Annotated in this window: 68 protein-coding genes and 1 riboswitch (1 of these 69 running past the window's edge); of the genes, 8 read left to right on the top strand and 60 right to left on the bottom strand. The window is 38.0% G+C overall.

What is annotated here, in order from left to right:
- The 13 genes from ndk to G6554_RS09360 all read right to left on the bottom strand — a co-directional run.
- Nucleotides 1-196, bottom strand: the 5' portion of a protein-coding gene (gene ndk / locus G6554_RS09420; RefSeq protein ID WP_166241090.1) for a nucleoside-diphosphate kinase. The gene continues 251 nt to the left of window position 1, outside the view; 196 of the gene's 447 nt are visible here — the first part of the coding sequence; the start codon lies at nt 194-196; its stop codon lies off the left edge, out of view.
- Nucleotides 197-329: 133 nt separating this feature from the next.
- Complete coding sequence (gene hepT / locus G6554_RS09415) at nt 330-1,292, bottom strand: heptaprenyl diphosphate synthase component II (protein ID WP_166241087.1); 963 nt, start codon at nt 1,290-1,292, stop codon at nt 330-332.
- Between the two features lie 43 nt (nt 1,293-1,335).
- Nucleotides 1,336-2,040, bottom strand: a complete 705-nt coding sequence (locus G6554_RS09410) for a demethylmenaquinone methyltransferase (RefSeq protein WP_166241085.1) — start codon at nt 2,038-2,040, stop codon at nt 1,336-1,338.
- Between the two features lie 3 nt (nt 2,041-2,043).
- Complete coding sequence (locus G6554_RS09405) at nt 2,044-2,865, bottom strand: heptaprenyl diphosphate synthase component 1 (protein WP_347564286.1); 822 nt, start codon at nt 2,863-2,865, stop codon at nt 2,044-2,046.
- A gap of 205 nt (nt 2,866-3,070) precedes the next feature.
- Nucleotides 3,071-3,307, bottom strand: a complete 237-nt coding sequence (gene mtrB, locus G6554_RS09400) for a trp RNA-binding attenuation protein MtrB (protein WP_166241083.1) — start codon at nt 3,305-3,307, stop codon at nt 3,071-3,073.
- A 38-nt stretch (nt 3,308-3,345) separates the two neighbouring features.
- Nucleotides 3,346-3,909: a GTP cyclohydrolase I FolE gene (gene folE / locus G6554_RS09395; RefSeq protein WP_166241081.1), complete on the bottom strand. Its 564-nt coding sequence runs from the start codon at nt 3,907-3,909 to the stop codon at nt 3,346-3,348.
- 281 nt (nt 3,910-4,190) lie between these two features.
- Nucleotides 4,191-4,463, bottom strand: a complete 273-nt coding sequence (locus tag G6554_RS09390; RefSeq protein WP_007084878.1) for an HU family DNA-binding protein — start codon at nt 4,461-4,463, stop codon at nt 4,191-4,193.
- 352 nt (nt 4,464-4,815) lie between these two features.
- Complete coding sequence (spoIVA, locus tag G6554_RS09385; protein WP_166241079.1) at nt 4,816-6,294, bottom strand: stage IV sporulation protein A; 1,479 nt, start codon at nt 6,292-6,294, stop codon at nt 4,816-4,818.
- Nucleotides 6,295-6,592: 298 nt separating this feature from the next.
- Entirely contained in the window at nt 6,593-7,303 is a 711-nt protein-coding gene (locus G6554_RS09380; protein ID WP_166241078.1) for a hypothetical protein, read from the bottom strand.
- 32 nt (nt 7,304-7,335) lie between these two features.
- Nucleotides 7,336-7,521, bottom strand: a complete 186-nt coding sequence (locus G6554_RS09375; RefSeq protein WP_166241076.1) for a DUF2768 domain-containing protein — start codon at nt 7,519-7,521, stop codon at nt 7,336-7,338.
- A gap of 273 nt (nt 7,522-7,794) precedes the next feature.
- Entirely contained in the window at nt 7,795-8,850 is a 1,056-nt protein-coding gene (locus G6554_RS09370) for an NAD(P)H-dependent glycerol-3-phosphate dehydrogenase (RefSeq protein ID WP_166241074.1), read from the bottom strand.
- 22 nt (nt 8,851-8,872) lie between these two features.
- The gene (der, locus tag G6554_RS09365) at nt 8,873-10,183 is read right to left on the bottom strand and encodes a ribosome biogenesis GTPase Der (RefSeq protein ID WP_166241072.1); all 1,311 of its coding nucleotides are present in this window, start codon (nt 10,181-10,183) and stop codon (nt 8,873-8,875) included.
- A 166-nt stretch (nt 10,184-10,349) separates the two neighbouring features.
- Complete coding sequence (locus tag G6554_RS09360) at nt 10,350-10,958, bottom strand: YphA family membrane protein (RefSeq protein ID WP_166241070.1); 609 nt, start codon at nt 10,956-10,958, stop codon at nt 10,350-10,352.
- A 108-nt stretch (nt 10,959-11,066) separates the two neighbouring features.
- On the opposite strand from G6554_RS09360, the gene G6554_RS09355 reads away from it, so the two are divergent.
- Complete coding sequence (locus G6554_RS09355; protein WP_166241068.1) at nt 11,067-11,207, top strand: YpzI family protein; 141 nt, start codon at nt 11,067-11,069, stop codon at nt 11,205-11,207.
- 38 nt (nt 11,208-11,245) lie between these two features.
- Here the strand turns inward: G6554_RS09355 and fni are convergent, their stop codons facing one another.
- From fni to G6554_RS09285, 14 genes are all read right to left on the bottom strand, one after another.
- The gene (gene fni, locus G6554_RS09350; protein ID WP_207627569.1) at nt 11,246-12,316 is read right to left on the bottom strand and encodes a type 2 isopentenyl-diphosphate Delta-isomerase; all 1,071 of its coding nucleotides are present in this window, start codon (nt 12,314-12,316) and stop codon (nt 11,246-11,248) included.
- On the bottom strand, nt 12,316-13,455 hold the full coding sequence (rpsA, locus tag G6554_RS09345; RefSeq protein WP_166241064.1) for a 30S ribosomal protein S1: 1,140 nt from the start codon (nt 13,453-13,455) through the stop codon (nt 12,316-12,318). Before rpsA ends, fni begins: the two co-directional genes overlap by 1 nt.
- A gap of 159 nt (nt 13,456-13,614) precedes the next feature.
- Nucleotides 13,615-14,196, bottom strand: a complete 582-nt coding sequence (locus G6554_RS09340; RefSeq protein WP_166241062.1) for a lysophospholipid acyltransferase family protein — start codon at nt 14,194-14,196, stop codon at nt 13,615-13,617.
- Nucleotides 14,197-14,198: 2 nt separating this feature from the next.
- Entirely contained in the window at nt 14,199-14,873 is a 675-nt protein-coding gene (gene cmk / locus G6554_RS09335) for a (d)CMP kinase (protein ID WP_166241060.1), read from the bottom strand.
- A 183-nt stretch (nt 14,874-15,056) separates the two neighbouring features.
- The gene (locus tag G6554_RS09330; RefSeq protein ID WP_347564287.1) at nt 15,057-15,227 is read right to left on the bottom strand and encodes a DUF5359 family protein; all 171 of its coding nucleotides are present in this window, start codon (nt 15,225-15,227) and stop codon (nt 15,057-15,059) included.
- Nucleotides 15,228-15,323: 96 nt separating this feature from the next.
- Entirely contained in the window at nt 15,324-16,673 is a 1,350-nt protein-coding gene (gene ypeB / locus G6554_RS09325) for a germination protein YpeB (protein ID WP_166241056.1), read from the bottom strand.
- A gap of 14 nt (nt 16,674-16,687) precedes the next feature.
- Nucleotides 16,688-17,527 carry a spore cortex-lytic enzyme gene (gene sleB, locus G6554_RS09320; protein ID WP_166241054.1) on the bottom strand — a complete coding sequence of 280 codons (840 nt, stop codon included), beginning with the start codon at nt 17,525-17,527 and terminating at the stop codon, nt 16,688-16,690.
- A 103-nt stretch (nt 17,528-17,630) separates the two neighbouring features.
- The gene (prsW, locus tag G6554_RS09315; protein WP_166241052.1) at nt 17,631-18,320 is read right to left on the bottom strand and encodes a glutamic-type intramembrane protease PrsW; all 690 of its coding nucleotides are present in this window, start codon (nt 18,318-18,320) and stop codon (nt 17,631-17,633) included.
- Nucleotides 18,321-18,403: 83 nt separating this feature from the next.
- Nucleotides 18,404-19,360, bottom strand: a complete 957-nt coding sequence (locus G6554_RS09310) for an asparaginase (protein WP_166241050.1) — start codon at nt 19,358-19,360, stop codon at nt 18,404-18,406.
- A gap of 6 nt (nt 19,361-19,366) precedes the next feature.
- Nucleotides 19,367-20,338, bottom strand: a complete 972-nt coding sequence (locus G6554_RS09305; protein ID WP_166241047.1) for a YpdA family putative bacillithiol disulfide reductase — start codon at nt 20,336-20,338, stop codon at nt 19,367-19,369.
- Nucleotides 20,339-20,522: 184 nt separating this feature from the next.
- Nucleotides 20,523-21,800 carry a Glu/Leu/Phe/Val family dehydrogenase gene (locus G6554_RS09300; protein WP_166241045.1) on the bottom strand — a complete coding sequence of 426 codons (1,278 nt, stop codon included), beginning with the start codon at nt 21,798-21,800 and terminating at the stop codon, nt 20,523-20,525.
- 206 nt (nt 21,801-22,006) lie between these two features.
- Nucleotides 22,007-22,591, bottom strand: a complete 585-nt coding sequence (locus tag G6554_RS09295) for a genetic competence negative regulator (RefSeq protein ID WP_166241043.1) — start codon at nt 22,589-22,591, stop codon at nt 22,007-22,009.
- 74 nt (nt 22,592-22,665) lie between these two features.
- A complete protein-coding gene (locus tag G6554_RS09290; protein WP_166241041.1) occupies nt 22,666-23,454 on the bottom strand; it encodes a metallophosphoesterase in 789 nt (262 codons plus the stop codon).
- A 155-nt stretch (nt 23,455-23,609) separates the two neighbouring features.
- Nucleotides 23,610-24,245 carry a CBS domain-containing protein gene (locus tag G6554_RS09285; RefSeq protein ID WP_166241039.1) on the bottom strand — a complete coding sequence of 212 codons (636 nt, stop codon included), beginning with the start codon at nt 24,243-24,245 and terminating at the stop codon, nt 23,610-23,612.
- Between the two features lie 144 nt (nt 24,246-24,389).
- Between G6554_RS09285 and G6554_RS09280 the strand changes: the two genes are divergently transcribed.
- The 3 genes from G6554_RS09280 to cotJC all read left to right on the top strand — a co-directional run bounded on the left by G6554_RS09280 (nt 24,390) and on the right by cotJC (nt 25,517).
- Nucleotides 24,390-24,620, top strand: a complete 231-nt coding sequence (locus G6554_RS09280) for a spore coat associated protein CotJA (RefSeq protein WP_166241037.1) — start codon at nt 24,390-24,392, stop codon at nt 24,618-24,620.
- Complete coding sequence (locus G6554_RS09275) at nt 24,617-24,877, top strand: spore coat protein CotJB (protein WP_007084901.1); 261 nt, start codon at nt 24,617-24,619, stop codon at nt 24,875-24,877. The genes G6554_RS09280 and G6554_RS09275 overlap by 4 nt, the downstream gene beginning before the upstream one ends.
- 70 nt (nt 24,878-24,947) lie before the next feature.
- A complete protein-coding gene (gene cotJC, locus G6554_RS09270) occupies nt 24,948-25,517 on the top strand; it encodes a spore coat protein CotJC (protein WP_166241035.1) in 570 nt (189 codons plus the stop codon).
- Between the two features lie 32 nt (nt 25,518-25,549).
- On the opposite strand, the gene G6554_RS09265 is transcribed toward cotJC, so the two are convergent.
- The 5 genes from G6554_RS09265 to G6554_RS09245 all read right to left on the bottom strand — a co-directional run bounded on the left by G6554_RS09265 (nt 25,550) and on the right by G6554_RS09245 (nt 29,963).
- A complete protein-coding gene (locus G6554_RS09265; RefSeq protein WP_166241033.1) occupies nt 25,550-26,005 on the bottom strand; it encodes a DUF2663 family protein in 456 nt (151 codons plus the stop codon).
- A gap of 95 nt (nt 26,006-26,100) precedes the next feature.
- Complete coding sequence (locus G6554_RS25985) at nt 26,101-26,820, bottom strand: LysM peptidoglycan-binding domain-containing protein (protein WP_166241031.1); 720 nt, start codon at nt 26,818-26,820, stop codon at nt 26,101-26,103.
- Nucleotides 26,813-27,421 (bottom strand): CPBP family intramembrane glutamic endopeptidase, encoded by a 609-nt coding sequence (locus G6554_RS09255; RefSeq protein WP_166241029.1) that lies wholly within the window; start codon nt 27,419-27,421, stop codon nt 26,813-26,815. The genes G6554_RS25985 and G6554_RS09255 overlap by 8 nt, the downstream gene beginning before the upstream one ends.
- A complete protein-coding gene (locus G6554_RS09250) occupies nt 27,418-28,926 on the bottom strand; it encodes a RecQ family ATP-dependent DNA helicase (RefSeq protein ID WP_166241027.1) in 1,509 nt (502 codons plus the stop codon). Before G6554_RS09250 ends, G6554_RS09255 begins: the two co-directional genes overlap by 4 nt.
- Complete coding sequence (locus G6554_RS09245) at nt 28,917-29,963, bottom strand: YpbB family protein (RefSeq protein ID WP_166241025.1); 1,047 nt, start codon at nt 29,961-29,963, stop codon at nt 28,917-28,919. Before G6554_RS09245 ends, G6554_RS09250 begins: the two co-directional genes overlap by 10 nt.
- Nucleotides 29,964-30,225: 262 nt before the next feature.
- On the opposite strand from G6554_RS09245, the gene G6554_RS09240 reads away from it, so the two are divergent.
- The gene (locus G6554_RS09240) at nt 30,226-30,474 is read left to right on the top strand and encodes a ferredoxin (protein ID WP_007084908.1); all 249 of its coding nucleotides are present in this window, start codon (nt 30,226-30,228) and stop codon (nt 30,472-30,474) included.
- A gap of 114 nt (nt 30,475-30,588) precedes the next feature.
- Here the strand turns inward: G6554_RS09240 and G6554_RS09235 are convergent, their stop codons facing one another.
- From G6554_RS09235 to G6554_RS09150, 18 genes are all read right to left on the bottom strand, one after another.
- Nucleotides 30,589-31,173, bottom strand: coding sequence for an ECF transporter S component (locus G6554_RS09235; protein ID WP_166241023.1), 585 nt, complete (start codon nt 31,171-31,173; stop codon nt 30,589-30,591).
- Between the two features lie 160 nt (nt 31,174-31,333).
- Nucleotides 31,334-31,466, bottom strand: a riboswitch (FMN riboswitch).
- A gap of 91 nt (nt 31,467-31,557) precedes the next feature.
- Complete coding sequence (locus G6554_RS09230; RefSeq protein WP_166241021.1) at nt 31,558-32,304, bottom strand: peptidoglycan DD-metalloendopeptidase family protein; 747 nt, start codon at nt 32,302-32,304, stop codon at nt 31,558-31,560.
- 171 nt (nt 32,305-32,475) lie between these two features.
- Entirely contained in the window at nt 32,476-33,669 is a 1,194-nt protein-coding gene (locus tag G6554_RS09225) for a hypothetical protein (RefSeq protein ID WP_166241019.1), read from the bottom strand.
- Nucleotides 33,644-34,195 (bottom strand): RNA polymerase sigma factor SigX, encoded by a 552-nt coding sequence (gene sigX, locus G6554_RS09220; protein WP_166241017.1) that lies wholly within the window; start codon nt 34,193-34,195, stop codon nt 33,644-33,646. The genes G6554_RS09225 and sigX overlap by 26 nt, the downstream gene beginning before the upstream one ends.
- 326 nt (nt 34,196-34,521) lie before the next feature.
- Nucleotides 34,522-36,300 carry an ATP-binding protein gene (locus G6554_RS09215; RefSeq protein WP_166241015.1) on the bottom strand — a complete coding sequence of 593 codons (1,779 nt, stop codon included), beginning with the start codon at nt 36,298-36,300 and terminating at the stop codon, nt 34,522-34,524.
- Nucleotides 36,297-37,013 (bottom strand): response regulator transcription factor, encoded by a 717-nt coding sequence (locus G6554_RS09210; RefSeq protein ID WP_166241013.1) that lies wholly within the window; start codon nt 37,011-37,013, stop codon nt 36,297-36,299. The genes G6554_RS09215 and G6554_RS09210 overlap by 4 nt, the downstream gene beginning before the upstream one ends.
- 160 nt (nt 37,014-37,173) lie before the next feature.
- Nucleotides 37,174-38,358 (bottom strand): c-type cytochrome biogenesis protein CcsB, encoded by a 1,185-nt coding sequence (gene ccsB / locus G6554_RS09205; RefSeq protein WP_166241011.1) that lies wholly within the window; start codon nt 38,356-38,358, stop codon nt 37,174-37,176.
- Nucleotides 38,359-39,981 carry a cytochrome c biogenesis protein ResB gene (gene resB, locus G6554_RS09200; RefSeq protein WP_166241009.1) on the bottom strand — a complete coding sequence of 541 codons (1,623 nt, stop codon included), beginning with the start codon at nt 39,979-39,981 and terminating at the stop codon, nt 38,359-38,361.
- Between the two features lie 23 nt (nt 39,982-40,004).
- A complete protein-coding gene (gene resA / locus G6554_RS09195) occupies nt 40,005-40,529 on the bottom strand; it encodes a thiol-disulfide oxidoreductase ResA (RefSeq protein WP_166241006.1) in 525 nt (174 codons plus the stop codon).
- Nucleotides 40,530-40,625: 96 nt separating this feature from the next.
- Nucleotides 40,626-41,363, bottom strand: a complete 738-nt coding sequence (rluB, locus tag G6554_RS09190; RefSeq protein ID WP_166241004.1) for a 23S rRNA pseudouridine(2605) synthase RluB — start codon at nt 41,361-41,363, stop codon at nt 40,626-40,628.
- Between the two features lie 198 nt (nt 41,364-41,561).
- The gene (locus G6554_RS09185) at nt 41,562-42,098 is read right to left on the bottom strand and encodes a spore maturation protein (protein ID WP_166241002.1); all 537 of its coding nucleotides are present in this window, start codon (nt 42,096-42,098) and stop codon (nt 41,562-41,564) included.
- Between the two features lie 8 nt (nt 42,099-42,106).
- A complete protein-coding gene (locus tag G6554_RS09180; protein ID WP_166241000.1) occupies nt 42,107-42,694 on the bottom strand; it encodes a nucleoside recognition domain-containing protein in 588 nt (195 codons plus the stop codon).
- Nucleotides 42,687-43,832, bottom strand: a complete 1,146-nt coding sequence (locus G6554_RS09175) for a D-alanyl-D-alanine carboxypeptidase family protein (RefSeq protein WP_166240998.1) — start codon at nt 43,830-43,832, stop codon at nt 42,687-42,689. The genes G6554_RS09180 and G6554_RS09175 overlap by 8 nt, the downstream gene beginning before the upstream one ends.
- A gap of 127 nt (nt 43,833-43,959) precedes the next feature.
- Nucleotides 43,960-44,850 (bottom strand): superoxide dismutase, encoded by an 891-nt coding sequence (locus G6554_RS09170; protein WP_166240996.1) that lies wholly within the window; start codon nt 44,848-44,850, stop codon nt 43,960-43,962.
- A gap of 131 nt (nt 44,851-44,981) precedes the next feature.
- Entirely contained in the window at nt 44,982-45,470 is a 489-nt protein-coding gene (locus G6554_RS09165) for a DUF3907 family protein (protein WP_166240994.1), read from the bottom strand.
- Nucleotides 45,471-45,510: 40 nt separating this feature from the next.
- Nucleotides 45,511-45,930 (bottom strand): hypothetical protein, encoded by a 420-nt coding sequence (locus G6554_RS09160; protein WP_166240991.1) that lies wholly within the window; start codon nt 45,928-45,930, stop codon nt 45,511-45,513.
- A 93-nt stretch (nt 45,931-46,023) separates the two neighbouring features.
- Nucleotides 46,024-46,608 (bottom strand): SMC-Scp complex subunit ScpB, encoded by a 585-nt coding sequence (gene scpB, locus G6554_RS09155; RefSeq protein ID WP_166240989.1) that lies wholly within the window; start codon nt 46,606-46,608, stop codon nt 46,024-46,026.
- Nucleotides 46,595-47,365 (bottom strand): segregation/condensation protein A, encoded by a 771-nt coding sequence (locus tag G6554_RS09150; protein ID WP_166240987.1) that lies wholly within the window; start codon nt 47,363-47,365, stop codon nt 46,595-46,597. Before G6554_RS09150 ends, scpB begins: the two co-directional genes overlap by 14 nt.
- 208 nt (nt 47,366-47,573) lie before the next feature.
- On the opposite strand from G6554_RS09150, the gene G6554_RS09145 reads away from it, so the two are divergent.
- Both G6554_RS09145 and G6554_RS09140 read left to right on the top strand, forming a co-directional pair.
- Complete coding sequence (locus G6554_RS09145) at nt 47,574-47,660, top strand: YjcZ family sporulation protein (protein WP_166241169.1); 87 nt, start codon at nt 47,574-47,576, stop codon at nt 47,658-47,660.
- Between the two features lie 112 nt (nt 47,661-47,772).
- Entirely contained in the window at nt 47,773-48,294 is a 522-nt protein-coding gene (locus G6554_RS09140; RefSeq protein ID WP_166240985.1) for a DUF309 domain-containing protein, read from the top strand.
- A 30-nt stretch (nt 48,295-48,324) separates the two neighbouring features.
- Here G6554_RS09140 and G6554_RS09135 read toward each other — a convergent pair whose 3' ends face one another.
- Nucleotides 48,325-48,675, bottom strand: coding sequence for a GNAT family N-acetyltransferase (locus G6554_RS09135; protein WP_166240983.1), 351 nt, complete (start codon nt 48,673-48,675; stop codon nt 48,325-48,327).
- Between the two features lie 476 nt (nt 48,676-49,151).
- Here G6554_RS09135 and G6554_RS09130 point away from each other — a divergent pair, with 476 nt between their 5' ends.
- The gene (locus G6554_RS09130) at nt 49,152-50,015 is read left to right on the top strand and encodes a DUF1002 domain-containing protein (RefSeq protein WP_166240981.1); all 864 of its coding nucleotides are present in this window, start codon (nt 49,152-49,154) and stop codon (nt 50,013-50,015) included.
- Between the two features lie 39 nt (nt 50,016-50,054).
- Here the strand turns inward: G6554_RS09130 and lysA are convergent, their stop codons facing one another.
- From lysA to G6554_RS09085, 9 genes are all read right to left on the bottom strand, one after another.
- A complete protein-coding gene (gene lysA, locus G6554_RS09125) occupies nt 50,055-51,359 on the bottom strand; it encodes a diaminopimelate decarboxylase (protein ID WP_166240978.1) in 1,305 nt (434 codons plus the stop codon).
- Between the two features lie 153 nt (nt 51,360-51,512).
- Nucleotides 51,513-53,003: a spore germination protein gene (locus G6554_RS09120; RefSeq protein ID WP_166240976.1), complete on the bottom strand. Its 1,491-nt coding sequence runs from the start codon at nt 53,001-53,003 to the stop codon at nt 51,513-51,515.
- Complete coding sequence (spoVAEA, locus tag G6554_RS09115) at nt 52,987-53,565, bottom strand: stage V sporulation protein SpoVABEA (RefSeq protein ID WP_166240974.1); 579 nt, start codon at nt 53,563-53,565, stop codon at nt 52,987-52,989. Before spoVAEA ends, G6554_RS09120 begins: the two co-directional genes overlap by 17 nt.
- A 29-nt stretch (nt 53,566-53,594) precedes the next feature.
- Nucleotides 53,595-54,020: a stage V sporulation protein AB gene (locus G6554_RS09110; protein ID WP_166240972.1), complete on the bottom strand. Its 426-nt coding sequence runs from the start codon at nt 54,018-54,020 to the stop codon at nt 53,595-53,597.
- Entirely contained in the window at nt 54,007-54,630 is a 624-nt protein-coding gene (locus tag G6554_RS09105) for a stage V sporulation protein AA (RefSeq protein WP_166240970.1), read from the bottom strand. The genes G6554_RS09110 and G6554_RS09105 overlap by 14 nt, the downstream gene beginning before the upstream one ends.
- Before the next feature lie 91 nt (nt 54,631-54,721).
- Nucleotides 54,722-55,480 (bottom strand): RNA polymerase sporulation sigma factor SigF, encoded by a 759-nt coding sequence (sigF, locus tag G6554_RS09100; protein ID WP_166240968.1) that lies wholly within the window; start codon nt 55,478-55,480, stop codon nt 54,722-54,724.
- A gap of 12 nt (nt 55,481-55,492) precedes the next feature.
- Nucleotides 55,493-55,933, bottom strand: a complete 441-nt coding sequence (gene spoIIAB / locus G6554_RS09095; protein WP_166240966.1) for an anti-sigma F factor — start codon at nt 55,931-55,933, stop codon at nt 55,493-55,495.
- Entirely contained in the window at nt 55,934-56,284 is a 351-nt protein-coding gene (gene spoIIAA, locus G6554_RS09090) for an anti-sigma F factor antagonist (RefSeq protein ID WP_166240963.1), read from the bottom strand.
- Between the two features lie 135 nt (nt 56,285-56,419).
- Nucleotides 56,420-57,592, bottom strand: coding sequence for a D-alanyl-D-alanine carboxypeptidase family protein (locus G6554_RS09085; RefSeq protein ID WP_166240961.1), 1,173 nt, complete (start codon nt 57,590-57,592; stop codon nt 56,420-56,422).
- Nucleotides 57,593-57,671: the final 79 nt, after the last annotated feature.

Below are 57,671 nucleotides of genomic sequence, written 5' to 3'. Positions count from 1 at the left end.
TAATGAAATCTACTAATTCTCCAAAGAATGGTCGTTCCTTATGTTCGCCATAATGCTCTTCAGCAAGCTCAGTTGGAATGCTCATTAATTTAGCCCCAACTAATTGAAAGCCCTTTCTTTCAAAGCGTGCAACGATTTCTCCAATAAGATTCCGCTGTACTCCATCTGGCTTTACCATTAAAAAAGTTTTTTCCATGAATTCCACTCCTAATTGATTATGTATATTGATTGTATCTTCAGAGAACAATCCATGGAAAATGTTATCACTTTTTTGAATATTTAGCAACATGGAAATGTTTAGGCTCTTTTTTTAAATTCTAGGATATATGCTAGAATTTCCGTCTGCCAATATATTTCGCAATATCCTGCAGTGTTTTTTTAGCTTTATTTTCTGGCAGTTCTTCTAATATAGCCAACGCTTTATTTAAATACTGATCACTTAAAGCAAATGATTTCTCGATGGCACCAGATTGTTTGATAAGAGAAATAATGGTAGAAATTTCCTTGGGGGTCATATTCTCATTTACTTTTTCAATTTCCCTCTTAATCTCGTCCGTTTCCATTGCGAAAAGAGCCGGTGCCGTAATATTCCCTTGTAAAAGATCACTGCCCGCGGGCTTTCCTAATGCCTTCTCAGTTGAAGTAAAATCTAAAATATCATCGATGATTTGATAAGACATTCCTACATAATAACCAAAACGGAATAGCCGCTTATGAAAGACTTCTTCTACCCCCGCAGCAATTGCCCCTAATTGGCAGCTTACTGCAATTAACAAAGCTGTTTTCCTTTTAATACGACGAAGATAATCCCGAAGGTTTTGATTAAATCGGTATTTGTCTTTAATCTGCTGAATTTCCCCTACTGTTACTTCAACAATGGTGTTTGCCAGTATTTTATGGGCAGCAGGTTTTTCGATATTTGTCATTAATTCTAATGCAAGGGCAAAAACAAAGTCGCCGGTATACATCGCGATTTTATTATCCCATTTTGATTTGACTGTTGGCTGGCCTCTGCGGAGATCCGCATCATCAATAACATCATCATGGACAAGGGACGCCATATGAATGAGTTCAAGAGCCACAGCAACATTTTTCATTACATGTATATCATATTGGCCAAATTTACCTGCAAGTAAAACAAAAACAGGACGAATTCTTTTTCCTCCGGCTTGTAAGGTATGCATTGAAGCCTGTTTCAAAAGAATAGACTCAGTTTGTATTGTCTCTTCCAGTTCTTTTTCGATTATGTTAATATCCGAATTCAAAAATGAATACATCATTTTTAATTTCATACGTATTCACCCAGCTTTTCATCCTGTCTTCAACTATAAAGAATTAATTTTTTTTGCCGATATGCACAGCCGCCGCACCGCCACTATAACTCTTGAATTTTACGTCTTTAAAGCCAGCTTGCTCAAACATTTTGGCAAGCTCCTTCATTCCTGGAAAATCGCGTGCGGATTCATGGAGCCACGCATATTCCCGAAAGCTTTTCGCTAACAACTTTCCAAATAACGGCATAATATAGCGGAAGTAAAAATAATAAAGCTGCTTATATCCGACTAAAGTAGGCTGTGACGTTTCAAGACAAACAGCAATTCCCCCCGGTTTAACCACGCGATGCATTTCTTTCAATACCTGCATGTAATCCGGAACATTCCTTAACCCAAAACCAATCGTTACATAATCAAAACTGTTATCAGGGAAAGGAAGTTCCATCGCGTTACCATGGATTAAATGAACCTGTTTCAGCCCAAGTCCTTTAACCTTCTCAATCCCTACATTTAACATATTTTGACTAAAGTCTAAACCTGTTACTTCCCCATTAGTGCCAACTGCCTCAGCCAAGGCAATGGTCCAATCGGCCGTTCCGCAACAAACATCAAGAGCTTTTGAACCAGGCTTAACATTCATTCTTTTCATGGTGTCTTTTCGCCACTTAATGTGCTGCTGAAAACTAATAACCGAGTTCATTTTATCGTAGTTATCAGATATCTTTTCAAACACATTATGAACGCGTTGTTCTTTCGATTGCTGCATGATTTACCCTTCTTCCACAAAAGATTTTGCATTTGGCTGAAATTGCTTCAACAGTAACGAAACCCTATTTTCAAGCAAGTCATTTAAATAAGGGAGCTGTTTTAATCCCTTTTCAATCACTTGTTTCGAAAGTTCCAAATAGTGGTCGCAAACCTGTACTAAGTGATTCCGCTGTCCACTTGACAATTCTTCCAGCCTCGCTTCATTACCAGGGAAGCTCATGATCTTCAATGATTCAAATAAAACGGATCTTTCCGATTGAAAATATTGCTTTTTTTCATGCAGTAACCGTTTAAACAAAAATAAATGAGCAAGAAAATCATTACAAAAATCTACCTTGAAATAATCAGAGAGCTTTGTTAGCAATGAACTTTCAATCCGCATAATGCTTGTCATCAATCTTTCTATTCCCTCAAGTTTATTATGGTAAATAAAAATCTTATTTTCATTGACCTCTTTGACCCCTTTTGAAAGGGATTTAATCATCATGATATCTTCCGATTCAGCAAGTAGTTTATAATACAAACCACTGAAATAATCCCCGGCAAGAACAGTTAATTGACGACTTTTTTCATCCTTTGATGCATTGGAAATATGTTCATGGGTATCAAGGGCAATTTGTATTAACATCGTTGACAATGCATAGTTCTTGATTTCGCTAAAGGACAATTCGAGTCGGTCCATTATGGAGATGAGGATAAGGAGCTTATCTTCATCAATAATTGGAGTTTCAATATATGCGAGCAAATATGAGTCATAGGCCCTTTTTTCAATCTGCTCCCTGATAATTGTATATTTTTGTCGAATATCCTGCACGCTAATCACCCTTGCTTCCCCGAAGTAAAATATTTATGTACTTAATTTTCTATTTAAAGGAAAAACTCGTGCCCATAATGAAGAAAAAATAAACATCTGGCTCCTATAAGGCAGACATCATTATAACATAAAAGGCATCATATGGGCAGGATTTCACAAAATAATCATCTCAATGCTTCATTGAATTATTACCAATTTGGCAAAAATACGATTCTTATTTCTTCATTTCACTTTCAAGTTCACCAAACTGTGTCAAAATTTTTGCATTTCCCCTAATTTTAATTGCTGAAGTATGCTCAGTAAATTGAGCTATAAGAACTTCTCCTTTATCAAGCTTTTCTGAATGATGAAATTTCGTATCTGTTCCTCGTGTTAATCCAATAACATTGACACCATCCTCGATAGCTTTTATGACAATGTAATCATTATTTTGCTGATTGCGCTTTTCCATTCTAATCACCCCAAATATATTAGAAATTGCCGTTACTATTATTTAATTAAGGAGAGTACTTCAGAGCGGGCGATGGCATCATCTGCAAGAACGCCACGAACAGCTGTAGTTATTGTTTTCGAGCCAGGTTTTTTTACACCGCGCATCGTCATGCACATATGCTCTGCTTCGACTACGACCATTACCCCATGCGGTTCTAATTTCTCCATCATGCTGTTTGCTATGGTCGAGGTAATCCGTTCTTGTAGTTGTGGCCTTTTGGCAACTGCCTCTACTGCCCTTGCTAATTTACTTAAACCAGTGACACGCCCATTTCGTGGAATATAAGCGACATGCGCTTTTCCGAAGAACGGGACGAGATGGTGTTCACACATCGAATAAAATGGAATATCTTTTACTAACACTAGCTCTTCATGGTCTTCGCTAAAAATAGTTTCAAAATGCTGTTTTGGATCCTCATTTAATCCGCTGAACACTTCTTCATACATTTTTGCCACTCTTTTTGGTGTATCTAGCAATCCCTCTCGATTTGGGTTTTCACCGATTGCATCTAATATTAAACGTACCGCATCTTCGATTTGGGCACGGTTCACTTCTGGCATACTAAATTCCTCCTATGGATATCAATCAAGTATAGACAACAACTACATCTTAGCATAATCCCATCTTTACAGGCAAAAAATCTAACATGAGCATCAACTCTCAACCCTACCATGGAAATAAAATTAGCGAACGAGCCGTAGTCACCTAATAAAGGCGGTGTGAGCAGAGCTTGAATTCGCTTTTGCGACGCTCAGTCCCTTTTCCACAAAAGAAAAAAGGCCATGGAATTTCCCATGACCTTTTTGCTTTTAGCATGCCGCTTAAAGCAATAATTATGTAATTATTTTACTGCGTCTTTAAGCGCTTTACCTGGTTTAAAAGCTGGTACTTTGCTAGCAGCGATTTCAATTTCATCGCCAGTTTGAGGGTTACGACCTTTACGCGCTGCGCGCTCACGTACTTCAAAGTTACCAAAACCGATTAATTGGACTTTATCACCATTTTTTAAAGCATCTAAAATCGCATCAAAAACAGCATCAACTGCTTTAGTAGCGTCCTTTTTAGAAAGCTCGCTTGCTTCAGCTACTGCATTAATAAGTTCAGTCTTGTTCATGCCATTCACCTCCTCCCAAATAAATTATCAAGATTCGTAAATAAGATTACTTATCTACATTTCTAAACAATTTTTCTAATTTCTATACGTCATAGCGCGGTTTTATTACCAAAGTAATACATTATGACTACTCTTGCTTAGGTAAATCTACTTTTTTATTGAAAACCCTATGAAATAAAGGATTCAAGCACTATAACGTAATTCTGTTAAAAGATTATCATAATCAATTAAGCATATCAAGAAGATTTCATGAAATAATGGTAATCTTTTCTTTCATTCAACAAAATTCTACCATTTTTGACTCTATTGATGGGAAAATCGCAAAAAAAAGACTCCTAATGGGAGTCGACAGCTAGAGGATAATGGCTATTAAGCCTCCAGATCCTTCATTTATGATTCTCTCTAATGTTTCCTTTAATTTATATCTTGCATTCTCCGGCATCAAGGATAGCTTGGCTTGGATTCCCTCACGGACAATGGAACTTAAACTGCGCCCAAAGATATCGGAATTCCAAATCGATAGTGGATCGTCCTCGAAGTCCTGCATTAAATAGCGGACAAGCTCTTCGCTTTGTTTTTCTGTGCCAATAATTGGGGCAAATTCCGATTCAACATCAACTTTAATCATATGAATCGATGGAGCTACTGCTCTCAGTCTCACTCCAAATCTTGCTCCTTGGCGGATGATTTCCGGTTCTTCAAGACTCATATCAGCTAATGTAGGTGAAGCAATCCCATAGCCTGTTTGTTTGACCATTTTTAAAGCATCCGCAATATGATCATATTCGGCTTTGGCATGAGCAAAATCCTGCATTAGTTCCAGCAGATGATCCTTCCCTCTGATTTCTACCCCTACGATCTCTTTTAAAATATCATCATATAATTCATCCGGAGCAATTAAATCAATTTCAGCCACCCCTGTGCCCATTTCAATACCAGCTAACCCAGCCCGCTCAATAAATTCAAAGTCACTAAACTGTTGGACAACATAGTCCACATCTCGTAATCTCTTGATATCTTTTACTGTTTCTTTCACTGCCTCCTGATAGCTTTCACGGAGCCAATGGTTTTCTCGCAGGACCATAACCCAGCTTGGTAAGTTGACATTAACTTCAAGCACTGGGAACTCGTATAATGCCTCACGGAGAACGTTGAGAACGTCACTGTCACGCATACTTTCCACACTCATGGCAATTACAGGGATATCATATTTCTCAGCCAGACTTGATCTCAGTGTTTCCGTGCTTGGGTGGTATGGCTGCGCACTGTTCACTACCATAATAAATGGCTTACCAACTTCCTTCAACTCATTTATCACTCTTTCTTCCGCTTCAATATAGTTGCTTCTAGGGATTTCACCAATTGTTCCATCCGTTGTAACCACTACCCCAATGGTGGAATGTTCTTGGATAACTTTTCTTGTGCCAATTTCAGCGGCTTCATGAAATGGAATCGGCTCTTCATACCAAGGCGTATTGATCATTCTCGGACCATTTTCATCCTCATAGCCTTTTGCCCCTGGAACGGTATACCCTACACAGTCTACAAGTCTGATATTCACATTCAGGCCTTCATCAACATGAACAGTGGCCGCCTGATTTGGGACAAATTTAGGCTCAGTTGTCATAATTGTTTTTCCCGCAGCACTTTGCGGCAGCTCATCAAGTGCACGGGATCTTTCAGCCTCACTGTGTATATTCGGTAAAACAACAAGCTCCATAAATTTTTTAATAAATGTTGATTTTCCTGTTCGTACAGCTCCTACTACGCCTAAATAAATATCACCGCCTGTTCTTTCGGCAATATCTTTAAAAATATCGACCTTTTCCAAGTGATCCCCTCCCGATCATAGAGTAAAGTGGGATAATATCATCCATTTTAGGTATTTTTGGACAGTATATATTTATGACGTTGTCCTATCTAGTTATGACACTTTTCTAAAATTTTTACCTCCTTACCATAAATTCACCTGGTGCATGCTTATCTGTATTTCGCTGAACATTTAATTTTATGGAGGGTTTCTAACCATAGTCACGAATATTAGCCCATAAAGGCCAATACCACGATTTTATTTTTCCACATAAAAAAACCCTTCTCCTACAATATATTTCTGTGGAGAAGGGTTATGACTATTCTTCTAAAAATACAGGCTCTTTGCTTTTTGAATCGACTGTGTAAGGCAATGAATATGCCGGAACAAACATTGAATCCTCCACTAAAATGGAACGAATATCTTCGCCCGGATTCAGATTTGCGTTCGTGTCCTTAAGTGCCTGATAAAGATCTGGCCGGTAATCCACGTATATTTCAGCGTCGCCCGATACAACCAATGAGAGGTTCTGATTTGTATATGGGCTAACAACATATGGTGGCTTCTCATACCCTAATTGTTTATAATCTAGTGAAAATACATTTTTAGCAATCTGTTTTTTATAAGGAGGAAACCCGTTCGATTTTATTCTTAATTTAATATCACGAATGGTATCAGTCATCCGTAAGTCAAATAATTTAACGGTTGGATTCGTCTCCACATCAACGAGGACGTATTGAAATACCCCCCCGCTTTCAAAAGCATTTCCCGGCGGTTCAGACATATATTGTGGAGCGATCTTTTTAAATTCAATCGGATATTTCTGAAAGATTGGTGTATTCGCATCCCTTGTTTTAATTGGCAGGATGCCATCATTGTCCTTTTTAAAATCATCAACAGCTGTTTGGACTGCTTGGATTTGATCTTTATAAGGGGTTTGATTCTGTGCTAAATCTTCTTTTGGGTACATACATCCGGACAATAGCATAACGGTTACAACTAGAAAATAGCCCAGCCATTTTTTTTTCATAAAATCACCTTTTATCTATGTAATTAATCCCGTTAACCGAGGAATACAATCAATAGGCTCAATCCGGCAACAATCAAAAATACATATGCAATGATCGCTGTGATAACCCGAAGAACCCCTCTTAACTTATACCTGCTAAAATAAATCGTTATAATGGCAAGAAACATAAGCGCCATACCGGCAACCGATATCCACATTTTTATCATACCTGGCGACAAACTTCATTCCCCCTTTTCCGACTGCTATTATAGCACAAGAAGTGCGAAGTCACTAGCTGTTGGGGCGCAATAGCTGGACAAATCTCAAAGTCGATGTTTATTATCTCAACAAAAAAAACTGAAGTAAAGAGGGGCGAATTCTCTACTTCAGATCATTAGACTAAATAACCCAATCTCCAGCGTCATCCTAACAGGATGCTTCGTTGCATTGTATGCAGCAAAGATAAAAAGCGCGTCAGGAGAACGCCTAATTTAATCATGAAAAGGCATATTTTAGTCTTCAGTATATTTTTCATCCAAAATATTTACTAAATCTTCCATCTCGTGTGTTTTGCCACGAGCCATTAACACATCCACGGCATCCTTCGGATTTTTACCGTTAAATAAAACATTATAAAGTGCAGTGGTTATGGGCATATTGACATCATATTTTTCAGCTAATTGATAGGCCGCTTTCGTTGTTCTGACCCCCTCAACAACCATTCCCATGTTAGCAAGTACTTCATCAAGTGTTTGTCCCTTACCAAGCAAATTACCGGCTCTCCAGTTCCTTGAATGAACGCTTGTACAGGTAACAATTAAATCACCTATTCCAGTTAATCCGGAAAATGTTAGCGGATTGGCGCCCATTTTTGTCCCAAGACGGGCAATTTCCGCTAATCCTCGGGTCATCAACGCTGCCTTGGCGTTATCACCATAGCCAAGTCCATCCGTAATGCCAGCTGCTAAAGCAATGATATTCTTTAAGGCACCACCAATTTCAACTCCGATTACATCAGAATTCGTGTATACCCGAAAATTGTGGTTGATAAATAAATCTTGAATTTTTACAGCAGCTTCCATATTTTCAGAAGCGACTGTTACCGTTGTTGGATGCCTAAGGCTAACTTCTTCAGCATGACTTGGGCCTGAAAGGACAACAACATCTTTTAAGAGTTCTTTCGGTATTTCTTCCTTAATCATTTCCGTGATGCGTAAAAGAGTATCAGGCTCAATTCCTTTACTTACATGGGCAATCGTGATAGGGCCTGCTTGTACGGCACGGATTTTCCCAAGAACTTCACGGATAGCCTTTGTCGGAACCGCTAAGATAACCGTTTCCACTCCCACAATAGCATCACTTAAAGAAGCATAGCCGACAATTAATTCCGGTAGTGCAATTTCAGGTAAATATTTTTTGTTCGTGTGAAATTCATTGATTTCCTTCACCTGGTCTTCATTATGACTCCATAATCGAACTTCGTGTGCATTATCCGCCAGCACAATTGCCAGCGCTGTTCCCCAGCTCCCAGCACCTACAACTGCTATGGCTGCTTTTTTATCCTGCATGAAATATACACCCGCCTTATCTTTATTTTCTTTCTCTCGCATAAATTTTGATAGGGGTTCCCTCGAATCCAAAGGCGTCTCTAATTCGATTTTCTAGAAAGCGCTCATAGGAAAAATGCATTAATTCAGGTTCATTGACAAAGACCACAAATGTTGGAGGTTTGATGGCCACTTGGGTAGCATAGTAAATTTTCAAACGTTTCCCTTTGTCTGTCGGAGTTGGATTCATAGCAATTGCGTCCATAATCACATCATTTAACACACTTGTTTCAACCCGCATAGAGTGATTTTCACTTGCGGTATTGATCATTGGCAGCAGGGTATGGATTCGTTTTTTCGTTTTAGCTGATAAAAACACGATTGGCGCATAACTTAGAAATAGGAAATGTTCCCTTATCTTTTGTTCAAGCTCTTTCATCGTCTTCTCATCTTTATCTATCGCATCCCATTTATTGACCACGATAACAACGGCACGCCCCGCCTCGTGGGCATAACCGGCAATCTTCTTGTCCTGCTCAATGATTCCCTCTTCTGCGTTAATAACCACAAGAACAACATCAGAACGTTCAATCGCTCTCAGCGCACGGAGAACACTATATTTTTCAGTCGTTTCATACACTTTGCCCTTTTTTCTAATTCCTGCGGTATCGATAATGACATATTTTTCACCATTATACGTATATGGGGAATCGACGGCATCACGAGTTGTACCGGCAATATCGCTGACGATTACTCGATCTTCACCCAAAATAGCATTAACTAGTGATGACTTTCCGACATTTGGCCGACCAATTAAAGAAAACTTGATCACATCGTCATCATAATCCAATTGTTTGTTTTTTGGAAAGTGTTTTGCTGCCTCGTCCAATAAATCGCCAAGACCCAGTCCATGAGAACCAGAAATAGGAATGGGTTCACCAAAACCAAGTGCATAAAAATCATAAATTAGTTCGCGCATTTCGGGGTTGTCGATCTTATTAACCCCCAACACAATCGGCTTTTTCGATTTATATAATATTTTTGCTACTTCTTCATCTGCGGCAGTTACTCCTTCGCGACCATTTGTTAAGAAAATAATCACATCTGCCTCATCAATCGCCACTTCTGCCTGCTGACGAATTTGTTCTAGAAACGGCTCATCGCCAATATCAATTCCACCTGTATCGATAATATTAAATTCATGTGTCAACCACTCACCTGAACTATAAATACGATCTCTTGTTACCCCAGGAATATCTTCAACTATGGAAATACGTTCACCGGCAATTCGATTAAAAATCGTTGATTTTCCAACGTTGGGACGCCCTACAATGGCAATAACTGGTTTTACCATTCTGATCGCCATCCTTTCTTATATTAAAAAAATTTATTGTCATGTTAGCAAATCATCCATAAGTTCTTATTAAGTAAAGAAACCCTTCTGTCATCTAGAAGGGCCTAACTTTATTATTTTATCAATGTTAACCCTTTCCCGCAATGGAAACCTCATAAGAGTTTTTTCAGGTAGATTTTTGCTTTCCTTTTTCAAAAAAGTGAAAATGACTTTGGAATATACTTCCTGCATTTTCTAAAAAGCTCCATCCAACGAGCAACACAACAAGTAAGGCACAAACATCTAAATACTCAAATGCTCCAATTGGATATGGAAAGGGAAACTTATTTAGGATAAATGCATATAAAAACTCACCCTGCATGGTGCCGATTATGATAATCAGCAATCGTCCTTTTAATGTTTTTTGCAAAAGGATGGCAAGGTACCCAAAAACAATTCCCATCATCCATTCCTTCTTAAAAATGATCCAAATAGGATCAAAGATTTCAAATAAATGAAAGGTTACATAGGCGATGGAAACGATTAATGAACAAATAAAATAGTAGATGATTGCTCCTCGTTTTTCCTTGCTTAAAAAGAAATAAGATGTCATTAATAAAAATACACCACTCGCCCTTATTTCAAAGCTCCCCGCCTTAAAATGAAAATTTGACAAATACAGCAAGATGAGAATGATAGCTGAGAGTTTTAATCGATATGGACTTTTCTTATTTTGAACAAATGTAAGGAATACCCAAAATGACCAAGAAATCCAATAAAACATGGTGCCTTCCATTCCATTCACCTCCTATTATCAACATTATTGGTAATCTTTATGTACTTTCATACTTCTTTGAATAATATTTCCAATGTGAATCATCTTATTAAGAGGAGGTGTGGATGAATGGGAAGAGACCGCCAAGAAAAAAAGTTAAAAGCTAGTGGAAGAGTGGAGTCAGACCGTAATCAGGCGTTGCACTATCCAGGTGCGACCAAGCTATCAAGCCCTGAAGAGGCACGGGGTTTGAATGATGGTAAAAGATAAACACAGACAATGAAAAAGCTCTCGCGGATGCGAGAGCTTTATTTTATCCTGCGCTGGCTATATCGTTTTGTATCGATTCCTCTTTGATTCAACCAATGGAATGTTTTACCGGAGATGATAAGTGGAGCATTTTGTAAATCAGAAATGGTTTTAGCTCCTAATGAAGTCATGATAAAAACTAATTCATTGTGGAGTGTTTCGATTTCTTTCTCTAACGCCTCTAGCCCTTTTTCAACAAGAATCCGCAAGAAGAATCCTGCCATGCCAATCCCATTTGCCCCCAGTGCAATCCCCTTTGCAATGTCTAGTCCTGTTAAAAACCCACCGGAGCCAATGACAAAGATATTTTCGGATTCACATACTGCTTCGATGATAGAGATGGGCGTCGGGATACCCCATTCATTAAAAAAGGAAAGCGTCCTTTCTCGACGTTTATTTTCAATTTCCGCAAAATTAGTCCCTCCGGATCCGCCAACATCTACGGCAGTAACACCCACTGATGAAAGGGTCTCAACTGTTTCCTTTGCCATGCCAAAGCCTACTTCCTTGACAATGACAGGAACATCCACAGCATTGACAAGATTCTCAATTCTTTTTAAGGCATTGGTAAAATTCCGATCACCCTCGGGCATGGTCAGTTCTTGTATGACATTTAAATGTATTTGCAGGGCATTAGCCGCAATCATATCGATCGCCCTTTTGGCATGATCCGCTGTTGCCTCGCTACCTAAATTAGCTACTATAATCCCTTTGGGGTTCTCTTTTCGAACCACCTCATACGTATATCGCTCACCCTTATCCTTTAAAGCAGACATTTGTGAACCAACAGCCATCGCTAGCCCGGTATTTTTTGCAGCAATTGCTAATTCTTTATTAATTTGATAGGTTTTTTCACCGCCACCACCTGTCATTGCATTGATAAAAATTGGCGAACTTAAAGAAAGTTCGCCAATTGAGTGGTCTAGCCGAACATCATTCACACTGATATTCGGTAAGCTTTGATGAATAAATTTGATTTCTTCGAAAACAGATGAATTGTTTTCCCTTTTTTGTAAAGCAAAGCGAATGTGATCCCATTTTCGTTCAGATCTAGACACAAAAATCACCATTATTTTCTTAGATTCTTTAACTTATCGCCAATAACCTCACCAAGCTGAAAGCCTTTTGATTCCTCCGGAAGCTCATAATCGAAGTTCCCATCGTCCTCTTTCTCAAGCAATTCTTTAATGCTTAATGATAATCGCTGATCTTGTTCGTTAGCATCAAGTACCTTTACCTTAACATCTTGCCCTTCTTTTAGAACCTCATGCGGTGTTCCAATGTGTTTATGAGCAATTTGAGAAATATGAACAAGACCTTCTACACCAGGGAAAACTTCTACAAATGCACCATATGAGACTAATCTTTTTACTTTCCCATCTAAAATACTGCCTTTTGGTGCCTTTTCAGAAATATTGGACCATGGCCCAGGTAGTGTTTCTTTTATTGATAAAGAAATTCTTTCATTATCACGGTCAACACTTAATACCTTTACTTGAACCTGTTGCCCTTCTTGAACTACATCTGTTGGTTTTTCCACATGTTCATAGGATAATTGTGATATGTGCACTAGACCGTCAATGCCGCCAATATCAACAAATGCACCAAAGTCTGTAATTCTTTGGACTGTCCCATCGATTACTTGACCCACTTTAAGTGCACCAAGAATATTTTGTTTTTGTTTTCCCTTTTCTTGCTCCACAACTGCACGATGTGAAAGGATTAAGCGGTTCTTTTCTTTATCAAGTTCAACAATTTTAAAGGAGAGTGTACGTCCTTTGTAATCGCTAAAATCCTCGACAAAATGTGCTTCTACAAGGGAAGCCGGAACAAATCCACGGACTCCAAGATCCACAACAAGGCCGCCTTTAACAACGTCCTTTACTTCCGTTTCAAAGATTTCGCCATTTTGGAATTGTTGTTCTAGATGCTCCCAGGCTTTTTCTGCATCAACTTTCCTTTTTGAAAGGATAAGTGCTTCTTCCTCAACTTTTACAACTTCCAGCTCTAACTCATCCCCTTCAGAAGCAGCATCGGATGCTTTTTCAATATGAAGGCTTGATAATTCACTGATTGGGATTATCCCATCTAATTTACTGCCTTGAACAGCCACAAGCACCTGTTTTTCTTCTACCTTCGTAACTTGTCCGGTTACTTTATCCCCAATTTCAAAGTTCTTCACTTCTACTTGATTTAATTCTTCCGACATATGTATTCCTCCTTAATCCATTTACTCCAAAATCTATATATGATCTGGCGTATGCAGCACAGCAGACACCACATATAAAACAAATCAATTGCAGAGAATATTCAAAAAAAATCTCTTTTTAATAACTTCTTACAAATAGGCTATTTTGTCAAGCAGAACCTATTGATGCTCTTTTATAAGTTTATGAATTTCTGACATAATCAATTCAGTAACCTGATCCGCAGACGCTTTGGTTTTTCTCATTTCGTCCATATCAATTGGTTTGCCATAAACTACTCTTAATTTCTTAAAACTTTTATAAGGCCCAATAACTGCACAAGGAACAACCTGCGCTTCTGATCTGGAAGCAAAAAATCCTGCTCCTGAAAGACCTTTCCCTAGTTCTCCGGTTTTACTTCTAGTCCCCTCAGGAAAAAGACCGAAGACGTTACCCTCTTTAAGAATCTTTAAGCCTGTTCGGAGTGCCTCCCGATCGCTTAAGCCCCTTTTTACCGGAAAGGCATTACATTTCCTAACAATGCCTCCCAAAATAGGGACATTGAAAACCTCTTCCTTCGCCATATAGTGAATGGGGCGAGGAGCCATAATTCCTACCACGATTGGATCAAAATTATGGATATGATTAGAGCAAAGTAAAACACCGCCCTCTTTAGGGAAATTTTCTACTCCAATCGCTTCAATTCTATACCAAGGTTTAAAAATAGTATAAACGACTGACCTTGCAAATGCGTAAAACGTCACACTTAACCAATCCTTTCGTGCACCAGAGCCATAATTTTTTCTACAACTTCAGGAATGGTCAATGAGGTGGTGTCGATTTCAATAGCATCATCGGCTTTTTTCAAGGGAGCTATATCTCTTTCCGAGTCGATTTTATCTCTTCGCGCTATTTCTTCTTTTAATTTTTCTAAATCAGATGGGAATCCTTTTTGCAGATTTTCTATATGTCGTCTTTCCGCCCTTTCCTCCACACTAGCAAGTAAAAATACCTTTACTTCCGCATCTGGTAATACGTGTGTTCCGATATCCCGTCCATCCATCACAACGCCGCCTTCCGTGGCAAAAGCTTGCTGCCTTCTAACCATCTCTTCACGAATCTTTTGATGGATAGAAACGATGGAAACATTATTGGTAACCTCTGATGAACGAATCTCATTTGTAACATCTTTATTGTCAAGATAGACTAACTGACCTTTATTAGATGGCAACAATTTGATATCAGTTGAAAGCAGAGTATCTAAGAGTGCAACTTCCTCATCAAGATTTAATTGGTTAACAATTGCCTTATATGTTAATGCCCGGTACATCGCACCCGTATCTATATATACATACGATAGTTTTTCCGCCACGATTTTTGCTACTGTGCTCTTCCCAGCTGCAGCAGGTCCGTCAATTGCGATTGATAATCTTTTTTCCATAAATCCTCCTAAAGCAAAAGTTTGTCTCATTAGCTGTCACTATATATTTTACCATAAGTTAATAAAATGCCTCCCATTTTTAGCATTTTATCAATAAAAAAAAGCAGGTAGCCTGCTTTTTTGATTATCAAATTCATCTTATTCGAATTTGAGAGATGTCCTCCTCCAGGGACTTGCGCTTTTCTATTTACCTTGAAAGGTTTGAATAATTTCTGTAAAAATATCTTCATTTACCCCTTCATATTTAGTCAGTTGCTTAATTTGCGGAAAAATGTCCAGTTGATGAAACAATAGCTGTGATAAAAAGAGAAAGAGGAACTGGACAATCAAAACTTTTACTAAAAATCCTTCCACCCTTTTCAATGAAATCACCCCATACCCATATATGTCTATTATTGGGGTTTTGGATATTATTATTCAATTTAAAAAGGAAAAGCAAGTGCTTTTCCCTTATAATACATCTTCGTAGATAGCTTCGGCATTTTTCAACTTTTCAACTTCTTCTTCAAATCCAGTTTTTGCATTTATAAAAATCCGATAGGTATCGTCGCCAATAGTCCCTAGGAATTCATAGCATAATACCTCTTCATTTAAATCATTCATAATCATCGCCTCGCGGTTTTCCAGTACCTTTAGATTCGGATTAACCTTTGCACGCGCTTGTTCCAATGTAATCCCAGGTTTTTCAATGGTTCTAGTTTGAAAGGATTTTAAATATTCCTCTGCTGAAACACCAATAATGTCACCATTATCCAGTGCTACTTTTACCTTCACCGCTTCAGGATAAATTCGAACCCCGTTACTATTTGTAACAAAATTGATGACGCCAATATTGTCATATTGCGTGCTTTCAAATACCTCTAAATCTTTGAATCCTGTTTCCTTTAAAAAGGCAGCTGCCTTATTATCTGCTTCATTTAGACTGAGCTTTTGTCCCTTTATTTCACGGTTATTAATAAACCAAATAGGATGACCGGCTTTTTTGGTAATATCCATACTAGCTTCCTGTCCGGTTTGTTTGTTTTTTATTGAAACGCTATAAAAACCATAGTCGGAACCTTTTCCATTCTCAGTAACCTTGACTTCTGCGTTTCCATCAAACTTCATATACTTTTTGGCGACCTGAATGGCCTCATTCCGCGAAATAGTCTTTCCCTTGATTTTTTTAAAATTCTCATCCTTTTTTTGCATGTTCATAAATGTGGGCCCAAAGTCAGATTCCTCGTAACTTGAAACTGTTTTTTCAACTGTTTTGAATCCATCGATAATCGTATTATCAGTTGTTTCTTTTCCTGATGCAAGGGCTAACTCAACATCCATCCAGCGCAAGTTATTCTTTAATACCATATGCTGAACATTCCGGAGCTCATTCTGAATATCACCTGACTGCTTATAAAGCACCTTTAATGTATCATATTCCTTATCTGTTAATGGGTCATTTCCTAAATCTCTTACCGCTGTTCGGTAGCTGAAATTGCCGATATTTGCTAAGAATTCCTCTGTCTTATTAAAAGGCAGCAAGGTTAATGGGAGCTGCCCAACATCACCATGTGCCTGTGAGGTTAGCCTCCAAACTTCAATTAATGAAGGGGATAAAGTATCCTTAGAATTCATGGCAAGGGTTGTTCCAATTTTATCGTGGAGTATATCCATTCTGTAGGAAAGGTCATGGAATGCCCGTTGATAATTATTTTCGGCGTTTAACAGTATTGCATTCTTTTCTTGGTGTTCTTGGTAGCCCCAATAAGCCGTTCCCGCCACACCCAAAGCAAGAACACCGATTAATATTCCTCTAATCAATTCTATTCACCTCTCTACTTGCAAAAAATATGTTGCCCAATTCGTTTGATTTGCGGTCTTCCCCAAATCCAGCCGCTCGTGGCTGTAGCTGGATTAAAATAGTAAAGTGCCTCACCCGTTGGATCCCACCCATTAATTGCATCTATTACCGCCTTTTTTGAAGTTTCATTAGGTGTTAACCATATTTGCCCATCGGCAACTGCTGTAAATGCTCCTGGTTCAAAAATCACACCTGAAACGGTGTTAGGAAATGATGCACTATTGACTCGGTTTAAGATTACCGCTGCTACGGCAACTTGACCTATATATGGTTCACCCCTTGATTCCCCATGAACAGCGTTTGCCATTAAGCGGATATCATTTTGTGAAAAACCGCCTGGTGTATTTGCCGCTGTTGGCTTTTTCGCTGCAGCTTGTTTTGGTGGTGAAGGATTGGTTGCTGGCGCCTTAGTATTTGGTGCACTTTGCTTGCTTTTATCAACACCACCGTAGTAAGTAAACTTTTTTCCGGATTTCATTTGATTTTTTACATATTGCTGATCATATTTACTTGCTTTCGTTAGCTTTGCTTTTGTGGTGGTTCCGGCCAATCCGTCTATTTGTAGCCCGAATTCATATTGAAAGTTTCTTAACGCCCAATATGTACCCCATCCAAACACTCCATCAATTTTCCCGTTATAGAATCCGACATATTGGAGTCTTGATTGCAATTCAATGACATCATCACCCACGGCTCCTTTTTGGATAATCTGATTAGAAAAGGCATGAACCTTTTGGTTCTCCATCATAGATAATGGCATGGTACAGAAAAAGAATAGAATGAAGTATTTGATTAGGTTGTTTTTCTTTTTCATGGAATTATAACCCCCAAATGAATCTTTTTAGCAGTAACCCTATTTTTTGTTTTATTGGTGATTTTATTCCATCTAATGAAGAATAAATAAAAAAACCCTACATTTAGGAATGAAGGGTCTTTTGTACCGGATATTGTTTATTGAAATGATTAGCACTTAATATTTTTGCTTTTTTCACCTTTCTTAATCCAAACCACCAAAGGAAAATCATAAACGGAAAAATAATAAACAGCCAATGTTCTAGTGAAATCAATATGAAATCATAGAACCCATGCAAGATAAAAGGCAAAAGCAAAGAGAACAGGATCCACTTAGCTTTATTTCCTTCCGTAAACTTTGCTTTTCCGAGATAAAAGCCCATAATCACTCCAAATAGGGCATGGCTTGATACCGGCAATAAAGCACGCGTCATCGCATGCTCAATCCCGTTTGCAATTAAATAAAAGATATTTTCGACAGTAGCAAATCCAAGGGAAACAGCTACTCCATATACAATACCATCAAAGGGTTCATCAAATTCAACATGTTGATAAATGGCATAAAACAAAATGAACCACTTAAAAAATTCCTCTAGTAAACTTGAACTAAAAAAGGCATCAATCAGATTTGATGTAAGCAAATGTTCGACATCAAAGACATGCTGGATAAACATAATCGGGAACACCAAAAGGGCTCCGTAAATAAATGTCCTCAAAACAAAGGAAATTGGCTCTGGTTCGTATTCATCTTTTAAATAAAAATAACTTAACAATGCCAGACCTGGAGCAACTCCGGCAGATAAAATTCCCAGCATGATGAACCTACTTTCCATCCTTTTTCCTTATCGTAACATGGAACCGGTGTAAAGAAAATGAAAGATTGATTCCATTTTACGTGTTAAAAATTAATAGACTCTAAACCACTTGCCATTGCTACTGCCAATTTAATTCTTGCCTTTTTCGAGTCATTGTCACTTCCTAGAATGACACCTTTGTTATAAAGATCATAAGCACTTCCCTCATAATCATAGGTCGTATAGACAGACCCTTCTTCCGCACTCGTTGTTATGACTAGCTTTATTCCCTCTTTAATGGACTTTTCAATTTCCTCCATCATCTTGGGAGCCACCTGACCTCTTCCTACTCCTTCAAGAACTATTCCACTCACCCCAGCCTCTCGTGCTGCCTTAATAAATTTCCCGTCCGCTCCAATATAGCATTTAATAATTTCTACTTGAGGGACCTGAGTTTTAATTTGATAGCATTCTCTTTTAATGGGTTTTTGAAAGACATGAACCCGATCATTGTCAATAATACCGAGATAACCGAATCCAAAAGCATTAAAACCCTGAATATTGGAGGCATGTTCCTTTTTCACATATCTAGCCGCAAATATTCGCTCATTAAACACAACAACAGTACCGGAATTTTGTAAATCAACGGAACAAGCTGAATAAATAGCATGCCTCAAGTTAATGTAGACATCGCTTCCTAAATCCTCAGGAGAACGTTGCGAGCCCGTTACTACCACTGGTCTGTGGTCATTTATCGTCAAATCTAGAAAATAGGCCGTTTCCTCCATGGTATCGGTCCCATGGGTCACAACGACACCAGAAACTGCTTCATCCTTAAAATAATCTTCTATTTTATTTTTTAGAAAAACCAAATCATCAAAGGTAATGTGAATACTTGCCTTTTGAAAAACAGATTCTACAATTACTTCAATATCTTTTGGTAAATTACACATGGCTGCAAGCTCTTCACCCGTTAATGCACCAGAAGCTAATTTTCCTGAATCCTTATTTGCTTTACTTGCAATGGTACCGCCTGTTGTTAATAGAACAACTTTATTCATGACTAATCATCCTTTAGTTTCTTTTTCTAAGATATTACGTGCTATTTGTCCACCATGAAAACGCCCATTTTCTATAAAAATTTCATTCGCGTTATTCCCAGCGGCAATGACACCAGCTATATAAATTCCCTCGATGTTCGTTTCCATTGTCTCAGGGTCAAATAGGGGTCTACCTGTTTCCTCGTCGATGTTCACACCCATAGTTTTTAAAAATTGATGGTCTGGATGGTAACCGGTCATAGCAAAAACAAAATCATTCGTAATGGTTTTTTGTTCATCATCTTTACTATATACGACCTGATTTTCGGTGATTTCCTGAATAGTTGCGCCAAACTCCAATGTAATCGTGCCATTTTTTACTAAAGCTTCGAATTCAGGAAGAATCCATGGTTTAATACTAGGTGAATATTCCGTTCCACGATATAAAACAGTTACTCTTGCACCTGCTTTTACTAGTTCTAGTGCGGCATCGACACTGGAGTTTTTTCCACCAATTACACAAACATCTTGATTGAAATAGGGATGAGCCTCTTTAAAATAATGGAAAACTTTTGGTAAGTCTTCACCAGGAACATTCATAAAGTTCGGATGATCATAATAGCCTGTTGCAATGATGACATAATCAGCGCTATAGGTTTTTTTATCACTAGTAACATATATTTGCTGATCCTGTTTGTACACTTTTGTGACTGTTTCAAACGTGTTAATCCGAAGCTGCTTTCGCTTAGCTACCTCCCGATAATAGACAAGTGCCTGGTTTCTTTTAGGTTTATAGCTATCAGTTACAAACGGCATAGCGCCAATTTCTAATTTTTCGCTCGTGCTAAAAAAGGTTTGATGTGTTGGATAATGATAGATAGAATTAACCACATTTCCCTTTTCAATAATTAATGGTTTTTTCCCAATTTCCTGTAATGAAATCGCTGCAGCTAACCCACAGGGTCCTCCACCGATAATAATAATATCTTCTGCTTGCAAATGGATACACTCCTTATTACGATTCTAAAGAAAACTCGCTGACTGACGAGCCCCTAAGGGCGAAGACAGAGACGTAGTTGCACTTATGCCCTGAATGGAAAGTTATTCTTTCCTTTTGGTCAAATAAAAAACTCCCACCCTGTATATGATAGGAGTTTTTTTATTATAATTCAATGCTAAGCACTTAAATCCAGCCTCTGAAGCGGCTCGCTTCTGCCATTTTTCGAACCCCGACCATATAGGCAGCAAGTCTCATATCGACACGGCGTGTTTGAGCAGTATCATAAATATTTTTAAATGATTTCACTAATATTTTTTCGAGTTTTTCCTCTACTTCTTCTTCCGTCCAATAATAACCTTGGTTATTTTGAACCCACTCGAAGTAAGAAACAGTAACACCGCCCGCTGAAGCTAATACATCTGGAACAAGAAGAATACCACGTTCTGTTAAAATTTCAGTAGCCTCTAATGTCGTTGGACCATTGGCTGCCTCAACCACGATGCTCGCACGAATATTATGCGCATTTTCTGCGGTAATTTGATTTTCAATTGCAGCCGGCACAAGAATATCACATTCAAGTTCTAGTAATTCTTTATTTGTAATTGTATTATTAAATAATTTCGTAACAGTCCCAAAGCTATCTCGTCTATCTAATAAATAATCAATATCAAGACCATTTGGATCATGTAATGCACCGTAGGCATCGGAAATACCGATTACTTTCGCTCCGGCATCGTGCATGAATTTTGATAAAAAGCTCCCCGCGTTGCCGAAACCCTGAATCACAACCCTTGCACCTTCAATTTGAATGCCTTTCTTTTTTGCTGCTTCACGGATACAAATAGTTACACCTTTTGCCGTTGCTGATTCACGACCATGTGAACCACCCAAGACTAACGGCTTGCCGGTTATAAAGCCAGGAGAATTGAATTCATCTATTCGGCTATATTCATCCATCATCCAAGCCATAATTTGCGAATTTGTAAACACATCCGGTGCTGGAATATCCTTGGTTGGTCCAACAATTTGACTGATTGCCCGTACGTATCCACGACTCAATCTTTCAAGTTCTCTAAAGGACATATCACGTGGGTCGCAAACGATGCCACCTTTACCACCACCATATGGAAGATCGACGATTCCGCATTTCAAGCTCATCCAGATAGAAAGGGCCTTCACTTCGGTTTCAGTTACACCTGGATGAAAACGAATTCCACCCTTTGTTGGTCCAACTGCATCATTATGTTGTGCACGGTATCCCGTAAATATTTTTGTTGATCCGTCATCCATTCTCACTGGAATTTTAACTGTCATCATACGTAACGGCTCTTTTAAAAGCTCGTATACCTCTTCAGGATAACCTAACTTCTCAAGGGCTTTATGAATAACGGTTTGTGTTGATTTCAACACATCATTCTTTTCCACTTGATTAGTCTTTTCTGTACCATTTTCGGCTACCATTTGTAATCCTCCTAAGAAATCTCTTTTACGAATGTTGTCCGCTTTCAGTCACAAGTATACACGTTTAATTGATTTATGCAAGGTGAAAAAAGCACATTTATGTATTTTTCAGCACATACTTGAAAACGCTCCCAATCCAGTTTTGTTTCTTCAAAAAAACGGAAAAGGGGCATGCACCCCTTTTAATTTCTTTACACCTATATTCCTTATTTAAAATAATGAAGAATGGTTTCCACTGCCCCGTTTTTAATGATTTGTTTCCCATATTCAGCAAGAACGAACGGACTAAGAATGGAGGGATTACCAAATTCCGACAATATACTGGCTGCCCTTTCTTTTTTTGTGATATCTACTTGATCCATTAAAAGATAATAGCAATTATGGTAAGAATATAAGCTCCCGCCAAATAACTCTATATTAGAGAACCTTTTTGAAAGGCCAATAACATCCTCAAATTCTTTAAACTCAAATAATAGCTCTTCACAACCTTCCACCCTTACCTGCATTTCAATGTACCCATCATATAGTAAATCTTGATCATCATCTTTTACTTCATCAACAGTAATGATCAATATCATACCTTGCGCTTGAAGGGAGAAAATTTCAACCGCTACTGACCCCTGGATATCAACATCAAATTCCTCGCTTGCCTCTTCCAACATATCATGAAACAGTTGATTCCATTTACTTGAATCCTTCCAAATATCTTCTTTGGAAAGCCCCCTATCAAACAGATCATCAGAGGTTAAAAAAATTTTTATTTTATTGGCCGTTAAGCGTTCTAAGCGCATGTTTTTGCCCCCTGCCGTGACATAACTCTTGTTTTTAGTGTATGCCTTTAGGGTCAGTTGGTGAATTGTCTAAATCATCCTAACTTTTCTGTTCCTCTCTGAAGGGTAATAAGGTGTGATTCTGCAGGCGCCCCAAGCCTCAGGGGAAGGGCAGTTGTACCATAACCATTACTTATGAAAAGAATTGTGTTATTTAGTTTTTTTATTCCTCCTCTTTTATAAGGACTATACCCGAAAAGATGGATCTGTCCCCCATGAGTATGTCCACTTAACACCAAGCGTATTTCATGTTCGGGTAGAATTTTTTTCACGATTGCCGGAATGTGACAGGCAATTATTTTGAAACTGTTCACTTCGGCGTCTGAAAGTGCCAAATCAAGTTGATCACGATCCTGACTCATGTCATCAACCCCAAGCAAACATAATTTTTCCCCTTGTGTTGACTCAAATGTCACTGCTGTATTAGCTAAAACCTTTACCCCTAAATCGAGTAAAACGGCATCCAATTTCCGGAAATCCACTTCATAATCATTGTTACCCCAAACAAAATAAACCGGGCCTACCTGTTTTAATTTCACAATATTTGTTTTCACTCTTTCAAAGGGAACTCCTTTTTCAGTTAAATCTCCTCCGATAATGACGAGATCCGCCTTACCCTTAACCTCATCGATTATTTGATCTGAAATAGTCCGCTTATGAATATCAGAAATAAAAAAAATGGTCACTTCGCCTAATGACTCCGGAAAATCTGAAAAGAATAATTTATGCTTTACTACTTTATTTAAAAATGCTTCACGTACCATATACAGGAGCAGAAGCATTCCACATACCAAAATGAATAGTCCAAACCAAAACAAAATCATCTATTCTTTTCCCCTTTTCCTTACTTTACCTTTATTGAAATCATACCATAAAGCACGCTTAAACTAAAAAAGAACACAAAGAGCATCCCTCTCCTTTTAAACATAAAAAATCCCTCCCATACAATGTATGAGAAGGAAGAACATTCTTACCCTACTTATTCGTCCTCTTGAATACTTAATATTCGGAAACCGTGTTCCTCAAGCTTCTTAGTAAACCTGTCTATATTATCTTTCTTTTCAATCTTCATCACAATTCTTCGGACAAGCTTATCCGTTTCATCAAAAGTTACTAGAGAAATGATGTGTTCATGGAATTGATGAGCAATTTCAGACAGGCGGGCTATCCGGCCTTCTGTTTCGACTGAGGTAAAGGCAATCCTTACCCCGGGACGATTTACACCAAAGGCACTTTCAAAGGAACTGATTACATCCGAACGTGTCACCACACCAAGAAAATTTTTATTTGCATCAACTACAGCCAATAATGGAAAGTCCTTCAAATCCAGGAGCGTCCTTTCAAATAACTCCCCACCTTCTAAATACTTATTTTGATAGGAAACAATATCTTGAACATAGGTGGTGGTTAAATATTCCTCTTTTTTCAGATTGGAAAGAAAATAACCTTCATATATATTAAATCTTGTCGCAACGCCCAAGTACTTTTCCCCTTGTAATACAGGTAATCCATCAATTTGATGCGTTTCTAATAATGACAATGCCTCTTTTAACGTAACATCTGCTTGAACAGTAAAAGATTCATGCTTTGGAATCATAATATTTTTTACGAACATTTACATCACCTCATAGTAATAATCCTACATCTCCATTATACTTCGACAAGCCCTAAAAAAATCCTTTAATATATTAAAGATTTATGTCATGTATCATGAAACCTCTCATATCATTAACTGATGCTGAATATAAGGAGGGCTACTGTGAATACACATCATAAATCGTATCATCCGTATGCGAGTCCGTTTGATCCTTGTAAACCAATCACCACAAAAACTTATTCAACCCCGCCCCATTTATATATGGGGTTTCAACCACCCAATCTTCCTCAATTTGCACCACTTGAAGCCTTACGGGCTGGTACACTTTGGAAGGATCTTTATGACCCATACTACAATTCTGCTGAGAAGGCCCAAGGGGGAATGGCTCCATGAAACAAGTTCCAGCTGAGTATTATCAATTAATGGAGCAACTCCAGGCAGTCGACTTTGTTTTAGTCGAGTTAACCCTTTACTTAGATACCCACAATGATGACCTTGAGGCCATCCACCAATTTAATCATTATGCCAAAGAAAGAAAACGGTTAAAAAAGGAGTTTGAAAGTCAATTTGGACCGCTATTGCAATTTGGAAATAGTTATTCTGGTTATCCTTGGAATTGGGACGATACCCCTTGGCCCTGGCAAGTATAAAAATGGAAACGCCTTGAACAAGCGTTTGTGTTAGATAGTTATCGAAGTAATTTTGGGAGGGATGAAATGAATGTGGGTTTATGAGAAGAAATTACAGTATCCTGTTCGCGTCAGTACCTGTAACCCAACACTAGCAAAATACCTAATCGAACAATACGGGGGGGCCGATGGGGAACTAGCCGCAGCACTGCGTTATTTAAATCAACGATATACCATTCCCGATAAGGTGATTGGATTACTCACGGATATAGGTACCGAAGAATTCGCCCATCTTGAGATGATTGCGACCATGGTGTATAAATTAACGAAAGATGCAACTCCAGAACAATTAAAGGCAGCTGGGCTAGGTGCCCATTATGCAGACCATGACAGTGCCTTATATTATCATAATGCTGCAGGAGTCCCTTGGACTGCAACATATATCCAAGCAAAGGGAGATCCAATTGCGGACCTTTATGAAGATATTGCTGCTGAAGAAAAAGCTCGTGCCACGTATCAATGGCTTATAAATATAAGTGATGATCCTGATATCAATGATAGCCTGCGTTTTTTACGCGAGCGAGAAATTGTCCACTCACTAAGATTCCGTGAAGCTGTAGAGATATTAAAAGAAGAACGCGATAAAAAGACGATTTTCTAAAAGGAATAAGAAGCAGCCCTTAATCCTGCTTCTTATTTTTTTTCATGGTAAAGGTTTATGTCATATAGTTTTTTCATCATTTCAAAGACGATATGGCGGTTCTTCCATTCCTCTTCCCTTTTCCATAAATCCTTGCTTCGGTCAACGATTTCACACCGTAATTCTTGATATTCCTTTTCTTTTTTCTCCTTTTGTTGTTTTAAAAGATTCATCGCACCTAACCCAATAAGAGTTATCGTTATCAAGAGTACAGCCGCTCCATCATTTAATGTTGCCGATAACACGGATAAAAAGGAATAAGAATAGATTTTAAAAATCGTTGCATAGAAATACAAAATAAAAATAAAGGCAAAAAAAAGTGTTCCATATATTGAAATAAAATGCCATGTTTTAGTGGTATCAAACTTTTTCTTCTTTTTTCTAACGTTTTCTAACATTTGCTTCGTTGCTTGATCCGTGTATTCAAGTAATTGGATTGGAGAATCCATATGTTATCACCCTCCATTTCTCCCTCTATACTTATGATCTTGTCCCATAAAATATGTTTTAAAAAGACAAAAAAACCGATCAAAATAATGATCGGCTAGTTATTTAACGGAATATTCAAGACTTGACCAACATAAATATTTTCACTTTGGAGCCTATTCGCCTTTTTAATTATCTCGATCCCTTTTTGAGATTGGTAGTACTTCATCGCAATCTTAAATAGTGTATCTTGTTTGGTAACCGTATGATAAATCACCTTATTTGTTTCGTTTTTGACGGGTTCTGGCTGAGGCTGGCTATCTTTATCTGTCACCTGCTTATTGGCTGCGTCATTATTTAAACTTGGTGCCGGACTAGATGGTGTAGATGGAACGCCTGAAACAGGCTGCCCTGCTACATCCTGATGCTTTTCACTGGTTTTCTCCGCTACATTCGAACCGTCATTAACTTGATCTGGTTCCTTTGTTTCTTCAGACTGCTCTGAAATGGTTTTGTCATCAGAATTAGACTTTTCAAGATTGATGGTTTCATACCCTACAGAACTTCCGGACGTCTTCTCTGCCCCATTCACTTTCTTCGCATGATCCCTATAAGAAATCACACTAAAAATGATGATCGGAAGGAGGATAAAACACAAGACCAATAGTCGAATAAGTGGATATTTTAGCTTCCATTTTGTCTTTTTTCTTTTTTGTCGGTGTACCTGCTCTCTTGGAGGCAATTTATCATTGTTACCGTCTTCGACCCTATCATTTATTTTTTGGATCCGTTGCTTTAGCCTTTCCGCTTGATCTCTGTATGGTTCCTCTTTATTCACGGAGCTCTCCTCCCTGTTCATCTAAAACGGTTGTTCGTCTAAATTTAATATATAAACCTAATAAAAAATCAATGACAAAATGCATCGTGATGGTAATAGCTAAATTCCCCGTCCATTCGTAAATCATTCCAATGATAAAACTAAGCAGGACAATATTCACAAATAGAAACCAATTAAAGAGGTAACGATAATGAATAATAGCAAAAATAATACTGGCTAGAATTAGACCCACTTTTGTTTGGATGATTCCTCGGAAAAGTAATTCCTCGCTAAAAGCAACAAAAAATGCAATCACTATTATATGAAGAACATTTCTATTTTTAAAAATTCTTTCATTTAATCCCCCATCATCATAGTAGGAGGGAGGCAACAAGTTCATTAAGACCAAATCAACTATAACAACTGCGACACCTAACGGAATACCGATTGTAACAATAGATAGGTCAGCTAGTTGAATTTGATCCAAATATGAAAAATGATCAAATAAAAGAAAACCTAAAATAAATGAGATTCCTACGAGAATGATTTGTGTTACATATAAATGAGAAAGGAGTTCTTTATCCGTTAAACTTGCGATTAATTCATGATACTTCTGTTTCATTCACTCAACCCACTATTGACTAAAATTTTGGCAAGATAATCCTTCCATTTTTCTTCACTTGTCATTGAAAATGGTGTTTTTACTGCAGACTGATATCCATTTAACTCCAGCCCACAAACATCACAGCAGGAGGAAACTTTGTTTGGCAATCTTTCATCAAAATATCCTAAGATAAATTCTCGTCTGCACGAGAGAGATTCCACCCATCTTTTCATTAAAAAAATATGGTTGAATTTAGCTTCTAATCTTTCCTTAACAAATTCCTTTACCTGAGTTTTTACTTTTTCAGGTGAACTAACCATTTTAGTTGGAGCGAGAACGAATTCCTCCATAATTCTCCACTGACTATCAGAAAAACCACCAAGCTCTTTTAAATGCAGACTAAATTCTGTCTTGCCATCTGGTAGTGTTTCTTCAAGTTGCACATGAGCAAAAAACCAGTCAATTTGCTGTTCTGATGGTAATTCCCCTTCTGCAAGCTGCAGCGGAAGTTGTTCGTCACCAGGTGCGTATAAAAGAATTGCGACACTTGGGTTCCCATCACGGCCTGCCCTGCCGATTTCCTGAAGATATGATTCCATTTGCATCGGCATATGATAATGGATGATAAAGCGAATATTTTCCTTGTTTATGCCCATCCCAAATGCACTTGTAGCACATATGACATCCAACTGGTTATGAATAAACTGCTGCTGAATTAATATTCTCGAGTTTTGATCCACTCCGCCGTGATAGGCCATGGCCCGGCAAATACCCTTTTCATCAAGCAAGGCGGCCATTTGTTCCGCTGCCTTTTTGCTAGAAAAATAAATAATTCCAGGTTTTTGCAGTCTTGCGACAAGATCGATAACCCGATCTTGTTTATGATGATAATCTGTTAATTTTTCAATATGGAAAGCGATATTTGGCCGATCAATTGTGGATACAATTTTTACCACTTCTTCAAGTTCAAGTGATAGCGAAATGTCATCAAGAACCCTGCTTGTAGCTGTTGCTGTCAGTGCAAGGGTCACAGGATCCCCTAACTTTTCACGAATGGCACCTAATTTTGAATAATCTGGGCGAAAATCATAGCCCCATTGTGATATACAATGCGCCTCATCAACGACAAATAACGAAATCGTTAGTTGCTGCAGCATCCTGATAATATATGGAACGCGAAGCATTTCAGGAGAAATGAAAATAAACTTATATTCCTTTAAATGCCGGAGTACATTATTCCTTTCGCTTGGAGATAGAAATGAATTTAAGGCGATTACCCGTTTCTCACCAAATCGTTTAAATTGTTCTACTTGATCCTGCATAAGGGACAGAAGTGGAGAAATAATTAAAGTTTGTCCCGGAAGGATAAGACCCGGAAGTTGATAACACAAGGTCTTCCCCGTACCTGTCGGAAGCATAGCTAACGTATGCTTTCCAGCAAGTACAGACGATATAACCTCCTTCTGGCCAGTTTTAAATGACGAATACCCAAAGTGCTTTTTTAACAGTGATTCTATTTCCATTCCCTATCACCATACTTCGCCAACACCAACCGTATTTGAAAATACGTGGCTGACTGCAATTGATCTTTGATTAGCTTAAGTTGCCTTGTTCCCATTAATCTAGAAATATCAATGATCCTTTTTTGTAATTCTTTTTCAACATACGGATCGATCAAGAAATGATTAATACTTAAAGCAAATTCAACAAAATGATCTTCAACCGTACTTACCTTCAAACCCCTTAACTTTGCAATCATATCTGGTGAGTATCCCTCATTTAAAAGGGCCCACGTTTTCCTTGAAGAAATGGTTAATTCATCATTTTGATTCAAGTCTTTGATTAGAATAGATAATATCCTAAATCGTGCGGGATTCCGCATAATCGTTTGCAATAAATAATGAAGGGTTTGAATAAATCCGATATGGTAATCATGAATGTCCATATTTAATTTCTTTGCAGTCTGCAATGAAGTTAGTCCAATTTGCTCGAAACCAGTTAACCGAAACACAACAATAGCCGGATCAATTTCCTCAGTCTCTTCGAAACATGTGATCAATTCCGTGTAGACCATGTTCCCTAACTCATTCCTCGATATGTTCATTTCCTTTATTGCGGCTTTCAACCACTGGTGAACATCCTTGTTGCTTTGGATAGGCTGATATCTTGCTTCTCCAAAAATTAAATTTGAAGTGACCTGAATAAACAGTGTCAATCTTTCCCAAAACAACGAAGTAAACGGCTGATAGCTCCAGCCATTTAAATAAGCAGGCACTGGATTGTTTTCTAAATTTGCTTGTCCATTGGTGGTAAGAGAATATTGTTGTTTTCCCAAATGTTTAATCCACTCTTTTTTGCACATGGATTGAATGATTTCATCAAAGGAGGCACGTGTTAATGTGTCATAAATGCCAAAAAATCTTTTTAATGAAAACAAATGAGCATCTTGAATGGTTTGCGATGACTTTTTTCCATTAATAAGGTGGAAGATGGAATAAATTGTCCGTTCGTTATTCAATTGCGTTAAACAATATAGAATGATGGCTTCTAACTGCAGCATTTATGACCCACCACATTTTCCTTCATTTTATCGACAAATTCCCCATTATTTCTATTTTTATTTTAACATGAAATGAGGATTCTTGGTGATTAAAAAAGTGAAAGATTAAGTAAAACAAAATAACAAACTACTGTTTTAATAGTATTTTTCTATTGAAAAGTTGCCCATACAGTTTTACAATAGATATGACTAATGCGTTTCCATTATTATTAGGAAAACGAGCTAGAATAATTTTTGTTATTTAACTGGGAGGTTTTTTTTCATGGCAAAGTATACTATTGTTGACAAGGAAACATGCATCGCATGTGGTGCGTGTGGCGCAGCAGCACCAGATATTTATGATTATGATGATGAAGGCATTGCATATGTTACACTTGACGATAACGAAGGTATTGTTGAAATTCCAGATGTGTTAATCGATGACATGATGGATGCGTTTGAAGGCTGCCCAACTGATTCAATCAAAGTGGCTGACGAATCATTCGATGGTAATCCAACAAAATTCGAATAATATTTTGTCAAAAAAATATTTTTAAGCTACTAATCCCCGTCTTTTACAGGCGGGGTTATTTATTTTCATAATAAAAAACAGCAGGGGCTCTCGGATGAGAACACCTGCTGCTTTTTATGCACCTTTCACAGCGGAAAATTTATTAATCCATGCTTGCATTTTGATAAACAGCAGCATAAAGATGATGGACATCATCACGCCTTTTAAAATGTTAAAGGGTAAGATTGCCGGCACGACATAGTTCCGCATGTCTGGAAATCCCATAAGAACAGTATAGGCTGGTAAAATGAAGAAGTAATTTAAAATACTCATCACAACAGCCATGACCACAGTTCCAGTGATTAAACCCATTGTCATTCCCTTTTTCGTTTTTAGTTTATTATAGACAAAATAGGTTGGCAGGATAAACACAATTCCTGCTAAGAAATTGGCAATATGACCAACAGGGACTCCTGTTTGGCTTCCTGTCGCAATATAATTAAGAACATTTTTAAAAAACTCAACTAAAATACCTGCAATTGGTCCAAAAATTAAAGTTGCAATTAATGCAGGAATATCGCTAAAATCAACAAATAAAAAATTTGGGAATAATGGCAGCGGGAAATTTAATAGCATCAAAAGATACGCTATACTGCTCAGCATTCCAATTGAAACATAAGCCTTTACTGATATTCTCTTTGTCTTTTTCATTTTCTTCATCTTCCTCTCTCCTTTTTGATCCATCGCGTAAGGAAGAGAGGTTCAGCAACATCGGCGGCCAAATAAATAAAAATCCCTCAAGTCAATTGGCTTGAGGGAGATTACAAAGGCACGCTTAATAAACGTCCATTAAATCAGATTTTTTGAACGTCTGCAGAACCTCCATCTTCTCCCATCCAGACTATACTGTCGGCTTTGGAATCACACCAAATCCTGCCTATAAAGGCTCGCGGGCTCAGGAGCATTGCTCCAATACCGCCGATCGGGAATTTCACCCTGCCCCGAAGATAGATCGATATTAAATTACAACTTTATTATACTAAAGAAATTCTCTTTTGTTAAGTAAAAAAAACAACCTACTGACAAAGGTCAGCAGGCAGAACATTATTGAACCATTAATATTTGATTTGGTTTAATGAGGTCTGACGTTAGATTATTTAATGACTTTATCCTATTTACAGAAATATTTTGCTTTTGGGCAATAGAGTACAATGTATCTCCTTGTTTAACAATGTATTTTTCTTTGCTTGTTTCTGATATACCTTCTTCTAATTGCGGGTTGGTACTTGCCACTAACACATTATTAACGATACTTGCAATTCCTCCCTGGACAGATTTCCCAACATCTGCTTTTCCCAATAATATTTCTGGATCCATTGCATTTTTCTTATCATACCTCCACTCTAATTGGTGGGTTTCAAAATGGAGATGTGTTCCAGTGGCTTGTCCTGTTCTCCCCATTTTTCCGATTATATCTCCTTGTTTTACAGGTTGACCAACCGATACTGTCCGGTGGTTTAAATGAGCATAAACCGTTACAAAATTACTAGGGTGTTCTATAAAAACCACATTACCATATGTATTAGAATAATAGGACTTAACTACCACCCCGTTCTCAACAGACAGAATAGAAGTGTCCAATTTTCCAGCAATATCAATTCCTTTATGGGTTCCCTGCCTTGTTCCATATGTATCGGAAATGACACCGTCAGCTGGCCAAATCCAGTGATCTTCCATTCCATTTTGCGCCTGTAAACCTGCAGCTTCTGAATGTTTGCCGCCTAAAAATAATAAGCTGATAAATAGCGCCATAATGATGGCAATTAAAAACCTCTTTATATAGTCAAGCATTCTTACAATTTCCTCCTTAAATATCTTGTGCTCTCTTCCACACCATATGTTCGTGAATTCACGTTTAGAACAAATTGCGCATCAGACTAACATGACCATACTTGTTATAATTTGGAGTCCCTTCATATTTTATTCAAAAAAAAATCAACCGAGTAGGTTGATTTTTACCATTCATTCTGTAATTCGTAAATTTGGTGCTATTGGTACCTTGATATCCTTTGATAAATCGAAGGAACCAATAAATGGAATGGAGGAATCCTTTATGACAACTTTTTCAAGTCCGAATTCCTTTGCTGTCAGAAGCAGTGCTTCAAACGAAGAGGATGACTGCTGGTTATCATCCAGACTCGTATTCCCCTTTAATGAGACAAATAAAGTTTTGTCAGAGACTGACACATCATGTAACGGCATTAAGGGCCGCAAAGAGTTCTTTAGACCTAATAAGGGCTGATCAGACTTCATTACTTCTATTGCAGTAGTAATATCATTATAGGTATCATTTGTCGGAGTAAGAAATGGTATGTCACTTCCTTCGGGGTAATAAAATAGGTAGGCATGCCTTTTATCAGGAACAACATCCACTTCTTCAAGCTTTCCGAAATTACCTAATTCTATTCCTGGCACTCCATTTGTTGAGAATTTTATCTTTTTGAGATTACTATTAGCGGAAATATCCTTTTTTACTACATTCATAAAATTGATTTCATTGGTTGAACCCTGTCCGTACTGATGGTTGGAAGGAACATCAACCATGACGCTGCTAGTATTTTCATCAAGCTTCATTGTCCCATTTAATGGATAAAATTCTGATAATCCCCATTCTTCCTCCGTCAAAATGGCCATTTCCTTAGTATATTGAGGAAGCCAGGCTTGATCTTCAGAATTCTTCGCAATAATAGAAATAGGAATTAAAATTTGCACTTGTGGGTCTGGAATCCAATAGGTGAATACAGTCGTCCCCTTCTCTAATTCATCCTCATAAATGGCTGTTTTTATACTTTCAGCTTTCATTATGCTTCGCTGACCTGCTTCCGCATTAGCCTTCCCCTTTGTAGCTACTTCATCATTTTCAGTTTCGTTGGTAAAATCCCTTGCAGTCATTTTCATTTCTTGATTTACTGAAGATTTTTCGTCTTGCATTTTATCATAGGATAAATTTGTCTCATCCATTACCATTGGTGCTAGAATGAAAAATAGAAGTAATGCGGCTGCAGCTGCAATCCCAGGAAATAGCCATAATTTTATTTTACGCCTTTTTAAGGAAAGATTTTGGTAAATGTCACGAGGATTGCGATGATCTAGTATTTTCGGCATTTGCCTTAATAATTCTTCGAGCTCATTATCGCTCCACTCTGACTTTTTCACTTGTAACTCCCCCCTTTTCATAAAATAATTCCATCTGTTTCTTCAAAACTTTCAAGGAGCGGTGTTGTGTTGTTTTAACCTTACTTTCCGTCCAGCCCAGTGCTTGAGCAGTCTCAGATATGGACAAATCCTGTAAATAACGCAGAATAATTACAGAGCGCTGATCCAACGTGCAAAACTCAAGACATTTGTAAATCCATTTAATTTCTTCTCTTTGTACGGTAATTTCTTCTGGTACCGGATTCTCATCTTTTACTTGATTAGTCGACCAATCAAACTTTTCAAATATTCTTTCCTTCCAGCCCTTTTGTTTACGGAAAAAGTCGATGGCCACATTTCTAGCAATCGAAAACAACCATGTTTTTTCACTACTTTTCCCTTCAAAACGATGATAGGATTTAAAAACGCGAATATAAACCTCTTGGGCAAGGTCCTCAGCCTGCTCTTTATTTCTAACCATATAAAATAGAAATTGAAAAACGTCATGATGATATTTTTGATATAGCTCATCGAAAACGGAGTCCATCAATTCCCCTCCCCGTTCAATTATATTAGTCGATGTATAGGTATAAAAAGTTTCACCGTATTAAATATAGGCTTTTTTTGCTAAAAAAGGAAGGGACTTTTTGGAAGGAATATAAATAGGTAAAAAAACTCATCCGTTTTGGATGAGTTTTTCATTCATATCTAGCTCCAGCGCCTAGGGGCTCGGGGTCATAAGCCAATCCGTCAAGAAGGTTAAAGAGCAACCTTCTCGCCGGCTCGTCTTATGCCTGTCGCCCCTTAGCAAGGCGCTTCCGCTTTTAATTGTTTCTCGTGAATCAAGAACAATCGGCAAAATGATGGTTTATTTTACTTTTTTCGTGGAAGCAGGAAGGAAAATGTTGTACCTTGTCCCATTTTACTTTGCACAGAAATATGGCCGCGGTGGGCATCAATAATATTTTTTGCAATTGCAAGTCCAAGTCCTGTACCCGCTCTCCCCCTCGTCCTTGCTTTATCAGCTTTATAAAAACGTTCAAAAACGAAGGGCAGATCTTCCGCAGGGATCCCAGATCCGGAATCTTTTACTTCCATTCTAATTCCATTGTCTTCTAACTTTACCGTTAAAGTAACAGCTCCACCCTTTGGTGTATGCCTAATAGCGTTATCAATCAAGTTAGTCAGTACCTGCTCAATTCGATCCGGATCAAATATAAACGCCGTAACCACATCTTCTACATCCGCTTTCAAGATAATCTCATTATCTTTCGCCAACCCTTGGAATTTATGGATAATCCGATTGACGAAAGTAGAAATGTCAATATCCTCCATCGATAAATGAATATGTCCTGCTTCCATCCGGGCGAGGTCAAGCAATTCGTTTACCAGCCTGCCCATACGCAATGATTCATCATAGATGACTTTTGCCATTTCCTTTTTCTCTTCCTGTGATTGGGCAATATCATCCACAATCGCTTCACTATATCCTTGTAACATGGAAATTGGCGTTCTAAGTTCATGTGAAACATTGGCAATGAAGTCTTTTCTCATTTTATCTAATTGTCTTTCCTCAGTCATATCCCTTAGAACCGCCACAGCTCCACGGATAAATTGATTGCTGTATAGCGGACTAACCAAAATGACCCAATGCCGTCCTTGTAGGGAAATTTCCCCGATTTGTTCTTTTTCAGTATCTACCGCTTGTTGAAAAAGTTCCATTACCTGTGAAGGAATGGATTCTGAATCTGCACTGAATCCCCCTTTTTCATAATACCAATATTGAAGGAAACGATCCGCAGGAGGATTCGTAATAAGTATGGTCCCATCACGATTAAACGTGATGACTCCATCTGCCATACTACTTAATATACTGGCTAGCTGCTCTTTTTCCTGACTAAGAGCATTCATATTGAACTTCAACTGCCTGCCCATTTGGTTAAAAGCTGTTGCCAGCTCCCCTATTTCATCATGAGTCAAGATAGGGACTTTCGTATCAAATTTCCCCCTGGCCACTTCAAATGCCGCCTCCCTCATCTTTCTTAACGGCGCTGTTATTCGAGTCGAAAGAAAGAAGGCAAAAATAGTGGTTAAAATAATGGCAACACCGGCTACCAATAAAATGAATTTTGTTGCAGAATGTGATGTTTCTTGCATAGCTTCTAACGATTGATAAATAAATACCGCACCATTTTTTTCTCCATGAAGATGGAGCGGGACACCAATAATGGAATACGTGGCATCCTCGATACCGTTCTTAGTTGAAAGATTGGTAATCTTTTCAACCTTTTTGTTATTATGAAATATTTTTCTCAAATCCGGGTCTTTTTTAATATCCTGGATCGACAACTTTTTTGTTTGTACAGTATTTGGAGAATAATAAACCTCTTCCTCATTCTTTACAACAACCACTTTTGTGACATCATCGATAAATTCCCAAGATATTTCTAAACCAAGTGATAATTTATCCGGATGTCCTTCCAAAACATAGGCAATTTTTTCCGCCGTATCTGTCAAGTCTTTTTTTGTCTGTTCTATGTTGTAGTTTTGGAAGAATTCCAATAGCATGACTGTTAAAATAAATAGGATAAAGGATACCAGTAAAAGGATGGTAAACCAGAGTTTACCGACTACACTTCTTAAAAAAGTCATTCATTTACAACCTCAAATTTGTATCCGACTCCCCAAACCGTTACAATCATTCTTGCCGCTTCTTCTGACACCTTATTTAATTTTTCACGGAGACGCTTTACATGCGTATCAACCGTTCGTAAATCACCGAAAAATTCATAATGCCAAACTTCCTTGAGTAATTGCTCGCGATCAAACACCTTATCAGGTGCCTTTGCAAGGAAATAAAGTAATTCGTACTCTTTCGGTGTTAAGCTTACTTCCTTGCCATCAGCCAATACTCTATGCGCATCATTGTCAATCGTTAAATGTGGAAAAACAATGACATCCTTTGTTGTTGTTTCGGTTTGCAAATAACTTGTTTGTGATGATCTTCTTAAAAGCGCTTTTACTCGGAGGACTACTTCCCGAGGGCTAAATGGTTTGACAATGTAGTCATCTGTTCCAACTTCAAAGCCTTGAACGCGATTGATTTCTTCACCCTTCGCAGTTAACATAATTACGGGAGTAGCCTTTTTTTCTCTTAATTCACGACATACCTCAATTCCATCCTTGCCAGGCATCATTAGGTCAAGCAGAATAACATCATAATCATTTGCCATTGCTTTTGTTAACGCTTCATTTCCATCCTCAGCTTCATCGATTATATATTCTTCACGCTCTAAATACATTTTTAATAAACGGCGAATTCTTTCTTCATCATCTACAACTAAAATTTTCACGTCTTTTTCCATTATTAATCCCCCCATGAAGTTTATTGTACAAAATGGTATGGTATTTTTCTATATTTTCACGGTAATTACTACTTTAAAAAGTGTCAAAAATTTGACAACGAAAAGCGGAGGTAAAAAAAGCCCCCACTTTTTAAAAAGTGAAGGCTATAAAATTTGAATATTAACCTGCGTATGAATGAAGACCAGCAATAACTAGATTAACGGCTACAAGGTTAAACATAATAATTACAAAGCCAATTACCGCTAGCCATGCTGACTTTTCACCATGCCATCCCTTGGAGAGGCGTAAATGCATAAACGCGGCATAGAATAACCACGTGATAAGGGCCCAAACCTCTTTTGGGTCCCAGCCCCAAAACCGAGACCATGCCATTTGCGCCCAAATCATTGCAAAAATGAGTGCACCCAGGGTAAACACCGGGAAACCAATTAACACTGATCGATAACTAATCTCATCAACAAAATCGAGCTTAATATTTTTTACAAGCGGCTGAAGTGCTGCAGCAATTCGCTTCCTTAAGATTACTCTAATTACCCCATAGAGTACTAGCCCTGACAGTAATGACCAAATAACAGTATTAGCTTTCTTCGCATTGATGAAAGCCGGCATTTCAACCAACGGGTTAAAGCCTTCCTTTGTTAGTAATTCGCTCTCATGCGGTCCGGTAATAGCTGGCATTTTATATTCTACAACAGCCTTTGTACCATGTTTATCTGTCCAATTGAATTTTTCCTGATATCCAATTCCTGAAAATACTGATGATACAGCTACAAATCCGAGCACGGTAACTAATGAAAACATAACTATTTCAAGCCAAAAAGTTCGTTTGCTTGATTTAGTTTGATCAATTGCCTTCACAAGATAAATAAGCCCTGCAGCAAAGCTAATCGCTAGGATAGCTTCCCCAATTGCTGCAGTGGTCACATGAATATGTAACCAATAACTTTGTAATGCCGGTATTAACGGCGTAATTTCCTTAGGGAACATACTTGCATAAGCAATAACTAGAATGGCCACCGGCATTGTAAATAATCCCAGCAAAGTTGTTCGGTAAATAAAATAAATAACGATAAATGCACCAACTAAGGCCATCCCAAAAAACGTGGTAAACTCAAACATATTACTTACCGGGGCGTGCCCCGCCGCAATCCATCTGGTGATAAAATAACCAAGCTGCGAAATAAAACCCACTATCGTCAAAAAGACAGCAATTGTCCCCCAGCGGTTTGTTCCTTTCTTTCCATTCAAATCCTTTTTTGATTTAATCGATCCACCGTAAAACAGGGTCGCAACTAAATATAATATAAAAGCTATAAATAACAAATTACTACTCAGTGCTGCCAACTAGACGCCCTCCTTGTCCGTATTTTCCCTCTGAAGCTGATCCTCCGGAATTTCAAGCTTTGTATCTTTTATTACCATTTCAATTTCCCGCTTTAAGCCATACCAATTTTTATTCGTGTGCGCCGCAATCCAAATCTGGCCATTTTTATTTTGAATCCAGATCCGTCGATGGTTCCAATAGGCACCCTGGATAACACCAATCATAAATAGGATACCGCCTAAAATAATTGCCCATAACGATGAATCTTTGCGGACAGTAAAACCTGAAACATTTTTGGTTTCAATTCCCTTAAAAGCCATCTTATACGTATTGTCACCAAATGGCTCGATGGTTTGCTTGATGGCGACAAAGCTCGTTTCTGGTTCTTTATCAGGAGAAGTCATTTGAAAGATAAATGCAGGGTTATTTGGTGTACGCGATTTTGTTGTTGGCTCCTTATTCTTATCAAATTCAAAATCTGGAAAATAATTTAGAATCTTAACTGAATAGCCATTCCCAAGATCATATGTAGCCTTTGGATCCTCAAGATTGACGTTTATCTCCCCAAAAGTTTGATTCGTATCTTTTTTTGTAAGCAAAAAGTTCATTTGTTTAAGCTCACTTCTATATGAGGATTGGAAAACCGAATACCCATCGAAGGTTAGTGGGTGATTAACTTGAACCTTGTATTCTTTTACTTTCTCTAATTTCGGCTTTTCCCCAGGAAGATTTTGGCTGACCCGTTCATATAAAACGATGTTGGATTGATAATTCTTAACAACATCACCGGCCATTTCAATTGCCTTTTTGAAGGTTTTATCTTCATTTTTATCATAATGCTGCAGAATGAATTGGTTATTTTTTAAGTAGAACTTTTCACCAGTTTCAGGAATAACTGCTGTTTCTCCTTCTTTTACCCATAAATTCTCATTCACATAAAAACCAGGAATAAAACGAAGCATCCCGCCAAATAAAAAGATAATAAGGCCAACATGGTTTACATAGGGACCCCACCTGGAAAATCGTCCTTTTTCCGCTAATAAATCGCCATTTTCTTCGCGAACATGATAGCGTCTTCCCTTTAAATGCTGCTTCACTGTCGCGATATCATTTTCATCGATGTTTTCATTCACACCATATACCCGTTGGCGCTTTAAAAAACCCTCGTGTCTTGTGACTCTTTGGGCTTTTAATGCCTTATATAAGGGAATCACGCGATCAAGACTGCAAATAACAAGTGAAATGCCAATCATGGCAATTAATAATAAGTACCACCATGAACCATACAAATCATGTAGGCCTAATTGGTAATATACTGTTCCAAACCAGCCATACTCCTGCTCATAATACACATCTGCCGGGAGGTTAATATACATCTCTTGCGGTAGAATTGTTCCAAGAATGGAAGCAAGTAGGGTTATGATAATCAGCCAGACACCGACTTTAACTGACGAGAAGAAATTCCAAATTTTATCTATAAAGGTTTTACTATAAGTTTGTGAGCGGCGGGCGCTCCCCTCATAGCGCATATCAAGAAGTTCTTTATTATTACGCTCTCGTTCGTCCAGCACTTTACCACATGCTTCACATAACACGGTTCCATGCGGATTCACATGCCCGCATTCACATTTCACATCTTTCATTTTAAAAAACTCCCTACAATCCCTTATGGTTTTATTTTCTCCATAAACTCCTTAATCTTATATTCCGTCAATTCGCCGGTATAATATTTGACCACCTTACCATTTTTATCAATTAAAAAGGTTGCGGGCAACAAATCCACACCGTACACATTCATGACTTCTTTTTCTTTATCAATCATAATCGGGAAATCAAGCTTAAGACGTTCAGCAAATTGATTAACGGCAAGGTCAGGCTCCTGTATATCGACGGATAAAACCTGTACACCATTATCTTTAAACTGATGGTATTGATTATTAATATATGGCATTTCTTTCTTACAAGGAGGGCACCACGTTCCCCAAAAATTTAAAAATACTCCCTGCCCTCGGTAATCAGAAAGACGGTGCTTGTTTCCCTGCATATCAACTAAGACGAAGTCAGGTGCTTGATCACCTTGCGAGACCTTTTGTTTATTATCTTTTGTAAGATTTGAATAAAGTGAATAGGCAACGGCTGCACCTAGTACAAGTAAAATAATCGTTCTTATCACTAATCGCCGTTTTTTCATAATTATACCTCCAGTAAATCACATACACAGTCGACTTAAATTATAGCACTTTCCAATATCCGCATAGTGTAAAGGAGAGTGATAATTGTGTCGATTTTATGACTTTTTCTTAAGTTTATCCATCGCAAGGGCACGCAGTTGTTTTACTTCATGAGGAGTCAGCTCTCTTGCCTCTCCTGTTTTTAAACCGTTTAATGTCAAGAAGCCATACCGTTCACGTTTTAATTTAAGGACCTCATTCCCAATAGCTTCAAACATTCTTCTAACTTGGCGATTTCGTCCTTCATGAATGGTGATTTCAACGATTGCGGTTTGCTTTTTCTTATCTGCAGATAATAATTTGACATTGGCAGGTGCTGTTTTACCATCCTCGAGGCGAATTCCTTTTTCCAACTTCCTAAGGTTTTCTTTTAAAGGAATTCCTTTTATTTTCGCCACATACACTTTATCCAGTTCATTCTTTGGGTGCATAAGTAAATTGGCAAATTCGCCATCATTTGTCAACAACAGCAAGCCGGAGGTATCATAATCAAGACGCCCTACAGGGAAAATTCTTTCTTTAAAGTGGGAAAAGAAATCCGTGACAACCTTCCTGCCCTTATCATCACTAACACTTGAAATAACCCCTCTTGGTTTATATAAAAGAAAATAAACGGGTTCTTCTTTCTCAATCTGTATTTCATTTACCTCTACTTTATCAGAGGGAGAAACCTTCACTCCAAGCTCTGTAACCACTTTTCCATTAACTTTTACTCTTCCTTCTTTTATAAGTTCCTCAGATTTTCTTCTAGAAGCAATGCCCGCTCGAGCTATTACCTTTTGTAATCTTTCCATTCAATTCACCTCAAAATTTTTCCGATAGATATAATCTCACAGATAAAAAGGAGTCATTCCTATTTATAACCCAAGCCTATTTGCTATTCTATCCTAATGAATTATGACACAATTTCTCCACTTTTCAAAGTAACGGGTATTAAATTAAAGCAAAAATAAAAAAGTATGCCCCAAAAGGAACATACCCCCTTCTTCCTACTATTTTGTGCCAAAAATAAAGGTTACAATAATAATGGAGACAATAATCCCCACAACGTCTGCTAGAAGCCCAACCTTTAGGGCATCCCCCATTTTTTTTATCCCAACGGCACCGAAATAAACAGTTAAAACGTAAAAGGTAGTATCCGTGCTACCTTGCAGCACGGATGCTAGACGGCCAATAAAAGAATCCGGTCCATAAGAAGCAATTAAATCACTTGTCATCCCCAGCGCGGCTGTACCCGAAATCGGTCTAATAATGAGCAATGGAACAATTTCTGCCGGGATTCCCATCGATTTCATCACCGGCCTAATCCAATTCATTAAAGCGTCTAAAGCACCAGAAGCACGGAAAATGGAGATTGCGACCAACATACCAACTAGAAAAGGAATGATGGATACGGCAATTTTAATCCCTTCTTTTCCACCCTCCACAAAACTTTCGTAGGTTGGAACCTTTTTAAAAGTTCCATATAAAAGTATAAACCCAATTAACAAAGGAATAAAAGTTAGCGAAATTTTAGCGAATATCTCCATAAGCTAAATCATCCTTTTCGGCTTCTACGATAATAAAAATAGCGGTCTATCAGCACTGCTCCTATTGCCGATAGGATGGTGGCAATAATAGTTGGGACAACAATTTCGGTAGGTGATACGGATTGATAATTCATTCTAATTGCAATTACTGTTGTGGGGATAATGGTAATACTGGCTGTATTAATTGCCAAAAAGGTAACCATTGACCTGCTTGCTTCATCATTACCGTCATTTAATTTCTTTAACTCCTCCATCGCTTTAATTCCAAGTGGTGTGGCGGCATTTCCTAAACCAAACATGTTGGATATCATATTTGACAGAATATAGCCCATTGCCGGATGTTTAGGAGGGACTTCAGGAAATAAAACTTTCACGAGCGGGCGAAATAGCTTTGACAGCTTTTCAAGTAGGCCTGATTCTTCAGCAATCCTCATCATCCCAAGCCAGAAAACAAGTACACTAATAAGACCGATACAAAGGATTACTGCTTCCTTGGCACCATCAAAAACAGCCTTATTCACCGCCTCCATTGTCCCATTGATCAATGCGAAAAGGATACCGACGATTGTCATAAATACCCAAATATAATTAACCATTGGCATTTACTCCGACTACTGAAAGAAAAATTTCCTTAACAAATTCTAACAAACCTTTTTTCTTTTGTTTTGAATTGTTTTGGTAGTAAATCGGTGTTTCCTGGACAACCTTTCCATCCAAATAAACAGCTGCTTTCCCGACAATTACTTCATTTTTAGAACTCGTCCATTTTTTATTGGGTTTAAATAATTTATATTTCACTGAAAACAAATTCATTTCGTCACTTGTGGCGGGGTAAACAATTGATTTTTTTACAAATAATTGATCCTTATAATAGTTGTTTTTCGCGGTATCAATTTTCCCCTTCACTAACACTTCTGCCATATCAAACCCTTTAAACCCGCCTTCATACATGGAGATATGATCATTCCAATCATCCGGACCATTTAAAGTTACAGCAATTAAATCCATATCCCCTTTTGTTGCGGTGGTGACAAGCGTTCTTTTTGCACGCTTTGTAAAGCCCGTCTTTCCACCTGTGCAATATTTATATTTTGAAAGAAGACGATTCTTGTTTTTCCACACTCTATCCCAATTTTCTGTTGGGTTCGGGGCTTTATAAACCTTGGTACCTGTGATTTCTTGAAAAGTTTTATTTTTCATTGCGTAGCGCATGAGGATAGCCATATCATATGCCGTTGAATAATGATTTTCATGATCATCAAGACCATGCGGATTGGCGAAATGGGTATCATACATCCCAATTTCCTTTGCCTTTTGATTCATTAAATAGACAAATCCATCCAAACTTCCCCCTACATGCTCGGCAATTGCCACTGCTGTGTCATTTCCGGATCTTAGCATCAAACCATAGACAAGATCGTTAAGCTTTATTTTTTCTCCTGGTTTTAAATAGACAGACGACCCCTCGGCACGGGTTGCCTGCTCACTCACTTTAACCTTTTGATTCATTTTTCCCGATTCAATCGCAAGAATGGCTGTCATGATTTTTGTTATACTCGCAATTCTCCTTTTTGTGTGTGCATCTTTCTCAAAGAGAACTCGTCCAGTTTTCTGCTCGATTAGGACGGCACTAGCAGCACTTACTCCGAGGGCGGCATCAACCTTCTGAGGAATGTTTACAATCAATAGTGAGACTATGAGGGAAAGTGTCACTAGCTTAACAATCATTTTCATTGGTTTAACCTCGTCTCCTTTTTATCTGTCTACTTGTAGCTTTAGGCTTTGTACAAGTCTATGCAGGATAAGCTCTCATAAGAACAAGAAAACTCGTCTTTTGACGAGTCTTCGAATGGAGACAGCATTAAAAAGCAGGCCATTTTATATCCGCAGCTTTTTCAAACCTCATTTCAACTTCATGCCAATTGACTATATTCCACCATTGATCTACGTAATCCGCCCTATTGTTTTTGTATTGCAGATAGTAGGCATGCTCCCAAACATCAAGAACAAGGAGAGGTATCGTATCCCACTGCGTCAATAACATATGACGCTCTGATTGTAACACCTCCAAATGCCTGGCCCTTGGTGACCAGACCAATATTGACCAGCCAGCTCCTTCCACTTGCTTGGCAGCTTCAGAGAATTGACGTTTAAAAGCCTCAAAGCTTCCAAAATATCCTTCTATTTCTTGCTTTAATAAGCCTTGAGGACCTCCATTGCCATTCGGAGTCATATTTCTCCAAAAAATCGTATGAAGGTAATGTCCTGACCCGTGAAAAGCAAGCTCCCGTGACCAATGTTTAATGAAGGAAAAATCATTCGTTTCTCTTGCCTTCTTAAGGTTGAGTTCGGCTCGATTTAATCCATCCACATATGAACGATGGTGCTTATCGTGGTGCAATCTCATGATTTCCTCGGATATATATGGCTCTAATGCATTATAGGGATAGGAAAGATCCGGTAAGGTATGGCCACCGGGAGGAAGCGTTTTTTCCACAATCCAAATATTTCCTATTTCTTGTTTTTTTCTAAAATAATGTTCCATTTGTTCATGGATATTTTCAGCCTTTACCTGAAGCCCAAGAAGTTCCTCCGTTGACAACTCTCGGTTAGTGCTTTCAATTAATTCGGTAAATGCATCAAGTTTTTCCCATAATTCCGAGTCCTCTCCCACCTTTTCCGATTGAAGAAATTGTTTCATTTGCTCATTCCAATCGAATAACTCATGAACATATCGGCTAAATCGATCCATTGAATTCCCATTCCTTTCCCGCAATAACCCGGCTTAGTATTCAAACAATCTACCTAAATGGTATGAGGAATAAAGCGTGTTAAGAACGAGAAAGGCTGCCCTTATTATAAGGACAGCCTTTGAACCCTAGTTTATTTTGATTGGATCATTTTTGTTCGATAATCGGTCTCATAGTACTCCAGTTCTTCCCTAATTCTTTGGAAATCTCCTTCTAGATCCTTTAAAAGGTGGACAACACTTTCTGAAACGTTTCTAAAAAATTTAATTGAATTTCTTCCTGTATAGGCAGAACGGCTATCTTCGAACCAAGCATCATTTTTCGGCGAGAAAAACTCTTCAATACATTGATGGTAAATTTTATAAAGTGTCTTTTCGGCAGCTGCTTTTTGAAAAGGCTCATTTAGCAGGATAACTGAACATGTTTCTAAACATTCTGTACTATAAACAGCCAATTTACGTAAATGGGCAAAGATTAATTTATTGTAGCTACGCTCTTCTTCATTTTCTACTTTCAATTCCGAAATCGTCGTTTCATTTAAAAATTCTTCAATTGTTGAAATTGATTTTGTTAAAAATTCCTTAACATCCTTTAGTTGTGATTTAACCAATGAATTCCCCATTATTATCCCCCTTAAATTTCCCCTGGATTACCATTTCATATTATTTCGGTTGTAGGATGAACTCCAGTGGAGAACGAAGTTCGTAGCCCTTTTTTTGTTTAAGGGCAAGCATTATTTCTGGAAATTTAGTAAAGTTAATATCTTGAAAATATGAAGCAAACTCTTGCTTAGAATTAATATATAGGCGCTTTCGGCTGCGAAGGCCCGGATTTTTTAAGAGGCAAATTAGTGCAACCATTTCTTTGAAATAAACTTCATTACCTTCTTGAACTATTACGGGGTCTTGCTGAAATGGAGTGAATTCAGCAAAGAGTTGATCAAAGTACCTTACGTACAGAACATGCAACGTCTTTTCCTTACCATCCTCGATGAAGGTGACCTCACTTCTGTTAAAAAAGTCCTCTGATGTATTTGATTTTTCTTTTTCTAATTCAAATCCTTTACACTCTTTAATTAGCAACTTAATCCCGCTCCTTGTCAAAATGCTTAAGCTTTCTTGAATTACTAAAAACATATGTTTATTTTAGCATAAATTTAATCCTACAATTGAGATTTAAGAGTTTATTGTTTCCTGAAATTTTTCGAAAAACAAGTCCGCTTCCTCCTGAATAAATTCTTCCTCGACTTTTTCCGGGAGCTGCGGTAGTTCTTTTAAACTTTTTAAACCAAAATAGTCCAGAAATTCTTTTGTAGTCCCATATAGATAAGCCCTTCCAGTCCCTTCTGCCCGGCCAACCTCTTTTATTAATACCTTTGAGACAAGGGTATGCAGTGGTCTTTCTGTTTTCACACCGCGAATATCCTCAATTTCGGCACGGGTAATCGGCTGTTTATAAGCAATGATTGCCAATGTCTCTAAGGCAGCCTGTGATAATGTAGAAGTATGCGGGGAATCCACTAGTTTCTTTAAATAGATGGCATTTTCCTTCTTTGTTGCCAGCTGATAGGTTCCGGCAAGCTGGACAATCATAATGCCTCTATTGATTTCAGCGTATTCTTTTCTTAGCTCCTCAATCATTCCACTCGCCATAAGCTCATCAACCTCTAAAACCTCTGCTATTTGCTTGAGTGAAAGACCTTCATCACCCGCTGCAAACAGTAGGCTTTCAAGAATGCTGCTCCAATTAATGATTTCCAACTACTTCCGCTCCCTCCGCAACAGCTTCAACAAAGATATCACCAAAGTTTTCTTTCTGCTCCACATCAATCACTTTTCTTTTAATCAATTCCAAAACAGCTAAAAAGGTCACCACTATATGTTCCTTAGCCGGATTTGGAAATAATTCATTAAAGTTTTTTCTTCCTTTAAGCTGTGTTAATTCATCCATAATTTCCGCCATTCTTTTCTCAATCGATATTTCTTGGCGGGCAATTTTAGTTGCTATTGGTCGTTGTAACTTTTTTCTCCGCAACAGTTTTTGGAATGCTGCCAGCATATCATACAAGGAGACATTTAACTCAGTCTTCTCAGGCTGTTTTTCTTTTGCAAAATTGGAAAGATCACTTGGCGGCTTGGTATACATTAGTCCACGTTCTTCTTCCATCGTTTTTAGGTCATGTGCGGCTTCTTTATATTTTCGATACTCAATCAGACGCTCCACAAGCTCATCTCTTGGATCTTCCTCATAAGGCATTTCAGCGTCTACTTCATCGAAAACTTCTTCATGCTTGGGTAAAAGCATTTTGCTCTTTATCACTAGTAATGTCGCTGCCATTACTAAAAATTCACTTGCAACATCCAGTTGGAGCTCGTTCATTGTTTTAATATATAGTAAATATTGCTCGGTAATCTCAGCAACAGGAATATCATAAATATCAATTTCTAGCCGGTTAATTAAATGGAGAAGCAAATCTAACGGACCTTCAAACGCATCAATCTTCACCTGATACGGCATGTTTATTCACCAAAATTCTTCATAAATAAAATTTGTTTATCATGTATATCAACTATTAATAGTATAGAGGATTCACGAGAGGTAATCCAATAGAAAAATCAACCTTACCATGCTTAATTATCAAAACATGATGTTTGCCCATAACAATGGACAAAACTTCCACATATTATGACAAGGAAAAGAAAATAAATATGTAGGAGGGTTTAATATGGATGGCGGATTTGGAGGCGGATTTGCTTTAATCGTCGTTTTATTCATTTTGTTAATTATCGTAGGTGCTTCTTGGGTTTATTAGTTAATAATTAAAGAAGCATAGAAACCCGTCAATCCTGACGGGTTTTTTTACTAAGGAATCTGCAAACTTATGATAAACTAGAATTTACATAGTTCAAAAAAGGAGGGATCTCTTGTACCCAAAAGAATATATCCAATTTTTAACCCATTTTCACGGTGATCGAGATTATTTTGAGTGCCATGAAGTGCTTGAAGAATATTGGAAAGGGATAGATTCCAGGAACAAGTCATCCGTCTGGGTCGGTCTAATCCTTATGGCTGTTTCAACATATCATCACCGAAGAAGCAATTTTAATGGGGCAAAAAAAACATTGGAAAAAGCCATAAGAATTTTAGACACCCAAGCTGGTGAGTTAGTAAAAATAGGCTTAAGCCCATCACTCCTTCACCAGCTATTAATAGAACGATTGTCATTAATTGAAAAAGCAACACCCTATTATAGCTATAATTTGCCCATCTGTGATTCAAACCTTCTAAAAATTTGCGGAAGCTATTGTGAACATGAAGGCTTTCAATGGGGCAAAGATAGTGATATCACGAATAGCGGTCTCATTCATCGCCACAAGTTGCGTAATAGAGCTAATGTAATCGCGGAGAGAGAACAGTCTTTAAGAATGCGAAAAGGCAGAAAATAAACCTATTTTCTGCCTTTTTATAGGCCCCAGTTAGCAAACATCGCATTTTTCAATAAATGCTGCCGTATTTTCGTTTGAGATTAATTCTTTATCAGTGTACATTTCCTTTAAGGCCTTCACCATTTTTTTACCAATTCCTTGAAAACGATGGGAAGGGTTAACCGAAATATGCTGGATCACTATGACATTTTCCTCTTTCTGATATAGGACACCGAGAAGTCCAATAATGTCTTCTTCCTTCCAGAGAAAAAGCTGCCATTCTTCTTCTGTCTCATATTCCTTTATTGTTTGCTGAAGTTTTTTCAAATCCTTTTCAGTTGGCATAAAGGACAATAAACCCATAGCAATTTTTTCGAATGTCTTCTTATAACGAATTAACATTTTGATCCCTCATTATATGAAATAAACCGATAAATTTCTTGGTTTAACAATAGAATATTTTTCCAGAATAATCATTACTAAACATTTATTCATTATATGTAGTTGAATTGATTGTGTTTCACTATGCACCATCATACATAAAAATAAGACAATCATCAAATTTCAGGATAAGATTACCGATTAGGTACAACAAATAGCCAGTAGATCAATCCCCAGATGACAGAGATACCGATAAGGATACCAAATAATACCCAATTTCTTTTCATGAAAAATGTTCCTCCAAAAAACTTTATTCCTGACCACCATTCTACACCAAATAACAAAAATAATCTATTTTATCTTGTTATTTTTGCAATTTCTCCCATTAACGTTTCAAATCTATGAAACTTCCGGATTAAAAAGTACGTTTATACTAGTGGTTTCGGTTATATTATAAAAGAGGTTTGACTAGAGTTATTACTTCAAGGAGGCTAACAATGAAAAAGATCATGATTCTTCTAGTGTTAACAGTCATATTCTTCCATCCTATCCGTGGTTTCGCAGACATGGCTGAGGGAGATATGATTGTCACATTAGGTGAAAATTTGACCACTGAGCAAAAAAATAATTTATTAGCAGAAATGGGAGCACCTACGGATGTTCAAATTGTAACTGTATCAAATCAAGAAGAACATCAATATTTGGGCAAATACGTCGCAAAATCATTTATCGGAACAAAGGCCATCTCTTCCTCAGCTATTACCGTCGCACCAAAGGGTTCCGGGATTACGGTAAAAACAAAGAATATCAACTGGGTCACCGATGAAATGTATTTGAATGCCTTGATAACTGCTGGAGTTAAAGATGCAAATATCTATATTACTGCCCCGATTGCCGTATCTGGAACTGCGGCCCTAACAGGAATTATCAAGGCATATGAAATTTCTGCCGATAAAACCATTCCAGAAGAAGTTAAACAGGCCGCTAACCAAGAGATGGTGGAGACAGCCAAACTGGGCGATTCTATTGGTGAAAAAAATGCTGCAGCCTTAATTGCAAAAGTTAAAGAAGAGATGGCTAAAAACAAGCCAAAAAATGATGAAGAATTACGGAATATTATAGAGCAAGCTGCAAAGGATTTAAATGTTACCCTTTCAGACAATGAAATGCAAAGGCTGATTGACTTTTTTAATAAACTGAAGGATTTAAACATTGACTGGAACCAGGTTAGTGACCAGCTAAGTAAAGCAAAAGACAAGATTTCAAACTTCCTTCACTCTGAAAAGGGGCAAGGATTTTTAGAGAAAGTTAAACAATTTTTTATCTGGCTGATTGACGCCATTAAATCGATTTTTTCTTAAATAACCCAAAAAAGCTGCCGCGTTTGCGACAGCCTTTTCTTATTTTAACGGTAAATCTAATCTTACTAAATCTTCATATGATTCTCTTTTTACAACTAGGGTTGCTTTCCCGTTTTCAACAAATACAACTGCAGGACGTGGAATTCGGTTATAGTTGTTTGACATAGAATAACCGTATGCACCCGTGCAGAAAACGGCAAGGATATCCTCTTCACCCGCTTCTGGCAGTGGTAAATCCCAGATTAACATATCACCAGATTCACAGCATTTTCCGGCTATGGAGACCGTTTCATTTGCTTTCGCTAATGGTTTATTAGCAAGAACGGCTTCATACTTTGCCTGATAAAGTGCAGGACGAATATTATCGCTCATTCCACCATCAACTGCTAGATACTTTCTGACACCGGGAACTTCTTTGGAAGACCCCACCTGGTAAAGAGTAATTCCCGCATCGCCGACAAGTGACCGGCCAGGCTCAATCCAAATTTCCGGCATGGTTAATGAGTACTGATCCGTTAATCTTTTCACTTCAGTAATAATTTCACTAACATATTGTGATGGCTGGATCGGCTCATCCTCTTTTGTATAGCGGATCCCGAAGCCTCCGCCAAGATTTAACACCCTTGCTTCGAAGGATAATTCATGCTTCCAGCATTCCATCTTTTCAACAATTTTCTTTGCAGCAAGTAAAAAACCAGTTGTTTCAAAAATCTGAGATCCAATGTGACAATGAAGGCCAAGAACATCAAAATATTCAAACTGAATGGCTGCTTTTAAAGCCTCTTCTGCCTGTCCGTTTTGGAGGTCAAAACCAAATTTGGAATCCTCCTGACCTGTTAAAATATAGTCATGGGTATGTGCTTCTATTCCGGGAGTAACCCTCAAGAGGATACTGACCTTCACATTTTTTTCATGGCAAAGTGCTTTCAAAAGTTCCAATTCTGTAAAATTATCTACCACAATACAACCAATTCTTTGGTTTAAAGCCATTTCTAATTCTTCGCGGCTTTTATTATTTCCATGAAAATGTATTCTTTCTACCGGAAACCCGGCTACAATTGCGGTATACAATTCGCCGCCTGAAACGACATCAAGTGATAATCCCTCTTCTTCTGCTAACTGGATCATCGCAACAGTCGAAAATGCTTTACTTGCATATGCGACTTGTGCCTTAACATTTAGGTCATCAAATGTTTTTTTAAAGCCCCGCGCCCTTTCTCTCATTAAGGCAACATCGTATACATATAGAGGCGTTCCAAATTGCCGTGTTAACTCAACAGCATCCACCCCGCCTATTTCCAAATTTCCGTTTTTATTTACACCCGTTGATCCGTAAAAATACATTCTATTCCCTCTCTCCTGCACAACTCACTATAGTTTATGTAGACCATTATAATAAATAAATAGACAGAATCTCCATAAGATACTGCCTATTTTTAATCCTTTATCCCTTTATTTAATTAAAATTACTTTAGCATAACTGTAAAAAAACCGCAATTATTTCTCATTCGCCCCAGGAGGCTGTCGGAAACGATTTCGAGGGTGCACGATACTTGGTCTTAAGAGTGAACCTGGAATTGCCCTTCGGAAGACAATCTGCATAAATCCTTTTGGTTCAAACGGGAGAAACGGCCAGAAGTATGGTGTATTAAGGGCACGCATTTTAACAACAAATAAGAATAATAAAGTACTACCAATAATAAAGCCAGGTGTATGGAATATAGCTACTAAAATCACTAAAGCCATTCTAGCCATTTTATTGGCCACACCTAACTCATAGCTTGGGGTCGTAAATGTACCAATCCCAGACACAGCAACATAAAGAATGACCTCCGGCACAAATAAACCCACATCAATCGCAATTTGACCAATCAATACCGCTGCAATTAAGCCCATTGCTGTTGATAATGGCGTTGGGGTATGTATGGCTGCCATTCTTAAAAATTCAATCCCAAAATCGGCTAGTATTAATTGAACAACTACCGGAATATTGGTTTGTTCATTTGGCCCAATAAAGGATACCTTTTCAGGTAATAAGGAAGGCTCCAGTACAAACAATAACCATAAAGGAAGTAAGGCAATCGATGCTAAGACACCTAAAAACCGTGTCCATCGGACAAACGTCCCCATTGCCGGTGATTCCCGGAATTCCTCCGCATGCTGTACATGATGGAAATAGGTAGCAGGTGCAATAATGACACTTGGAGATGTATCACAAAAAATTATGACATGCCCCTCTAAAATATGTGCCGCAGCTACATCTGCTCTTTCCGTATATCTAACCAACGGAAAGGGATTCCAGCCTTGTTTCACAATAAACTCCTCAATCGTCTTATCTGCCATTGGAATGCCATCCACATCAATAGCCTGAAGTTCTTTTCTGAGAATATTTAGTAATTCTGCGTCTGCCACATCTTCTAAATAACCTAACGCTACATCCGTTTTCGATCGAACCCCCACTTTAAACATTTCAAAGCGCAATCGTTCGTCCCGGATTCTTCTTCTTGTTAGAGCCGTATTAAGCACAATGTTTTCAACAAATCCATCACGAGCACCGCGAACAACCTTTTCAGTATCAGGTTCTTGTGGCGACCTCCCTGGATAGCTTCTAACGTCGATAACAAGGGCTGTATTTTCCCCCTCAATTACTACTGCAATTAACCCGGACAAAACTTGAACGACAATTTTATCAAGCGTTGTAACCCGTTCAACCGATTGATTAACAAGCCTATTATCAATAACTTTAAATATGTCCGTTGATAATTTTTCATGATCATTGATTTCTACTAATTCTTCAATTAACTGAATGATATATAGTGAATCACATAACCCATTAACATAATAGATATGGACATCTTTCTTTAGAATTTTCAACTTCCTAATCCCGATATCAAAGCTTACCCCGAGTCCCACCCGTTGTTTCATATAATTTTCAATTTCATTCACAGATTCCGGGATTGGCCAATCTTGTTCATTTTTGACCGTCATGGAAACCACTCCTTTCAAGAATTAATTCCACTGCTTTTTTCGTGATCGGTGACCCAATTTTATAGGAATCGTGTCTTGCCATTTTGCCAATATCACCAACACCTACGACAATGGGCACATCCAATTCATCAAGACAATAAACGGTATCTCCATTTATTCTCCCAATTTCCAGTTCTGCTATACCAAACTTATCTACCCCATAGGATGTAACCTCTCCATCGCGATCGATACTTATATCGACCCTTGACCATTCCTCATGTCTTGATTTTGCAGCAACTGCAATGACCCCCAGAACTTCAATATCCTTATGTAATGCAACATATTTCAATGCGGATTCGCCTGCCCCTTCCCCCACGATGCCGCTATCATCAAACATTACTAATATGGGGTCATGTGCCGCTTGTTTAATTAATTTAACGATTTCTGGACCCGATAATGTTGTCGGATTTCCATGAGAACTGGAAATGCATCGCCCGCCGATCTCATGTGCAACATGCTCAATAGCTCTTTTTGCATAATCATCACCGTCTGTAACTAAAATAACGCGCCTCCGTTTGCTCATACTTTGATGTCCTTTCATGTCAAACCCTTTTAATGATGAACAAAATATAGCCATTGAAAAATAGCACCAAATATTTTTCCGAATACGATTGCCATGATTAAAATGATTATTTGTCCATCCAGCCTGATTCTTTTCACAAGAATTGGCAGGACATTTAGCACCTCAGTTAGTGCTGCCGCCATCATACCTACAAATATCCCACCAGTAATGCCTAATGGAATCAAAAAAAACGATGAAATATGTAATGCAGGATCCCTAAGGCTTGATAATACCCCTGTCAAAGCACCAATAACAACAGCCCATTCATACTGGTGAATCATTTTCATTGTTTTGCTTAGCTGCATCAGTCTTGGTATCACCCCAAGTACTGTAAGGAATGCCACAAAACCTGAACCAACCGTCAATCCACTTGCTAAACCTAAAAAAAGAACAGCCAAAATTTTAATCGTCGTCATTTAGTTTTTTCATACTTTCCTTATTTTCATGGATAATCACATAATTATCTAAATCCAATTGATAATTAAACATTTCTACTTCAAGTGGACTGGGTTCCTCATTGATTCTCTTCTTAAAAACATGATTAAAGAAAAGAATCATTCCTAGACCTAAACCAATGGAATAAGGAATTTGAAAAAGTAGTGGCTTTGCTTCTTTCTCACCCGTTATGATGGTATAGATTTTCTCATGCACACTTCTCATACTCACATCATCATGAAAATTCATAATTGCCATTGCTGAACCAAAAAATAGCAGAAACCATATTAAAAGAAAAAAAGGAATAGAAACACCTTTCTTTTTAAACGTTACTTCAATAATCGTTTGTGCAGGACCAATAGTTTGAACTTCCAAATCCCCAAACGTTTTAACGATCAATTTGATGACTTTCATCACATCTATAACCACAATATTCCGGTCCTTAGTAGTTAATTGATGAATCATCATTGAGTTTAAATTTGCTAGGATTTCTTCCGGGGCAATGATTTGGGCAACATCCTTTAGTAAAACTTTTTCTTCCGGTGCGGATTGGACTCGATTCCGCATGCGGATGTAAACTGTATTTTCCAAAACATTCACTTCCCAAACAGTGTTTTCCTTGTATATGTAGTATGTTTAATAGGGTGTAGGTTCATGTATGAAAATGAAAAAACCGTATGGATTAGAGATCCATACGGTCTTTCATTTGTTGTAAAATCTTTTTTTCCAATCTTGATACTTGAACCTGGGAAATCCCCAGCCTCAGGGCTACTTCAGATTGGGTTTGATCCTTATAATAACGCAAATAAACAATAAGTCTTTCCCGTTCATCCAATTCCCGGATTGCTTCTTTTAAGGCAATTTTATCAAACCATTTACCTTCATTCCCGTCATCAATTTGATCCAGCAATGTAATTGGATCCCCGTCGTTTTCATAAACTGTTTCATGAATGGATGAAGGTGTTCGGCTTGCTTCTTGAGCAAGGATTACATCCTCAGGCGAAAGATCCAAATGTACCGAAATTTCATTGACTGTCGGAATTCTGCCCAATATCTTTGATAATTCATCCTTTGCTTTTCGGATTTTATTGCCCATTTCTTTCAGTGATCGGCTTACCTTTACGGTTCCATCATCACGAATAAATCGTTGAATTTCACCAATGATCATCGGTACAGCATAGGTGGAAAACTTAACATCATATGAAAGGTCAAACTTATCAACTGATTTTAATAATCCGATGCAGCCAATTTGGAACAAGTCATCCGGGTCATAACCCCTATTAAGAAACCGTTGGACTACAGACCAGACGAGCCGCATATTTTTTTCAACAATTAAATCTCTTGCTTTTTGGTCTCCCTCTTGGCTCTTTTTAATGAGCTCTTTCACTTCATGATCCTTTAAATACGTTTGACTTTTTTCGTTCTTGACCTCCACATCCATTGGCAAGTCTCCTTAATTGCAAAGCATTTTGCTGGAATTTAAATGCTTCCGTAATCTAACCTCGGTTCCTCGACCTGGCTGTGTATGAACCTCTACCTCATCCATGAAATTTTCCATGATGGTGAATCCCATACCGGACCGTTCCAAATCCGGTTTCGTTGTAAATAATGGCTGACGAGCTTCCTCCACATCTTTAATACCAAAACCATCATCCTTAACGGTCATTTCAATCAGAGTATCCTCAATGGAAACATGAATGTGCACCATTCCATTTGGATCATTTTCATAACCATGAATAATCGCATTGGTCACGGCTTCTGAAACAACTGTTTTTATTTCTGTCAACTCATCCATTGTCGGATCAAGCTGGGCAATAAAGGCAGCAACAGTTACACGGGCAAACGACTCATTTTGACTTAATGCACTGAATTGAAGGTTCATTTCATTCTTCATTCAGGCCACCCCCAATCTTTGCAATGCAAATTCCTCAGTCGGCTCCATTTTAATAATTTTAAATAGACCTGACAAATCGAATAGTCTTTGTATTGCAGGGGAAATTGCACAAACGACCATTTCACCGTGCACTTGTTTTATTTGTTTATATCTTCCTAAAATAACCCCTAATCCAGAGCTATCCATGAAAGAAAGGTGTTCTAGATTCAAGACAATATGACGTATATTATTTTTTTCAATGACCGCTGTCGCTTTTTCGCGGAGTTCATCCGCTGTATGGTGATCTAACTCACCACTTAAGCGAATACATAAGACATCATGTTTAGTTTCTATATCAATAATAAGACTCACTATCCCCGGCCTCCTTAATCTGGTATAGTGAGTCAATTCGCTTAGCAAACGGTAATATCCTTCTACCAATACAAAACTAGTCTTATTTCGCTAAAAATAGTCGTGATCGTTTAGGTTTCGACATGCTGCGACTGTTTACTTACCTGCCTTGGTAAACATCCCAAAAGATCGTTTATATAATGTCCACCATCCGGCTTCTTTGATATCCTTATCTGCTACTAATGGGCTTTCAAGAATGACTTTTCCGTCCTTAACGAGCTTAATCGAGCCAACTTTGTCACCCTTCTTAATCGGAGCATTTAGATTTTTTTGGAGGACAATTTTTTGTTTCACATCCTCAGTCTTTTCACCTTTTTTGGTTAACAATGAAAGTGGTTCACTTGTCACAGCCCTGACTGACTTTTCTTTCCCTTTACTAATTTTTGCTTGACCAATTGTTTGATTCCGCTTAAACATGGGATGTGTTTGATATTGGGCAAAGGCGTAATTAAGCATTTTGGTTACTTGCGCATTTCGTTCCTTTGAGGTCGGAGCTCCAAAAACAACAGCAATGACACGCATGCCATCTTTTTGTGCTGTTGCCGTTAAGCAGTATTTTGCTTCTGCGGTAAAGCCCGTTTTTAGACCATCTACACCAGGGTAGAATCGGACTAGTTTATTTGTATTGACAAGCCAGAATTTTTTATCTGTATTTTCACGAAGATACGCTTCATACATACCTGTGAATTTGGTAATGTCCTCATATTTCAGAAGCTCTTTTGCCATCACAGCCATATCCGCTGCCGTGCTATAATGCCCACTCACAGGAAGTCCGGTCGTATTTTTGAAGATCGTATGCTTTAAACCTAGTTCTTTTGCCTTCTCGTTCATCATATCAACAAAGGCTTCTTCGGAACCTGCAATTTTTTCGGCCATGGCAACAGAAGCATCATTTCCAGAACCAATCGCAATTCCTCTTAACATTTCTTTCGTTGTCATTTCTTCGCCTGGCTCAAGAAAGATTTGTGAGCCGCCCATTGAGGCTGCATATTCACTGGCACGGACCTTTTCATCCCATCTTAGCTTTCCTTGATCCAATGCCTCCATTATTAAGAGCATCGTCATGATTTTGGTCATGCTCGCTGGCGGCAGCTCCTCATTACTATTTTTCTCATAAAGCACTGTACCAGTATCACGTTCAATTAAAATAGCGGATTTAACATTGCTGACGATATCCGTACCCTTTTTTTCCTCAGCAGCAAAAGCAGATGGACTCCATAAACTTGTAAGTAATAAAGATGTCACTAATAAAGTAACAAATCGTTTCATTCACATAACCCTCCATTCTGTATAGCCTCCATTTTTTCCAAAAATAATAATCTTATACAATAATTTCCACTGAAGTTAA

Origin of the sequence: Bacillus sp. MM2020_4, from assembly GCF_011250555.1 — a bacterium.
GTDB lineage: Bacteria > Bacillota > Bacilli > Bacillales > Cytobacillaceae > Neobacillus.
Note: the sequence above shows the minus strand (reverse complement) of the source record. Positions and strands in the feature narration are given on the sequence as shown.

Excerpts from the sequence above, each read along its gene's own strand:
- hepT (WP_166241087.1), bottom strand. The coding sequence starts at position 1,292 with ATGAAATTAAAAATGATGTATTCATTTTTGAATTCGGATATTAACATA.
- G6554_RS09410 (WP_166241085.1), bottom strand. The coding sequence starts at position 2,040 with ATGCAGCAATCGAAAGAACAACGCGTTCATAATGTGTTTGAAAAGATA.
- mtrB (WP_166241083.1), bottom strand. The coding sequence starts at position 3,307 with ATGGAAAAGCGCAATCAGCAAAATAATGATTACATTGTCATAAAAGCT.
- folE (WP_166241081.1), bottom strand. The coding sequence starts at position 3,909 with ATGCCAGAAGTGAACCGTGCCCAAATCGAAGATGCGGTACGTTTAATA.
- G6554_RS09390 (WP_007084878.1), bottom strand. The coding sequence starts at position 4,463 with ATGAACAAGACTGAACTTATTAATGCAGTAGCTGAAGCAAGCGAGCTT.
- G6554_RS09380 (WP_166241078.1), bottom strand. The coding sequence starts at position 7,303 with ATGAAAAAAAAATGGCTGGGCTATTTTCTAGTTGTAACCGTTATGCTA.
- G6554_RS09370 (WP_166241074.1), bottom strand. The coding sequence starts at position 8,850 with ATGCAGGATAAAAAAGCAGCCATAGCAGTTGTAGGTGCTGGGAGCTGG.
- der (WP_166241072.1), bottom strand. The coding sequence starts at position 10,183 with ATGGTAAAACCAGTTATTGCCATTGTAGGGCGTCCCAACGTTGGAAAA.
- G6554_RS09360 (WP_166241070.1), bottom strand. The coding sequence starts at position 10,958 with ATGGAAGGCACCATGTTTTATTGGATTTCTTGGTCATTTTGGGTATTC.
- G6554_RS09355 (WP_166241068.1), top strand. The coding sequence starts at position 11,067 with ATGGGAAGAGACCGCCAAGAAAAAAAGTTAAAAGCTAGTGGAAGAGTG.
- fni (WP_207627569.1), bottom strand. The coding sequence starts at position 12,316 with ATGGTGATTTTTGTGTCTAGATCTGAACGAAAATGGGATCACATTCGC.
- rpsA (WP_166241064.1), bottom strand. The coding sequence starts at position 13,455 with ATGTCGGAAGAATTAAATCAAGTAGAAGTGAAGAACTTTGAAATTGGG.
- cmk (WP_166241060.1), bottom strand. The coding sequence starts at position 14,873 with ATGGAAAAAAGATTATCAATCGCAATTGACGGACCTGCTGCAGCTGGG.
- sleB (WP_166241054.1), bottom strand. The coding sequence starts at position 17,527 with ATGAAAAAGAAAAACAACCTAATCAAATACTTCATTCTATTCTTTTTC.
- prsW (WP_166241052.1), bottom strand. The coding sequence starts at position 18,320 with ATGCTGGGAATTTTATCTGCCGGAGTTGCTCCAGGTCTGGCATTGTTA.
- G6554_RS09310 (WP_166241050.1), bottom strand. The coding sequence starts at position 19,360 with ATGAATAAAGTTGTTCTATTAACAACAGGCGGTACCATTGCAAGTAAA.
- G6554_RS09300 (WP_166241045.1), bottom strand. The coding sequence starts at position 21,800 with ATGGTAGCCGAAAATGGTACAGAAAAGACTAATCAAGTGGAAAAGAAT.
- G6554_RS09295 (WP_166241043.1), bottom strand. The coding sequence starts at position 22,591 with ATGCGCTTAGAACGCTTAACGGCCAATAAAATAAAAATTTTTTTAACC.
- G6554_RS09290 (WP_166241041.1), bottom strand. The coding sequence starts at position 23,454 with ATGATTTTGTTTTGGTTTGGACTATTCATTTTGGTATGTGGAATGCTT.
- G6554_RS09285 (WP_166241039.1), bottom strand. The coding sequence starts at position 24,245 with ATGTTCGTAAAAAATATTATGATTCCAAAGCATGAATCTTTTACTGTT.
- G6554_RS09275 (WP_007084901.1), top strand. The coding sequence starts at position 24,617 with ATGAAACAAGTTCCAGCTGAGTATTATCAATTAATGGAGCAACTCCAG.
- cotJC (WP_166241035.1), top strand. The coding sequence starts at position 24,948 with ATGTGGGTTTATGAGAAGAAATTACAGTATCCTGTTCGCGTCAGTACC.
- G6554_RS09265 (WP_166241033.1), bottom strand. The coding sequence starts at position 26,005 with ATGGATTCTCCAATCCAATTACTTGAATACACGGATCAAGCAACGAAG.
- G6554_RS09255 (WP_166241029.1), bottom strand. The coding sequence starts at position 27,421 with ATGAAACAGAAGTATCATGAATTAATCGCAAGTTTAACGGATAAAGAA.
- G6554_RS09250 (WP_166241027.1), bottom strand. The coding sequence starts at position 28,926 with ATGGAAATAGAATCACTGTTAAAAAAGCACTTTGGGTATTCGTCATTT.
- G6554_RS09245 (WP_166241025.1), bottom strand. The coding sequence starts at position 29,963 with ATGCTGCAGTTAGAAGCCATCATTCTATATTGTTTAACGCAATTGAAT.
- G6554_RS09240 (WP_007084908.1), top strand. The coding sequence starts at position 30,226 with ATGGCAAAGTATACTATTGTTGACAAGGAAACATGCATCGCATGTGGT.
- G6554_RS09235 (WP_166241023.1), bottom strand. The coding sequence starts at position 31,173 with ATGAAGAAAATGAAAAAGACAAAGAGAATATCAGTAAAGGCTTATGTT.
- G6554_RS09230 (WP_166241021.1), bottom strand. The coding sequence starts at position 32,304 with ATGCTTGACTATATAAAGAGGTTTTTAATTGCCATCATTATGGCGCTA.
- sigX (WP_166241017.1), bottom strand. The coding sequence starts at position 34,195 with ATGGACTCCGTTTTCGATGAGCTATATCAAAAATATCATCATGACGTT.
- G6554_RS09215 (WP_166241015.1), bottom strand. The coding sequence starts at position 36,300 with ATGACTTTTTTAAGAAGTGTAGTCGGTAAACTCTGGTTTACCATCCTT.
- G6554_RS09210 (WP_166241013.1), bottom strand. The coding sequence starts at position 37,013 with ATGGAAAAAGACGTGAAAATTTTAGTTGTAGATGATGAAGAAAGAATT.
- resB (WP_166241009.1), bottom strand. The coding sequence starts at position 39,981 with ATGAAAGATGTGAAATGTGAATGCGGGCATGTGAATCCGCATGGAACC.
- resA (WP_166241006.1), bottom strand. The coding sequence starts at position 40,529 with ATGAAAAAACGGCGATTAGTGATAAGAACGATTATTTTACTTGTACTA.
- rluB (WP_166241004.1), bottom strand. The coding sequence starts at position 41,363 with ATGGAAAGATTACAAAAGGTAATAGCTCGAGCGGGCATTGCTTCTAGA.
- G6554_RS09185 (WP_166241002.1), bottom strand. The coding sequence starts at position 42,098 with ATGGAGATATTCGCTAAAATTTCGCTAACTTTTATTCCTTTGTTAATT.
- G6554_RS09180 (WP_166241000.1), bottom strand. The coding sequence starts at position 42,694 with ATGGTTAATTATATTTGGGTATTTATGACAATCGTCGGTATCCTTTTC.
- G6554_RS09175 (WP_166240998.1), bottom strand. The coding sequence starts at position 43,832 with ATGAAAATGATTGTTAAGCTAGTGACACTTTCCCTCATAGTCTCACTA.
- G6554_RS09170 (WP_166240996.1), bottom strand. The coding sequence starts at position 44,850 with ATGGATCGATTTAGCCGATATGTTCATGAGTTATTCGATTGGAATGAG.
- G6554_RS09165 (WP_166240994.1), bottom strand. The coding sequence starts at position 45,470 with ATGGGGAATTCATTGGTTAAATCACAACTAAAGGATGTTAAGGAATTT.
- G6554_RS09150 (WP_166240987.1), bottom strand. The coding sequence starts at position 47,365 with ATGCCGTATCAGGTGAAGATTGATGCGTTTGAAGGTCCGTTAGATTTG.
- G6554_RS09145 (WP_166241169.1), top strand. The coding sequence starts at position 47,574 with ATGGATGGCGGATTTGGAGGCGGATTTGCTTTAATCGTCGTTTTATTC.
- G6554_RS09135 (WP_166240983.1), bottom strand. The coding sequence starts at position 48,675 with ATGTTAATTCGTTATAAGAAGACATTCGAAAAAATTGCTATGGGTTTA.
- G6554_RS09130 (WP_166240981.1), top strand. The coding sequence starts at position 49,152 with ATGAAAAAGATCATGATTCTTCTAGTGTTAACAGTCATATTCTTCCAT.
- lysA (WP_166240978.1), bottom strand. The coding sequence starts at position 51,359 with ATGTATTTTTACGGATCAACGGGTGTAAATAAAAACGGAAATTTGGAA.
- G6554_RS09120 (WP_166240976.1), bottom strand. The coding sequence starts at position 53,003 with ATGACGGTCAAAAATGAACAAGATTGGCCAATCCCGGAATCTGTGAAT.
- spoVAEA (WP_166240974.1), bottom strand. The coding sequence starts at position 53,565 with ATGAGCAAACGGAGGCGCGTTATTTTAGTTACAGACGGTGATGATTAT.
- G6554_RS09110 (WP_166240972.1), bottom strand. The coding sequence starts at position 54,020 with ATGACGACGATTAAAATTTTGGCTGTTCTTTTTTTAGGTTTAGCAAGT.
- sigF (WP_166240968.1), bottom strand. The coding sequence starts at position 55,480 with ATGGATGTGGAGGTCAAGAACGAAAAAAGTCAAACGTATTTAAAGGAT.
- spoIIAB (WP_166240966.1), bottom strand. The coding sequence starts at position 55,933 with ATGAAGAATGAAATGAACCTTCAATTCAGTGCATTAAGTCAAAATGAG.
- G6554_RS09085 (WP_166240961.1), bottom strand. The coding sequence starts at position 57,592 with ATGAAACGATTTGTTACTTTATTAGTGACATCTTTATTACTTACAAGT.